The sequence below is a fragment of the Pseudomonas putida genome, assembly GCF_003228315.1.
Classification (GTDB): Bacteria; Pseudomonadota; Gammaproteobacteria; order Pseudomonadales; family Pseudomonadaceae; genus Aquipseudomonas; species Aquipseudomonas putida_S.
Map to the genome: position 1 here is coordinate 4,391,664 of NZ_CP029693.1, position 56,253 is coordinate 4,447,916.

Sequence of the window (56,253 nt, forward strand, 5' to 3'; positions counted from 1 at the left end):
CTGCCTCTGACCTTTGTCCTGGGGATATTGATGTCGGGTATCTGCTTCAGTGCGGCTAACGGAATCTGGCCGGCGTTTTTCGGCGAGATGTTCAGTACCCGGGTGCGTCTGTCGGGGATGGCCATCGGCACCCAGGTCGGGTTTGCGCTCTCGGGGTTCGCACCGATCATCGCGGCCGCGTTCATGACCAGCAGCGACCGGCCATGGCTGCCCGCCGCCTGTCTGACGCTGGTGGCCTGCGCCATCGCTGCGTATGCGACCTGGACGGCGCGGGAAACCTACAATGTGGAAATGGAGGACCTGGGTCGCGATGCCGTCGCCGAAAAACCACAGGCAAAGCCAGGCGGCCAGTATCAAATGAGCACTGACTGATCGCTGGGGTGGAGGTCCGGGATCAGACCTCCACCGCCTCCGTCGACTTCGGGTATTCTGCGAGGCTTCAGTCATCAGGATCTCGACCACTTTCTCGCTCATGGCCGACTCAACCAACGAAGCAACCCAGGGCAAGCGTTCGCGCAATGCCAAGCGTTCGCAGCAAACCATCCTTTTGGCAGCCCGCTCGGTATTTGCCGAGCAAGGGCTCGAAGGCGCCCGGCTGGAAGACATTGCCGAGCGTGCCGGCGTCGATAAACGCCTGATTTACTACTACTACGCCAGCAAGGAGGAACTGTTTCTTTGCGTGCTGGAAGAGGGCTACCTGGAGTTGCGCCAGGCCGAGCGTGAACTCGATCTGGAAAGCCTGAAGCCAATGGACGCCATTCGCCGGCTGATCGAATTTTCGTGGCGTTACTACAACGAACACCCCGATTTCATGGCCCTGGTGAACAACGAAAACCTGCACCGCGCCCGGTACCTGGCGACCTCGGCACGATTGCCGGAGATTCGTTCATCGCTGGTGGATAGCTTGGGCAGGATTCTGGAGCAGGGGCGGGTAGACGGGGTGTTTCGAGGCGGAGTCGATCCGGTCCAGCTGTATTTCACCCTGGTCGGCCTGACCTACTTTTATCTGGCCAACCAGCACACCCTGTCGACCATCCATGGGCGCGATCTGGTGACACCCAAAGCGCTCAATGAGCGGTTGTCCCATGTGACGGAAGTGATATTGGGTTTTCTGGTGCGCTAAAGGCCGGCTTGGCGTCACTCAACAAAAAGCCTCAGATCCATTGGGTCTGAGGCTTTTTCGTTTCTGTCATATGGCATGGCGTCGCTTCGCGTATAGAAAAACAAACAAACCTGTTCAATATCTTATTCAAGCGGTCGATACAGTGCCGAAGCTATTGATATAGCTCGTGCCAATCACCAATAACGCCTTCGTGGACACGACCCGTTATGAATAAAAACCTCCGATTCAGCCACAAGATCCTGCTCGCGGCGTCGCTGATCGTGGTAGCCGCCTTCACGCTATTCACGTTGTACAACGACTACCTGCAGCGCAACGCCATCCGCAAGGATCTGGAAAACAACCTCCATGAAATGGGCGAAGTCACGGCGGCCAACATCAAGAACTGGTTTGACGGTCGCACCTTGCTGATCGAAAACCTGGCGCAAAACGCGGCGTTGAACCCGGAGATGGCCAGCATCACCACGTTGATGGCACAGAAAACCCTGGTATCGAGCTTCCCCAGCACCTACGTCGCGACCGCCAAAGGCGAATTCGCCATCCTGCCTGATGCGAAGATGCCCGACGGTTACGATGCGCGCACTCGCCCCTGGTACAAGCTGGCCGAGGCCAGCAGTAACCTCGCCATGACCGAGCCGTACGTCGAAATGGCCACCAACACGCTGGTGGTCTCGATGGTCGCCGCTATCCGCAAGTCAGGGCAGACCGTCGGGGTGATTGGCGGTGACGTGAGTTTCGGTGCGCTGGTCGACATCATCAACAAGCTGGATCTGGGCGGAGCGGGTTACGCGTTCATGGTCAGCTCCGATGGCAAGGTGCTGGTCCACCCCGACAAAAACATGCAGATGAAGAGCCTGAGTGATCTGTTCCCGCAGGGTACGCCACGGATCAACAGCGAGCTGACTGAAGTCCAGGCCAATGGCCAGACCCGCCTCGTTACTTTCGCCCCGATCAAGGGCCTGCCTTCGGTGAACTGGTACATCGGCCTGTCCATCGACAAGGACAAGGCTTTCTCCAGACTCAGCGAATTCCGTTCTTCGGCGGTGGTAGCCACAGTGTTCGCCGTGGTCTTCATCATTGCCCTGCTGGGCATGTTGATTCGCCTGCTGCTGCAACCACTGCAGGCCATGAGCCGCGCCATGGAAGATATCGCCGAAGGTGAGGGTGATCTGACCAAGCGCCTGGCCATTCATACCCAGGATGAGTTCGGCATTCTCGGCAACGCCTTCAACCGCTTCGTGGAACGTATTCATACCTCTATCCGCGAAGTGTCGTCGGCCACCGAGCAGGTCAACGAAGTTGCCCTGCGTGTGGTGAGCGCCTCGAACTCGTCGATGGTCAATTCCGACGAGCAGTCCAATCGCACCAACAGCGTTGCCGCCGCGATCAATCAACTGGGAGCCGCCGCTCAGGAAATCGCACACAACGCCGCGCAGGCTTCACAACAGGCCAGCTCCGCCCGCCACCTGGCCGAAGAAGGCCAGCAAGTGGTCGATCGCAGCATCCAGGCAATGAACCGCCTGTCGGACCTGATCGTCACCTCCAGTTCGCACATCGAAACGCTGAACAGCAAGACGGTGAACATCGGTCAGATCCTCGAAGTGATCACCAGCATCTCCCAGCAAACCAACTTGCTGGCGCTCAACGCTGCCATCGAAGCGGCGCGTGCCGGCGAGGCAGGGCGTGGTTTTGCCGTGGTCGCCGACGAAGTGCGCAACCTGGCCCATCGCACCCAGGAATCGGCGCAGCAAGTGCAGAACATGATCGAGGAACTGCAAATCGGCGCCCGCGAATCGGTCAACACCATGGGCGAAAGCCAGCGCCACAGCCAGGACAGCGTGTCGATCGCCAACCAGGCGGGCGAACGCCTGGGCAGCGTGACCCAGCGTATCGGCGAAATCGACGGCATGAACCAGTCGGTGGCTACCGCCACGGAAGAGCAGACCGCCGTGGTTGACTCGATCAACATGGACATTAACGAGATCAACATGCTGAACCAGGAAGGCCTGGAGAACCTGCAGTCCACTTTGCGTGCCTGCTCGGATCTGGAACAGCAGGCCAGCCGCTTGAAGCAATTGGTGGGCAGCTTCCGGATCTGACGGGGGCCAGTGGCAACAAAAAAGCCCCGAACCTTGCGGTCCGGGGCTTTCTCGTTCTTGCGTATGGCGGGGTGATTGACGAGGTGTCCCCAGCCTTTATAATCGCCAGCAACACGGCCCCTGTCGGTTGATGCGCTTCGGCGCAGAGATTGCTCAGGGGTTTTTTATTGCCTGAAACTTTCTGTTTACCAGTCGCGTTTCTGCCAGTCTTGGTCGATTCCCATCCCATCCCGTCTAGTCTGAGACCCAGATGCGCTAGATTGGGAAAATCGTTCTCCAGCAATGCCTTCATGCGCTTTCCCCAACTCGACGATGGGTTAATAACCTTCATCAGGTGCTGGGTGATGCACAAAAGCATGAAGGGGCGAGCGCGACGATGTGGGTCATCATGGAAAGCTGAAAACGCTGGCGTCTGCTCCTTGGGTGGCAGCTTCGGCTGATCAACGATATTTCGGTTCCACAGACGACTATGATGGGCGCAGACATTCCTCAGGTAATTCAGGCTGCGCAGCCAACTCGCGAAAATTCTGCCGTTGCTGATGCCATATTCCTGCGAAATAGCATCCTGATCAGCCTCAGTCATGCCGGCGTAAAGCATCGAAAGCGTGCCGAAATCCCAAACCTCACACGCCACCCAGACCGCCAATGGAAGGCCGTACTTTTCCTTGTTGTGGCGAATAAAGTCTTCGTTCGAGCGATTGATCAACGCGGCGTGTTTACCAAGCCAGACATGGTGTTTGGTCAGGCCGGTTTGCCCATCCAGCTGGGTGGAGAAGCTTTCATGGAACAACTCCGGTCGTAAGTAAGCAAACTTTTCGTGTTTGCCCAGCCCGTGCGAAATATCTACCCGTAAAGCGATTTCAATGCGCTCCAGGGCATCCATGACCAACAGCCGCAACTTTTTATCGAAGACGTACAGATCGACTGCATTCTGGAAAGTCGTACCAGGCTTGAAGTTGTCGAGCGGAATGCGAGTAGGCTTGGTCTTGGTGGGTCTCTTTGCGCCCTGCCGAATGACGGGACAGCAGAGTTCGGTACGCTCGCGAAAGGCAAACCAGTAACCGCTGAGGCGGTAGTATCCGATACGTTCCAGAAACTCCAGCGCTTTAGGCGGATCAGTCACAGCCATCCCTCGAGCCATCAGCAACTCAAGCTGCTTTTGATAGCTTTGCCACGGTTTTGGATAGCCTTGCGTCATCCGTGCATCCCCCGGCCACCCTTGGCGGCCTTTCCTTTTATTGGTTTCAAGTCGACTGCCCGAAGCGTTGGAGCGACTTTTTTCCTCCAGCGGGTTCGAATCAAATTCGATGGGGGTTACAAAGGCAAGTAGATAAGCTTCAGCGGAACCAGTCGTTTGGTTTCCGAATCCGTCCGGCGATGCGGTGATGTCTTTCCCGCGCTCCGGGCCAGCAGGGGAGACTTGAGGCTTGTAGCCCTGGCCCGCAAGATCCCGGCCGAACTCAGAGCACAAAAAAGCCCCGAACCTTGCGGTCCGGGGCTTTCTCGTTTTTGCGTATGGCGCACCAGGCGGGATTCGAACCCACGACCCCTGCCTTCGGAGGGCAGTACTCTATCCAGCTGAGCTACTGGTGCAGCGGGCGCCATGATACTCATATGCATGGCAGGCGTCCATGCTGCTGAATCGCTTGCGTTTTTTTAAAGCTGTAACGCGTGCCTGCTACGTTGATCAGAAAAACGCAGCAAAAAAGCGCTTTTCGTTCTTTTTTTTGAACGCCCTATTGTCCTTTACCCCCTTTGATCCTAGGATTCGTTTGAGATTTCAAACGCTCTTGTCTGGGTGCTGAACCGCACGAATCCAATACGTGCGCTATTTATGTGCTTCAGCCCGGTGAATGATTTCCCTGACGGCAGCCTTAGAAGGCGCCTTTCGACAATCACAAAATTGCTCCGCCCCGTGCGGTGCTGTTAAGGAAAGCCGACATGCAGCTTAAAGATACCCAGTTGTTCCGCCAGCAAGCCTTCGTCAATGGCGCTTGGGTCGATGCGGACAATGGTCTGACCATCAAGGTCAACAACCCGGCAACGGGCGAAATTCTGGGCTCCGTGCCGAAAATGGGCGCTGCCGAAACCCGCCGTGCCATTGAAGCTGCTGATAAAGCGCTGCCGGCCTGGCGTGCACTGACCGCCAAAGAGCGTGCGGGCAAACTGCGTCGCTGGTTCGAACTGATGATCGAGAACCAGGAAGACCTGGCTCGCCTGATGACCCTGGAACAAGGCAAGCCACTGGCCGAAGCCAAGGGCGAAATCGTTTACGCCGCTTCCTTCATCGAGTGGTTCGCCGAAGAAGCCAAGCGCATCTACGGTGACGTGATTCCTGGCCACCAGCCTGACAAGCGCCTGATCGTGATCAAGCAGCCAATCGGCGTGACCGCAGCGATCACTCCGTGGAACTTCCCTGCCGCGATGATCACCCGTAAAGCCGGCCCGGCCCTGGCCGCCGGTTGCACCATGGTGCTCAAGCCTGCTTCGCAAACCCCGTTCTCCGCTCTGGCCCTGGCTGAGCTGGCTCAGCGTGCCGGTATCCCGGCTGGCGTGTTCAGCGTTGTCACCGGCAGCGCCGGCGACATCGGTACCGAGCTGACCAGCAACCCGATCGTTCGCAAGCTGTCCTTCACCGGTTCGACCGAAATCGGTCGTCAACTGATGGCCGAATGCGCCAAGGACATCAAGAAAGTCTCCCTGGAACTGGGCGGCAACGCGCCGTTCATCGTGTTCGACGACGCGGACCTGGATAAGGCCGTCGAAGGCGCGATCATTTCCAAGTACCGCAACAACGGCCAGACCTGCGTTTGCGCCAACCGCCTGTACATCCAGGACGGTGTCTACGACGCGTTCGCCGAGAAGCTGAAAGTGGCCGTGGCCAAGCTGAAGATCGGTAACGGTCTGGAAGAAGGCACCACCACTGGCCCGCTGATCGACGAAAAAGCCGTGGCCAAGGTGCAAGAGCACATCGCCGACGCCCTGAGCAAAGGCGCGACCGTACTGGCCGGTGGCAAGCCGATGGAAGGCAACTTCTTCGAGCCGACCATCCTGACCAACGTTCCGAGCAACGCTGCCGTGGCCAAGGAAGAAACCTTCGGTCCACTGGCGCCGCTGTTCCGCTTCAAAGACGAAGCCGAAGTGATCGCGATGTCCAACGACACCGAGTTCGGTCTGGCCTCGTACTTCTACGCTCGTGACCTGGGCCGTGTGTTCCGTGTGGCTGAAGCCCTGGAATACGGCATGGTCGGCGTCAACACCGGTCTGATCTCCAACGAAGTCGCGCCTTTCGGCGGCATCAAGGCTTCGGGCCTGGGCCGTGAAGGCTCCAAGTACGGCATCGAAGATTACCTGGAAATCAAATACCTCTGCCTGGGCATCTAAGCTCCCGGCAAGGCATTGCTTCAAACGCAAAGGGCACGAGAGCGCTGACCCTTTGCGTGCTTCAAACGGAATTTTCTCGGTGGCCGGGAACGCTGTGGCAGTCGATCATCGCATGCTGCCGCTGTTGTTCCCCGCCGCTTAATCCTTGAACCACGCCGACCGATGAGCGGCGAATGAGGAATGTAATGAGCAAGACTAACGCTGATTTGATGGCCCGCCGTACCGCAGCAGTTCCACGTGGTGTTGGCCAGATTCACCCGATCTTCGCTGACTCCGCGAAGAACGCCACCGTGACCGACGTTGAAGGTCGTGAGTTCATCGACTTCGCTGGCGGTATCGCTGTACTGAACACCGGCCACGTGCACCCGAAAGTCATCGCCGCCGTGACCGAGCAGCTGAACAAGCTGACCCACACCTGCTTCCAGGTACTGGCCTACGAGCCTTACGTAGAAGTGTGCGAAAAAATCAACGCTCGCGTTCCAGGTGATTTCGCCAAGAAAACCCTGCTGGTGACCACCGGTTCCGAAGCCGTTGAAAACTCCATCAAGATCGCTCGCGCCGCCACTGGCCGTGCCGGCGTGATCGCTTTCACCGGCGCTTACCACGGTCGCACCATGATGACCCTGGGCCTGACCGGTAAAGTCGTGCCTTACTCCGCTGGCATGGGCCTGATGCCAGGCGGCGTGTTCCGCGCGCTGTACCCGAACGAACTGCACGGCGTGAGCATCGACGATTCGATCGCTTCCATCGAGCGCATCTTCAAGAACGACGCCGAGCCGAAAGACATCGCCGCGATCATCCTCGAGCCGGTTCAGGGCGAAGGTGGTTTCTACGTCGCTCCGAAAGAATTCATGAAGCGTCTGCGTGCCCTGTGCGACCAGCACGGCATCCTGCTGATCGCTGACGAAGTACAGACTGGCGCTGGCCGTACCGGCACTTTCTTCGCCATGGAACAGATGGGCGTTGCTGCCGACCTGACCACCTTCGCCAAATCCATCGCTGGCGGCTTCCCGCTGGCCGGTGTGTGCGGCAAGGCCGAATACATGGACGCCATCGCTCCAGGCGGCCTGGGCGGCACCTACGCTGGTAGCCCGATCGCTTGCGCCGCGGCCCTGGCCGTGATGGAAGTGTTCGAAGAAGAAAACCTGCTGGACCGCTGCAAGGCAGTCGGCGAGCGTCTGGTCACCGGCCTGAAGGCCATCCAGGCCAAGTACCCGGTAATCGGCGAAGTCCGTGCCCTGGGCGCGATGATCGCGGTCGAGCTGTTCGAAGGCGGCGACAGCCACAAGCCAAACCCGACTGCTGTTGCAGCCGTGGTGGCCAAGGCGCGCGAAAAAGGTCTGATCCTGCTGTCCTGCGGCACCTACGGCAACGTTCTGCGCGTCCTGGTACCGCTGACCTCGCCGGACGAGCAACTGGACAAAGGTCTGGCAATCATCGAAGAGTGCTTCGCTGAACTCTGATCGCCGAGTGTGACCTGATTCACAAAAAACCCGCTTCGGCGGGTTTTTTCATGCCCGGGCAAATGCTGCCGTTGCTTTTTCACTGTATCGAATGGCCAGCATTGGCTAAGGTTTCCGCATTGCCAGGGAGAGCTGTATGACAGTTGTCATTTTACCCGCCGCTCCAAGAGTGCTGATTGCCGAGGCCGACCCCTGGTCCCGGGATCTGCTCAAGGAAGTGTTGTTGAACGTACGCTGCGATGCGCGGCTGGATTTGTGCGCCAATGGCCAGCAGGCGCTGGAGTTGCTGGCAGCCAATCCCTATGACCTGGTGATCGCCGACTGGGAATTGCCCGGCGTCGATGGCCTGAATGTGTTGCGCAGCGTGCGCCAGCGCAAACGCAACCCGCCCTTGCCCTTCATCCTGATGAGCAGCCGCAACGACAGTGCCAGCGTGCGCGAAGCCTTGCCGCTGGCACCCGCCGCGTACCTGACCAAACCGCTGAACATGGAAAGCCTGACCCACCGCCTGCAGGACCTGCTGGTCAATGCCGGTGAGGAGGTCGCCTGCGAGGTGCCGTCGCTGGCACCGGGCATGACCTTGTCGGTGTACCTGGAGCGACGCCGTGAACTGGCGGAAGGCGCGCCGCTGATGACGGACGTGCAGTTGGCGGTCAAACGCAGCCTCAATCCCAACGGCCTCGATCTCATCAAGCTGGAAGACGAAATCCGCACCGACCCGCAGGTCACCGCCGTGCTGATCGCTGCCGCCAACAGCGCGGCCCAGCACCATGGCGCGGCTGTACAGACCCTGTCCCAGGCCTTGCATCGATTGGGTACGGGCCAAAGCATGAACCTGATCCTGGGGCTGGCCCTCAAGCGCAGCGCCAAGCTCAGCGATCCTCACCTGGCCGACTATGCCGAGCGTTACTGGGAGCTGTCGCTGCACACCGCCGAGTACGCGCGAACCCTGGCGCGTCTGCTGGATCTGGATCAGGCGCGCTGCTACTGCGCGGGCATGCTGCATCGCCTGGGTGATTTGGCGCTGTTGCGCTGCCTGCAGGAGTGGAAGCAGGCCGGTGGCCAACTGGACGATCAGGAAGAAGTGGGCGAAGCACTCGCCGAGTTTGGCGCGGCCTACGGTTCGGCGCTGCGCACCCGCTGGCGTCTGCCGCTGGAGTTGCGCCAGCTGATTGCCGCGGCCTATCAGCTCGGTGGCGGGGTTTATTCCCGTGAAGCGTTGGTGATGAACATGGCGGCGCAACTGGCACGGCTGACGGAGCATGAGGGCGTTGAGGAGCTGGCGAAAAGCCGGACGGCGCGGCTGCTCAAGATCGGTTTGCCGGAGCTGATGCGGATGCGCAAGTAGGGCTTCACAAAAAACCTGTAGGAGCGAGCCTGCTCGCGATAGCGGTCTTACAGCCAACATCAATGTTGAATGTCAGTCCCTCATCGCGAGCAGGCTCGCTCCTACAGGGGATGTGTCAGGCCTGTCAGCCCGTGACAATCCTGTTCTTCCCCTCCCGCTTGGCCCGGTACATCGCCGCATCCGCACGGGCGAAAAGGCTTTCGATGGTTTCATCTTTTGCGCTCAGGCGGGTCAGCCCCTGGCTGACGGTAATGCCGAACACCTGGCCGTCATGCTCAAAGCTCAGGCTCTGGATCTCCCGTTGCAGGCGTTCGGCTACTTGCAGCGCCATCTCGGGAGTGCAGCCGGGGAACACCGCGGCGAACTCCTCGCCACCAATGCGCCCGAACAGATCTCCCCGGCGCAGCGCCGCGCGGCCACTGTCGGCGATGCGTTGCAGCACGTTGTCGCCGGCCTGATGGCCGTAGGTGTCGTTGATCATTTTGAAGTCATCGATGTCCAGCATCAGGAACGACAGCGGGGTGCCGTGTTTGCGTGCCAGCTCGAACTCTTCGTGGGCGCCTTCGAAGAAATGCCGGCGATTGCTGCTGCGGGTCAGGGCATCGGTGGTGGCCAGGCGATGCAGCTCGGTTTCCATGTGCTTCTTGTCGGTGATGTCTTCAGCGATGCCGACGATGATCACCGGCTGGCCCGGTTCGGCCTGGCGGTTGATGAAGCATTTGTCGCTGATCCAGCGCAGGCGACCGTCGGCGTCGACGATCCGGTATTCGCGGTCTTCAACTTCGCCCTTGACCAGCACTTGGGCAAGGCTGCGCTCGGCGTAGTCCAGATCGTCGGGGTGGATGCTGTCTCGCCATTGGTTGCAGTCGGCCAGCAGCCGGTCGGCGCGGTGGCCGAAAATCCTTTCATAGGCGGGGCTGACGTACAGCACCCGGCGGGTATCCCAGTTGAAGGCCCAGAGCACCGCGTTGACGCTTGCCAGCAAGGTGTCGAGCAGTTGTTCGCGCTCGCTCGGGCGCGCTACCTCGCTCTGGGCTTGCATGAGGGCCAGCAGGGTCTGCGCGGTTGCCGGCCACTGCGCCGGGGGCAGGTCTTTGGGGTTTTTATTGAGCATCGGCACAACTCTCAAAGGGCGTGCGCCCGCCGGGGGGCGAAGTGTCTTTGAGATAGGGGATGCGGGATGAAGTTCCCGCTTTGTGAGGCGAGGCGCCGGGCGGCATCGTTGACGCTCAGACTCATGTAGGAGCGAGCCTGCTCGCGATAGCGGTCTTTCAATCAACCTATGCGTTGAATGTCAGTCCCTCATCGCGAGCAGGCTCGCTCCTACAGTTTTGAGGTGTCAGGCCGCAGGGCGCAGCGAGTAGGTTTTGAGCTGATCGGCGAAGTCGCGCAGGGACTGAATCCCGCTGGCCTCGGCCTCGTGCACCCAGTCCTTGATGGCGGCGAGCATGTCGTGACCGTTGGAGCTGGTCTTGACCCAGATCTGCTGCAGGGCCAGGCGTTTTTCGTAGATGACCTTCAGCGCCTGGCTGTGTTCGAGCATGGTCTGGATGCGCACGTGGTGGCGGTCGTCCAGCAGGCTGGTTTCCCGCGAGAGCAGGCGCTTGGCGCGGCGGAACTGGTGACGGACCGAATGATCGACCTTGGCCAGTTCCTGCTTGACCAGCGGCCCGATCACCAGCTTGCGGTACTGGGCCATGATCTGGAAGCGGTTGTTGAGGATCGCCATCGCGGTGTCCATGTCCAGGTTGCCCTTGCCTTCGACGCGGTGGGCAATCGGCGCGACCCGCTGGACCTTGGCCAGGCGCAGGAAGCTGAACACTTGAATCCAGGCCCAGCCCAGATCGAACTCCCACTTCTTCACCGACAGCTTGGCCGAGTTAGGGTAGGTGTGATGGTTGTTGTGCAGTTCTTCACCGCCGATCAGGATGCCCCAGGGCACCAGATTGGTCGCCGCATCGCGGCACTCGAAGTTGCGGTAGCCGATGGCATGGCCCAGGCCATTGACCACGCCGGCGGCCCAGACCGGAATCCACATCATCTGGATGGCCCAGATGGTGATGCCGATGGTGCCGAACAGCAGCAGGTCGATGACCCCCATGATCATCACCCCCAGTCGCGGGTAGCGGCTGTAGAGGTTGCGCTCGATCCAGTCTTCCGGGCAGTTCTTGCCATAAATGCGCAGGGTCTCGGCGTTTTCCGCCTCGGCGCGGTACAGCTCGGCGCCTTTGCGCAGCACCGTGGACAGGCCCTTGATCACCGGGCTGTGCGGGTCGTCGACGGTTTCGCACTTGGCGTGATGCTTGCGGTGGATCGCCGTCCACTCGCGGGTGTTCTGCGCCGTGGTCAACCACAGCCAGAAGCGGAAGAAATGTTTCAGGCCGGCATTGAGCTCAAGGGAGCGATGGGCTGAGTAGCGGTGCAGATAGACCGTGACGGCGACGATTGTCACGTGGGTCATCAGCAGGGTGACCGCGACCAATGACCAGGCCGACAAGCCGAGAAAACCTTCGTACCACATAGGCTATAGGGCCCTCGATAAAGAAAAAAACAGCCGTTGCATTATCCCCATGCCCACAGAGAAAACCAGTCGCCCTTTCAGATAAGAGTGGCCCTTTTGCTTTATAATCCCGGCATTTCTGTAAGGACATGGACCGTCTTATGTCTGCCGGCTATCGCGCTGCCACGCGTGCAACGTTGTTCTACCTGATGATTTCCGGGATCTGGCTACTGCTCAGTGGCTATTTATTGAACAGTTTCTTCGATAATTCCGCCGAGCTATCGCGATGGCAACTGATCAACGGTTGTGCCTGGCTGCTGTTCAGCGCCGGGTTTGTCTTTATCAGCGGGGCGCGATTGGCGCGTCGTCTGGGGATCGGCCCAAAATCACTCGATAATGTCGAAGATCGTGAGTATTTGCGCCAGGCCGCCGCTGTTTTCGATTGCACCCGTGAAGGGGTGCTGGTGACCGATCGCGCGGGCCTGATCGTTCACGTCAATCCGGCCTTCATGCGCATCACCGGTTATCAGCGCGACGAGGTGCTGGGCCAGCGACCCAACCTGTTCAAGTCCGGCCGCCACTCGGTGGATTTCTACCAGGCGATGTTCGCGACCCTCGACCGGGAAGGCCAGTGGAGCGGAGAAATCTGGAATCGACGCAAGAGCGGCGAAATCTATCCGCAGTGGCAAACCATCCGCGTCATTCATGACGACCAGGGGCAGCGCAGCCATTTCGTCGCGGTGTTCTCCGATATCAGTGCGATCAAAAATTCCGAACAGGAGCTGATGCACCTGGCGCATCACGATCCGTTGACCGACTTGCCCAATCGCCTGTTGTTCACCGATCGCGCGAAGCAGGCCCTGGCGTCGGCGCAGATGCATAAGCGAGGTTGTGCACTGCTGTTGATCGATCTGGATCACTTCAAGATGATCAACGACAGCCTCGGCCACACCATCGGTGACCAGTTGCTCAAGGAGGTCGCCGAGCGCCTGAAGGCCATGTTCGGTCCGGGCATCACCCTGGCGCGACTGAGTGGCGACGAGTTCGCCGTGCTGGCTGAAAGTTGTCCACAGCCGGAGCAGGCCGCTGCGCTGGCACGACGCATCCTCGATGGGCTCAAGGACGCGTTTGCGGTTGATGGGCATCAGTTGTTCATCAATGCCAGCATTGGCATCAGCCTGTTCCCCAGCGATGCCTTGAGCGCCGAACAACTGCTGCGCAATGCCGATGCGGCGCTGTTCAAGGCCAAGAGCGCCGGGCGCAATGATTACGCGCTCTATACCGAAGAGCTGACTGCCCATGCCCAGCAGCGGGTCGAGACCTCGTTCGAATTGCGTCATGCACTGGACCAGCAGCAGCTGCGGGTTTACTACCAGCCGGTGCATGACCTGCGCACCAGTCGATTGATTGGCGTCGAAGCGCTGGTGCGCTGGGAGCATCCGCAGCGGGGGCTGGTGTCGCCGGCGGAATTCATTCCAATTGCCGAACGCACCGGGTTGATCGCCGAAATCGACGCCTGGGTGATGCAGCAGGCGTGTCGGCAAATGTGCCAATGGCAGCAGGCCGGCGTGGAGCTGGCGTTTGTCGCGGTGAATATCTCCTCGCGCCTGTTCGCTCGCCGCGAGCTGTATGAGCACGTGGCGCGGGTGCTGCACGAAACCGGGTTGAATCCGGCCTGCCTGGAGCTGGAGGTCACCGAAAGCGCGGTGATGGAAGATGCGGAAGTGGCGCTGGAGCAGATGTATCGCCTGCGTGAACTGGGTGTGCAGCTGGCCATCGACGACTTCGGCACCGGCTATTCATCGTTGCTGCGGCTCAAGCGCCTGCCGGTGCAGAAGCTCAAAATCGATCAGGGTTTCGTCGCCGGATTGCCGTGGGACGAGGACGACGCGGCCATCGTCCGGGTGATCATCGCCCTGGCGCAAAGCATGGGCATGCAGGTGCACGCCGAAGGTATTGAACAGGCCGAGCAGGCGGCGTTCCTGCTCGAGCATGGCAGCCAGCTGGGGCAGGGCTACTGGTTCGGGCGGCCGGTACCGGCCGGGCAGCTGGATTGGACGCACGCGCCGGTGATTGGGTAATCCTCCATACCCTCCAATTGATGCCCAAACCTGTAGGAGCGAGCCTGCTCGCGATGGCGCCAGAACATTCAACATCACCATTGATTGGTCTACCGCTATCGCGAGCAGGCTCGCTCCTACAGGGGGTTGCGTGCGTTTGGGAGATATAAATCCCCGCAAACCCTTGTCCCGCCAAATAATGTCTTCTGGTTATATAAACATTCTTAAATAGTATTTTTAAGAATATCCATGCCTCCCTACTATGGGCTCCACGCCGCAAGCAGTGCCGTCACTGCCAGGCAACCCCACAGTCGAAGGAGCAGCACCATGAGCGCATCCCTACGTAGCGTCGACGGTCAGGACGAAGCCACCATCCTGCGTGAAATCCAGAGCGCCCTGCGCGATCTGCGTTTCGGCGCCGTGGAAATCACCGTCCACAACGCCCAGGTGGTTCAGATCGAGCGCAAGGAAAAATTCCGTTTGCAGCAGCCGGGGAACAAGGCTGGCTGAAAGCCAAAAGATCGCAACGCCAGAAGTCCATAAGAAAAAGCCAATACACCTAAAAGAATTCCAGGAGCTTTCACCATGTCGTCGATTCGCCATTTCGCTTTGGCCGCCCTGGCCAGCGCCCTGTTTGCCGGTTCCGCGGTTGCCAAGGACTACGAACTGCTCAACGTGTCCTACGACCCGACCCGCGAGCTGTATCAGGATTACAACGCCGAATTCGTCAACTTCTGGAAGAAAAGCAACCCCGGCGACACCGTGAAAATCCAGCAATCCCACGGCGGTTCGGGCAAGCAGGGCCGCGCGGTGATTGATGGCCTGCGGGCCGACGTGGTGACCCTGGCCCTGGCCGGTGACATCGACGAAATCGCCAAGCTGGGCAAGACCCTGCCGGCTGACTGGCAGAAGCGTCTGCCGGATGCGAGCACGCCTTACACCTCGACCATCGTGTTCCTGGTGCGCAAGGGCAACCCCAAAGGCATCAAGGACTGGGGCGATCTGGTCAAGAACGACGTCTCGGTCATTACCCCGAACCCGAAAACCTCCGGCGGTGCGCGCTGGAACTTCCTCGCGGCCTGGGCCTATGGCCTGAAAGCCAACGGCGGTGACGAAGCCAAGGCCAAGGAATACGTACAAACCCTGTTCAAGCACGTGCCTGTGCTGGACACCGGTGCTCGCGGTTCGACGATTACCTTCGTCAACAACGGTCAGGGCGACGTGCTGCTGGCCTGGGAAAACGAAGCCTTCCTGGCGCTGAAGGAAGATGGCGGCGCCGACAAATTCGACATCGTCGTGCCTTCGCTGTCGATCCTCGCCGAGCCGCCAGTGGCCGTGGTGGACAAGAACGCCGAGAAGAAGGGTAACGAGAAGATTGCCGAGGAATATCTCAAGCACCTGTACAGCCCGGCCGGCCAGGAAATCGCGGCGAAAAACTTCTATCGTCCACGTGACAAGGATGTGGCTGCCAAATACGTCAACCAGTTCCCGAAATTGGAGCTGGTGACCATCGACAAAGACTTCGGCGGGTGGAAAACCGCGCAGCCGAAATTCTTCAATGACGGTGGTGTGTTCGACCAGATCTACCAGGCGCAGTAATCCTGATGTCAATTGGCTAAGGTGTTGAACCTGTGGGAGCGAGCCTGCTCGCGAAGGCGGTATTTCAGACAACAGGGATGTTGACTGGTACTCCCCCTTCGCGAGCAGGCTCGCTCCCACATAGATGCTCTTGGCAGAACAATTTTTAACCAAGGACTTTTATGTCGCGTCGTATCTCCCCCGTCATACCCGGCTTCGGGCTGACGCTGGGCTACACCTTGGTGTACCTCAGCCTGATTGTGCTCATACCGCTGGCGGCGATGTTCGTGCATGCCGCTCAACTCACCTGGGATCAGTTCTGGGCAATCATTTCGGCGCCACGGGTGCTGGCGGCGCTGAAGCTCAGCTTCGGCACCGCGCTCTATGCGGCAATCATCAACGGCATCATCGGCACGCTGCTGGCCTGGGTGCTGGTGCGCTATACCTTCCCGGGGCGCAAAGTCATCGACGCGATGATCGACTTGCCCTTCGCGTTGCCCACCGCCGTGGCGGGTATCGCACTGACCGCGCTCTACACCCCCACCGGCCTGGTCGGCCAGTTTGCAGCGGATCTGGGTTTCAAGATCGCCTACACCCCTCTGGGCATCACCCTGGCCCTGACTTTTGTGACCCTTCCATTCGTGGTACGTACCGTACAGCCAGTATTGGCCGACATCCCGCGAGAAGTGGAAGAAGCGGCCGCGTGCCTGGGTGCGAAGCCCTTGCAGGTGTTCCGTCATATCCTGATGCCGGCCCTGTTGCCCGCCTGGTTGACCGGCTTTGCCCTGGCCTTTGCCCGTGGGGTCGGCGAGTACGGTTCGGTGATCTTCATCGCCGGCAACATGCCGATGAAGACCGAGATTCTGCCGCTGCTGATCATGGTCAAGCTCGACCAGTACGATTACACCGGCGCGACGTCCATTGGCGTACTGATGCTGGTGGTTTCCTTCATTCTGCTGCTGCTGATCAACCTGCTTCAGCGGCGCATCGAAACCCCATAAGGAGGCGCAGAACATGTCCCAATCGTCTATTGCTGCCGCTTCCTCGGCCAACGCCGCCCGCCGTGGCAGTGCCACGGCACGGCGCGTGCTGATCGGCCTTGGCTGGCTGATCTTTGCCCTGTTCCTGTTGTTGCCGTTGTTCATCGTGGTGTCCCAGGGTCTGAAGAATGGCCTGGGTGCGTTCTTCACCGCGATCTTTGAACCCGACGCCCTGTCGGCGCTGAAACTCACGGTGATCGCGGTGCTGATTTCCGTGCCGTTGAACCTGGTGTTCGGCGTCAGTGCCGCCTGGTGCGTGAGCAAATACTCGTTCCGTGGCAAGAGCATGCTGGTAACGCTGATCGACCTGCCGTTCTCGGTGTCGCCGGTAATCGCCGGTCTGGTCTATGTGCTGATGTTCGGCGCCCAGGGGATCTTCGGCCCGTGGCTGTCGGATCACGACATCCAGATCGTTTTCGCGTTGCCGGGCATCGTGCTGGCGACGATCTTCGTCACCGTGCCGTTCGTGGCGCGCGAGCTGATTCCGCTGATGCAGGAGCAAGGCACTCAGGAAGAGGAGGCCGCGCGGCTGCTGGGGGCCAATGGCTGGCAGATGTTCTGGCACGTCACGGTGCCCAACATCAAATGGGGCCTGATCTACGGCGTGGTGCTGTGTACTGCTCGGGCCATGGGTGAGTTCGGTGCGGTGTCGGTGGTGTCCGGGCACATTCGCGGGGTGACCAACACCTTGCCGCTGCACGTGGAGATCCTCTACAACGAATACAACCACGTGGCCGCGTTCGCCGTGGCGAGCCTGTTGCTGATCCTGGCGCTCTTCATCCTGCTGCTCAAGCAGTGGAGCGAAAACCGTATTAACCGCCTGCGCGCCAGCGCCGCGGAGGAATGATTTCATGTCGATCGAAGTGCGTAACGTCAGCAAGAATTTCAATGCGTTCAAGGCGCTCAATGACATCAGCCTGGACATTCAAAGCGGTGAACTGGTGGCGCTGCTCGGCCCGTCCGGCTGCGGAAAAACCACGCTGCTGCGGATCATCGCCGGCCTGGAAACCCCGGATCAGGGCAACATCGTGTTCCACGGCGAAGACGTCTCCGGCCACGACGTGCGTGATCGCAATGTCGGTTTTGTGTTCCAGCACTACGCCCTGTTCCGCCACATGACCGTGTTCGACAACGTCGCGTTCGGCCTGCGCATGAAACCGAAAAACCAGCGCCCGAGCGAAAGCCAGATCGCGACCAAGGTTCACGAGTTGCTGAACATGGTGCAACTCGATTGGCTGTCAGATCGCTACCCGGAACAACTCTCCGGTGGCCAGCGTCAGCGTATTGCGTTGGCCCGTGCCCTGGCGGTGGAGCCGAAAGTGCTGCTGCTCGACGAACCCTTCGGCGCCCTCGACGCCAAGGTCCGCAAGGAACTGCGCCGCTGGCTGGCGCGTCTGCACGAAGACATCAACCTGACCTCGGTGTTCGTGACCCACGACCAGGAAGAAGCCATGGAAGTGGCCGACCGCATCGTGGTGATGAACAAGGGCGTGATCGAGCAGATCGGCTCCCCGGGCGACGTCTACGAAAACCCGGCCAGCGATTTCGTCTATCACTTCCTCGGCGACTCGAACCGCCTGCATCTGGGCGAAGACAACCACGTGCTGTTCCGCCCGCACGAAGTGTCGTTGTCCAGGCATGAACTGGAAGACCACCACGCGGCCGAAGTGCGGGACATCCGTCCATTGGGCGCCACCACTCGGGTGACGCTGAAGGTGGAAGGTCAAACCGATCTGATCGAGGCCGAAGTGGTGAAGGATCACGATAGCCTGATCGGCCTGGCCAAGGGTGAAACCTTGTTCTTCAAGCCCAAGGTCTGGCAGAAAGTCGCCAACATCTAAATCAAAAGCTTCGCGAGCAGGCTCGCTCCTACAGGGGTTCTATGTATGTCGTAGATCCACGGTGGGAGCGAGCCTGCTCGCGATAGCGCCGGAACAGGCAACACTCCACTCCCGGTCCGCCCCTCACTTCAACCCACTCTGCATCACCAGCACACACCCCAACCCAATCAAAATCGTCCCACTCAACCTCGGCACAAATCGCTGACACCCCGGCGTACTCAAAGGCCCGAGCAGCATCGACGCACCCAGCACCGCCGCCACATCGGCCAGGGAAAACACCAGGTTCACAAAACTCCCCAACAGCAGAAACTGCAACCACGCAGGTGCAGCGCTGGTGACATCGACAAACTGCGGCAGGAAGGTGAGAAAAAACAGCGCCGTCTTCGGGTTCAGCACTTCCACCACCACACTGTCGCGCAGCACGCCGGGTTCCTGTGCCGGACCGCTATCGGTCGCCCTCCCGCTTTTGACGATCATCGAACCACCCAGCCAGATCAGATACGCCGCCCCGGCCATGCGGATGACATCGAACGCCATCGGCGCGGCATGCAGCAACGCCGACAAGCCGAAGGCGGCGGCGATATGCGCGTAGCAACCCAGGTGAATACCCAGCGCGGCCTTGAGTCCCGCGCGTCGGCCGTGGGCGAGTGTCTGGCTGGTCATGTAGAGAATGGCCGGGCCCGGCATACAGGCGAAGGCCAGCGTGGCGGCGGCGAAGGGAATCCAGAGGTGCAGTGACATGTGGGTGCTCTTCCAGTGAGTGTGATGCCAGGGGCAGGATCTGGAAGACGCTGGGGGAATGATCGGGTGAGCCTTGCGAGCAGCGTAGTACCAGAGCTGCAAGGTTAGGGATGGGGGGCAAGCGCAGAAATACGGCAGGTGTCGTATTTTATCCGGCGGCGTTGCGCGCGATGCTGGGCCCGTGAATCAGCCGGTGGGCAGCCCGAGCCGAACCGCGTACACCGCCAGTTCCGCGGTGTTGTGCAGGTCAAGTTTGCGCATCAGGTTTTCCCGATGCTTGCGCACCGTGAACGGGCTGATGTTGAAGCGCTCGGCAATGTCGCGGGCCGTGGCGCCCTGGGCGACCAGGGACAGGATCTGTCGTTCGCGGGGTGTCAGCTCGGCCTGGGCAATCATGTGTTCGCCGGGATCGCTGGCGCCGTGGCCATCGACCGCGAAGCGAACGGCGGCCGCCAGGTAACGCTGGTTCGAGCGAATCGCGTCAATGGCCTCGAACAGCTCGTGGCTTTCATCGCTTTTGGTGATGTAGGCATGCACGCCGGCATCGAGCACGCCGCGAATGGTGCTCAACTCGACATTGGCGGTCAGCACGAGGATTTTCAGCTTCGGATAACCGCTGCGCAGATCGCGGATGAATTGCAGGCGGTTGACCCCGGGCATGCCCAGGTCGAGCAGCAACAGGTCGACCTTGTGCTGCGACAGGACACTGAGAATGGCATCGCTGTGGGCGGCTTCGCCAACGACCTCGAAGTCGTCGCGGGTCGAGAGCAGAAACCTCAGCCCCTCGCGCACGATGCTATGGTCATCGGCAATCAGCACGTTCAGGCGCTTCACTTCCATTGTCAGTTGCTCTTCCAATTGTTGAGATTTCGCCATGCCCGACATGAACCAGCGCCAGTATTTCGTCGATCTGTTGTTTCGACAATCGTACGCGGTGCTGTTTGCCAACTTCGTCATACCCTGGCCTGTAGCGTACATCTTCCGTAATGCATTGCCATTGAGCGGGATCGGTCTGTGGATCGTGACCATGTACGGCTTGACGGTTTGGCGGGTCATGCTGTCGCGGCGGTATTTCAGTCAGGCATCGAGTCGTTCGCCGCAGGTGTGGGGCTGGCGAGCGGCTGTGTTGTCGTGGCTGTCGAGCCTGCTCTGGGGCTTGATCGGCTGGGCCGGTTTCGCCACAGGCGATCCGCAATTGCTGGCCTTCACCTGCGTCGTGCTGACCGGGCTGGTGTGCGGCGCGGTGCCTTCGCTGTCGGCATTCCCGCCGGCCTATGCCGGTTCGCTCGTGGCCATGCTGGTGCCGGTCACCTTACAGTGCCTGATCCAGTCCGGGGAAACCTACACCACCTATCTGTTCTTTCTGGCGTGCCTGGCCGGGGTCAATCTGTACTACAGCCGCGTCACCTACCGCTCGTTGTGCGAAACCATCCGCTTGCGTCTGGAAAATGTCGAACTGGTCGCCCGGCTCGAACAGGAACGTGACCGCGCTCAGGCCGCCGATCAGTCCAAGTCGCGCTTTCTGGCGGCGGCCAGCCATGACCTGCGCCAGCCCATTCATGCCCTCGGCCTGTTTGTCGCCGGCCTTGCCGCGTTGGCGCAGCGAGGCAATGTCGCGGGTGACAAGGCCCGCGATCTGGCCGCCCGGCTGGGAGCGGTGATCGGTAACTTGGGCAGTTTGTTGAACGGCTTGCTGGATATTTCCCGGCTGGATGCGGGTGTTGTGGTGGTCACGCGCGAAGTCGTTTCAGTGGAGCGTCTGTTCGCCGACCTCGCCGACGAATTTGCCGTCACCGCCGCTGCGGGTCAATTACGCTGGCGAGTCCGGCCAACCCGGTTGTGTATCGACACCGACCCTGTGCTGCTCAAACGCATTCTCGACAACCTGATTTCCAATGCCCTGCGCTACACCGAAAAGGGCGGCGTGTTGCTCGGCTGTCGACGTCACGGCGATCAATTGGAGATTCAGGTGTTCGACACCGGGCCCGGTATTGCCGAAGCCAATCGCGGGCAGATTTTCGAGGAGTTCGTGCAGTTGCATAACCCGCAGCGTGATCGCAGTCAGGGGCTGGGCCTCGGTCTGGCGATTGTGCGACACACCGCGCGCCTGCTGGGGCATCCGGTCCGGCTGGTCTCGGTGGAAGGGCGTGGCTCGATGTTTTCCGTCCAGGTACCGCTGGCCGTTGGTGCGGATCATTCACGTACGGAACTGGCCAGTGACCGCAGCACCGACGCGCTGGGGATCCTGATCATTGACGATGAAGTCACGGTGCTGGATGCGTTGCGTCAGTTGCTCGAGGTCTGGGGACACAAGGTGTATGCCGGTGCGTCGGTGCAGGAGGCCTGTGAGCGTCATGGCGAAGAGGAGGCGACGGGACGTGCACCGGTTCACCTGATTCTCAGTGACTTCCGGCTTGGCGACATGGATGGCCTTGAAGCGATCCGGCGTGCTCGCCACTACCTCAAGGAGGCGGTGCCGGCGATCATCATCACCGGTGACACGTCAGCGGCGTGCCTGGAGGCTACGGCGGCGAGTGGCTTGCGTGTCCTGCAAAAACCACTCGACGCCACACTGTTGTACGAGAGCCTCAAGGCAAGCGTGGCTTGAGCCTTGCTTCGCTCAGACGCTTCCCGAGCGCCCGTGCGCCAGCGTCCTCACGGGACCGGCACGGTGTTCGATCTGATCCTTGAGTTCATGACGCAGCCCGAGCATGAACGCCAGCTCGGCCACCACAAACAGCGGCCCGACAATCAACCCCGACACGTCATCGACAAACGCCGGCTTGCGCCCCTCGTAGTGATGGCCGACAAATTGAATCGCCCAGCCCACCACAAACATCCCCAGCCCACTCGCCAGCCAGACCATCGTGCTTTGCTGCGCCAGTACCTGACCGGCCCACACGCACAGGCCCAGCAGCACCGTCATCAGCACCCCGAGGCGCAGTTCCAGGCGCAGGTAGAACCACGCCGACGCCAGCGAGGCCAGCACCGCCGGCGACAGCCAGCCACCGCCCCATTGCGGGCGCGACAGCAGGACGGCCACTGCCACGACGATCAGCGGAATGCCGACGAAGTGGGTGGCGATGTTGCGTGGATCACGGTGGTAGGCGGCATATTGACTGAGATGGTCAACGAGGCTTTTTTTCATTGTTATTCCTCCTGTAGGGTGACTGATCTTGCCTCGTGGGCCGATTCACGCTCTGTCAGCCAGGCGACAATCTCTAGGAGTTTTCATGGATAAGCAGGTCTGGCGTACGCGCCTGATGCGCGGTCAGTGGTTCAGCCATCTGCCTGTTTCCCTACAGGATAGTCTGCTGGGTGCCGCGCGGATTCGGCAGCTGTCCGCCGGCCAGTGCCTGTTCCAGCGCGGTGATCCGCCCTGCGGGCTGTACGCCGTACTCGAAGGCGCGGTGCGCATTGGATCGGTCAACGAGCAGGGCAAGGAGGCGTTGCTGAGCCTGGTGGAAGCGCCGCACTGGTTCGGCGAGATCTGCCTGTTCGACGGCCAGGCCCGCACCCACGATGCGTTCGCCGCGGGCCCGTGCACGCTGCTGCACATCCCGCAATCGGTGTTGCTGGCATTACTCGAGGAACAGCCGACGCACTGGCGGCAACTGGCTCTGTTGATGAGCCAGAAACTGCGCATGACCTTCATCAATCTCGAACAGCTGAGCCTGATGCCGGCCCAGGCGCGGCTGGCGCATCGCTTGCTGATGATCGCCGAAGGCTACGGCCAGCTCGACGAACCACGTCGCGTCCTGCAACTGCCGCAGGAGCAGTTGGCGGCGATGCTGTCGCTGTCGCGCCAGACCACCAACCAGATCCTCAGGGATTTGCAGGGGCAGGGGATCATCGGGTTGAGCTACGGCGAAATCGAAATCCTCGATCCCGGGCGATTGCGGGCATTGGCCACAATCTAGGGCCAACCACCTGACCCCTGTAGGAGCTGAGCTTGCTCGCGATAGCGTCGGGTCAGCAACATCAATATTGACTGGGCTGGCCACATCGCGAGCAAGCTCAGCTCCTACAGGGGGTCTGTGTTGTTAGTGGAAGTTGTGTTCACGGTAGACCAATTGTGGGAGCGGGCTTGCCCGCGAAGAGGCCAAACCAGGCAACACACTTTCCAGAACCGTCAGCGCAACCCATCCCGAAACTGCCCCGGCGTCATCCCTGTCCAGCGCTTGAATGCGCGGCTGAAGCTGCTGGTATCGGCAAATCCCAGCAAGTAACTGATCTCGCTCAACGACACCTGTGGATCGCGCAGGTGCAGCAGTGCCAGGTTCTCGCGGCTTTCGTTGAGCAGCGTGTCGAACCGGCATCCCTCGTCCGCCAGGTGCCGCTGCAGGCTGCGAAGGCTCAGGTGCAGGGCCTTGGCAATGTGCTCGGCGCTCGGCTCGCCTTCGGGCAATTGCTCCTCGATGGCATCGCGCACCTTGCGTTCCCAGGTCAGCGGCTTGAGTTGCGCCAGGGTGCGCTTGAGTACGGTTTCGTTGTGCTCGGCCAGCTCGGGGTTGGCGTCATCCAGGTGGCTGTCGAAGTCGCTGAAGGCAAACTCCAGTCGATCCTCGCTGGCGCCGAAATGCACCGGCGCGCGGAACACCTTGTGCCACTGGTGCGCATCCGTCGGCTCCGGGCGGCGCAGATACACCGCCAGCGGCGCATAGTCGCGACCCAGGCGATTGCGGCAGGTGCGCACGTAAATGGCGGTGAAGGCATCGATGGCTTCGAAGGCCGGGGCGAGATTGCCCGGCGGGGTTTTCAGGCGGAAGCGGTAGCAGTCTTCGGCACGGGTCAACTCCAGCTCCAGGGCATCGCTGACCACCTGGTGGTAACGCACGATGCGCTCGAACACCTCGCGCAAACTGCCGCTGGCCACCAGCGCATAACCGAGGGCGTGAAACGTGGTGGGGCTGACGAAACGTGAGACGCGCAAACCGATTGCCGGGTCGCCGCTGGCCTGCACTGCCAGCTCCCACAGGCGCGTGGTGCCGGACAGCGGATAACGGGCGTTGGGGTCGTCCATCAATTGCGGGTCGAGCCCGGCTTGCTGGCACAGTGCGGTGCTGTCGAGGCCCAGGGCGTCGAGTTGCTTGCGCAGGGCGCGGGTCCAGCTGGCGAGGGAGGTCGGTTCAGTCATGCTGATTGGCGCTTCCGGTCAACAGGTTGGCGTTCACGGCTACCGCAGCACGAAGGCGCAGCGGTGAAGATGCGAACCATCAATAACCAGAGGATGGAAGCATGCACGGTACTTCTGCAAGTCCCCAACGACTGAATGCAGCTCAACGATCAGCGCATATTCGTGAAGTGGTGCTGGCCAAGGGGGTCGAATTGCGCGAGCGCTACCCGATTCTCAGGCATCAGGACGCCATCGGCGCCGGCATTCTGGCCTTCGCCCTGGCCGGCATGATCGGTTCGGCGGCGCTCTACATGACCGGGTACCTGGCGTGGTGGGCGTGCCTGTTGCTCAACGCTTTTTTCGCGTCGCTGACCCACGAGCTGGAACACGACCTGATCCACAGCATGTACTTCCGCAAGCAGCGGGTACCCCACAACCTGATGATGGGCCTGGTCTGGCTGGCGCGGCCGAGCACCATCAATCCGTGGATTCGCCGTCATCTGCACCTCAATCACCACAAGGTCTCCGGCACGGAAACCGACATGGAGGAGCGGGCGATCACCAACGGCGAACCCTGGGGCATCGCGCGCTTCTTGATGGTTGGCGACAACATGATGTCGTCGTTCATTCGCATGCTGCGGGCGAAAACCTGGGCGCAAAAAATCAGCATCGTGCAGCGTACGCTGAAGGTCTACGCGCCGCTGGCGCTGGTGCATTGGGGCGCCTGGTACGTGTTTCTCGGCTTCCATGCCGCCAACGGCGTCGCGCATTTGCTGGGCGCGCCGATCGAATGGTCGGCGACCACGCTATCGGTGATGAACGTGATCGACATTGCCGCCGTGGTGATCATCGGCCCTAACGTGCTGCGCACCTTTTGCCTGCACTTCATCAGTTCGAACATGCACTACTACGGCGACGTGGAACTGGGCAACGTGATGCAGCAGTGTCAGGTGCTGAACGCCAAGTGGCTGTGGCCGCTGCAGGCGTTCTGCTTCAACTTCGGCAGCACCCATGGCATCCATCACTTCGTGGTGAAGGAACCGTTCTACATCCGCCAGATGACGGCGCCGGTGGCGCATAAGGTGATGCGTGAGATGGGCGTGCGTTTCAACGACATCGGCACCTTCGCCCGGGCCAACCGCTTCGTGCGCAAGGAAACCGAACAACCACAACAAGCGCGGGCGGCTCAAGCCTGAGCCATCCATCCGGAAACTCAAATGGAAAAGCCACAGTCATCAAGTTGACCCAAAGCGACGTTAGGTTGTGATGCGTGGGCCGACGAAGGTTTATGGATATATGCGATTTGGGCCTAATAAAGTAATTAAATATTCCTTTATTAGATAACCAACTTCGCCAATCATCGGCTCACAGTTGTTGAGCAACACTGGCAGATTTTGAGTTTCCGGGGCCGTCTCCTTGGCAGGGTGCGGCCCCTTTTTTATTCCTCGTAAAAACACGAATCCCCTGTGGGAGCTGAGCTTGCTCGCGATGGTGTGTCAGGCAGCACACCGTTGACTGACACACCATCGCGAGCAAGCTCAGCTCCTACAGAAAGCGATCTAATATTCGATATAGATATTAATAAATAGCTTCTTATTCCTTAACGAATATAACTCTCCTCCCTATACTCGACCGGGAACAGACACGCAGGAGAGCTTCCCCATGCGCAACGAATCAATTCGCTACCTGATTGTGCCGGGCTGGCAAGGATCGCCAGAAGATCATTGGCAAAGCCACTGGCACCACAGCCTGCCGAACAGCGCACGGGTGGAGCAGGCCGACTGGCTGACGCCCCGTCGTGAACACTGGGTCGCGGCGCTGGCGGAGACGATTGCTGCCGACAGCACGCCGGTAATCCTGATTGCCCACAGCCTGGGCTGCATCACCGTCGCCCACTGGGCCGCCACGGCGCCGTTGCCGATGTTGCGCCAGGTGCGAGGTGCCTTGCTGGTGGCGCCGGCGGATGTCGAACGCCCGGCCTGCGCGCCGGCCCTGCGCAACTTCGCACCGATTCCCACCGACCTGCTGCCGTTTCCAAGCCAGGTGGTCAGCTCCGATAACGACAGCGCCGTCAGTGCGCCGCGAGCCCTGGAGCTGGCGCGCAACTGGGGCGCGGAGGCGGGGATCCTGCCCGGTGCCGGGCACATCAACGTGAAATCCGGACACCAGCGATGGGAGCAGGGCTTTGCCTATCTCTATCGCCTGCAAAACCGCATGGAACATCACGCCCTGCGCCGCGCCTGAACCTTATTCAACGCCCCCCGTCTCCCGGCGGTTTTGGGCGGGAGACTGCCATGAGTTATGAAAATTTCGGTCAGCCGTTGCTGACCTTTCCCGACGCCGAAAAAAGTCCCCTGAGCATCCGCGCCAAGGCGCTGGTGTTCGTCGATCCACGCTCGCGGCAATTGCGCCAGGAGCTGGAACAACTGGCACCGCGTTCAGTCTCGGTGTTGATCCGTGGCGAAACCGGTACCGGCAAGGAGTTGCTGGCGCGGCACATTCACCGCGCCAGCGATCGCGGCGGGTTGTTCGTTTCGGTCAATTGCGGCGCAATCAGCCCGACCTACGCCGACGCCGAATTGTTCGGTTACGCTGCCGGCAGCTACAGCGGTTCGGCCAGCAGTCGTGCCGGCTGGTTCGGCTCGGCCAACGGCGGCACGCTCTATCTGGACGAGATCGGCGACTTGCCGCTGCCAATCCAGATCAAACTGCTCGCCGCCCTGGAAAACCACGAGGTCACCCGCGTCGGCGCTCATCAGCCGAGCCCGGTGGATGTACGTCTGGTCGCCGCCACCAGCATCGACCTGGCCCAGGCCGTCGCCGCCGGCAAATTCCATGAACGGCTTTATCACTACCTCAGCGAAGGCCAACTCGAACTGCCGGCGCTGCGCGAGCGGGTGGGCGACATCCTGTCGCTGGCCGAATACTTCCTCGGCATCTACAGCCAACGCCTGGACTTGCCGGTGCCGCTGATCAGCGAGTCCGCGCAACAGGTGCTGGAACGACACAGCTGGCCGGGCAATACCCGCGAGCTGGAAAACGTCATTCACTTTGCGTTGTTGGTCAGCACGGGAGATGAGATTTTGCCGGAGCATTTGAACTTGCCGGATGAGGGGGTGGGGCAGCTCAAGCATCAGCTCAAGCAGATTCTCGGTCACGGCACAGACGCCGAGAAAGCCGCCTTGAAACAATTACTTAGGGAAACAGCTCTCCTGTAGGAGCGAGCCTGCTCGCGAAAAACCGGAGGGCGCAACGGGGTGTCAGACCCCCAGCGTTATCGTTCACGACCATCGCGAGCAGGCTCGCTCCTACAGGGAATGCGCGGGCTAGAGCTGTATGAGCAAAATGGAATATGAAAGTGAATAAAAGATATTGTTCGGGAATAAAAAATCCGGGTAATGTCCGCTCCACGCCCGCGATAGCACATCACTGGCACACGTACTAATGCCGTCGCCACAAGCGACCAAGATTTTCGATAAGGACACTGCATGAAAAAGGTTCTGTTGTTCACCGCACTGGCGGCTGCCCTGACCGCGGGCCTGGCCCAGGCTGGCGAGAAACTGGTGGTTGCGGCGACCCCGATTCCACACGCTGAAATTCTCGAGCTGATCAAGCCAACCCTCGCCAAAGAAGGCGTGGACCTGGAAATCAAAGTCTTCACCGACTACGTGCAGCCGAACGTGCAGGTCGACCAGAAGCGTCTGGACGCCAACTACTTCCAGACCCTGCCGTACCTGAAGAGCTTCAACGAAGGCAAAGGCACTCACCTGGAAACCGTGATCGGTGTTCACGTTGAACCGTTCGGTGGCTACTCGAAGAAAGTCAAAACCCTGGCCGAGCTCAAAGATGGCGCGACCATTGCCATCCCTAACGAAGGCAGCAACAGCGGCCGTGCCCTGATCCTGCTGCAGAAGGCTGGCCTGATCGAGTTGAAAGACCCGAAAAACGCCCTGGCGACCCCGAAAGACATCGCCAAGAACCCGCACAACTTCAAGTTCAAGGAACTGGAATCCGCCATGCTGCCGCGTGTGCTGGATCAGGTTGACCTGGACATGATCAACACCAACTACGCGCTGGAAGCGGGCCTGAACCCGGCCAAAGACGCACTGGTCATCGAAGGCGCCGATTCGCCTTACGTGAACTTCCTGGTGGCTCGTCCGGACAACAAGGACAGCGCCGCCATCCAGAAACTGGCCAAGGCCCTGACCAGCCCGGAAGTGAAAGCGTTCATCGAGAAGAAGTACAACGGCGCGGTACTGCCGGCGTTCTGATTCGTGAGGTAGAACCCTTTGAGGTTTCCAACGCCGACGGCTGATACAGCGTCGGCGTTTTTTTGTGCCCGTATTTTCTGTGGCAAATGAGATGTGGGGTTGGACACCAATCCTGTGGGAGCGAGCAAGCTCGCTCCCACAGAGGATGGGTTGTCTCGGATAAACAGTTCAGGCCACCCTGGCCTTCAACGCCCTGCGCAACGCCACCAGCAACTTGAGGATGTCCTGCGGATTCATCGGTTGCGGCACTTTCATGTCTGCCATTTTTTCGTCCTTGTGATTGATGGGCCGGGGAGTCTGGCCAACAGCGGTCCGTCCTTGGAGGGGCAATCTTAAAAAAAGATCCTTCCTACGGAGCAGGGGAAAATAGACGTCATCCAACGTCCCGGCAAATCAATCCGGCCAATACCACGCCGGTTCATCGAGCATCCGTTGCCCGACAATCCCGGTCTGCCCGAGGTTCTTTTCCAGCACGATGCAATTGCATTCCGGGTCTTCCTGCAACGCCGAAATCAACCGCCGTGCATGGGACACCACCCACACCTGGCACTGCTCTGAAGCGCGAATGATCAAACGCGCCAACGCCGGCAACAGGTCCGGATGCAGGCTGGTTTCCGGTTCGTTCAGCACCATCAGCGTCGGCGGTCGGGGCGTCAGTAGCGCCGCTACCAGCAGCAAGTAACGCAAGGTCCCGTCGGACAACTCGGCCGCCGACAGCGGCCGCAGCAATCCTTCCTGATAAAACTCGATGGCAAAGCGTCCACCCGCCAGCGGCTGGATGTTCAGTCGTGCGCCGGGAAAAGCGTCGCTGATCGCATTCTGCAAGGCCTCGGGGTCGCCGATTTCGATGATGGTCTGCAGCGCCGCAGCAAGGTCCCTGCCGTCGTGGTGCAGCACCGGCGTGCGGGTTCCCAGTTGTGGCTGGCGCACCGGGGCATCGGCGTCGCTGCGAAAGTGATCGTAAAAGCGCCAGCGGCGGATGAACTCGCGCATCTGCAGGACTTCCGGCGAAGTGCGCAGGCTGCCGACCTGATCGAACAGGCTGTCGAAGTTCGGCGTATGTTGCGCCAGCACCTCCCAGCTGCGGTTGGTCCGGGCGCGGATGACCGCACCGTTGCGATCCACCAACAGGCTGGCCGGGCGGTAGAACGGCCCGGACCAGATGCATTCCTTCTTGATTTCCGGGTCGAGGGAAAACGCGGATCGGCTCGGCTCCGGCAACCCCAGGGCAATCGAATAGCTGAAATCTTCACCGGCGAACCCCAGGCGCAGGCGCTTCACGCCGTGGCGCACGGTGGCTTCGATAGGGACTTCACCGTTACGCATGCGCCGGGTGAGGGTTTCCGGCCCGGCCCAGAAAGTCGAATCCAGCCCACCTTCGCGGGCCAAGGCATTGACCACCCCGCCCTGAGCGGTTTCCGCCAGCAGGCGCAGCGCACGGTAAAGGTTGGACTTGCCGCTGCCATTGGGGCCGGTGATCAGGTTCAGCCGGCCCAACGGGATGACCAATTTATTGATCGAGCGGTAATTGGCCACCGCGAGGGTTTTGAGCATGGTGAGCTTCCTGCAGCAAGGGGCGGACCTTATCGTTCCCACGCTCCGCGTGGGAATGCATCCCGTGACGCTCTGCGTCACAGTGGACGCGGAGCGTCCGTGGCGGCGTTCCCACGCAGAGCATGGGAACGATCGGTGGGAAGTATAAGGATTGCCGATGCAGACTCGTAACGCTGTTCTAAGCTGACAGACGAATTGCGCCCGTTAAACGCAAAGGAGTCTGCATGGCTGGTCCCGGATTGAAAATAGCCCTTGGTTTGTGCCTGTTGGCCATGCTCGGGGCTTGTGGTGAAAAGAAGATGGCCGAGAAGGATCGACCTCGGGTGTTCGTGCAAGTGGTTAAGCCGGGGCAGTACGGTGCCAAAGTCACCTTGACTGGCGATGTGCAGGCCCGGGTGCAGACCGAGCTGTCATTTCGCGTTGGCGGCAAGATCATCGAGCGCAGCGTCGACGTGGGTGATCGAGTGACGGCCAAGCAGGTCCTCGCCCGACTCGATCCGAAAGACCTGCAGACCAATGTCGACTCCGCCCAGGCGCAGGTCGTCGCCGAGCAGGCCAAGCTCAAACAGAACACCGCGTCGTTCGTACGCCAACAAAAACTTTTGCCCAAGGGCTATACCAGCCAGAGCGAATACGATTCGGCACAAGCCGCGTTGCGCAGCAGCCAAAGCTCGTTGGCAGCGGCTCAGGCGCAGCTGGCCAATGCCAAGGAGCAACTGAGCTACACCGCGCTGATTGCGGAGGCACCCGGTGTGATCACCGCGCGCCAGGCGGAAGTCGGCCAGGTGGTGCAGGCCACGGTGCCGATCTACAGCCTGGCCCAGGACGGTGAGCGGGATGCGGTGTTCAACGTCTACGAGTCGCTGCTGGCCGAGCCGCCACCGGACAAGAAAGTCGTGGTCAGCCTGCTCGACAATCCAGAGGTCAAAACCACCGGCACCGTGCGAGAAGTCACCCCGGCGGTCTCCGAGCAGACCGGTACGGTGCAGGTCAAGATCACCCTCGACGCCCTGCCGCCCGGCATGCAGCTGGGGTCGGTGGTGAGTGCCACCGGCACCGCGCAGAACAAAACCGCCGTGCAATTGCCGTGGTCGGCGCTGACCAAGGATGTCAGCCGGCCTGCCGTGTGGCTGGTGGACGGGCAAGGCAAGGCGCAATTGCACCCGGTGACCGTCGGCCGTTATATGACCGGCAAAGTCATCATCAGCGGCGGCCTTCAGGAAGGGCAAAAGGTCGTCATCGCAGGCGGCCAGTTGCTGCACCCCGGCGTCGCCGTGGAGATCGCCGAGAACACCTACAAGGAACTGGCCACGGAGGAGCAGCCATGAGGCGTCTGTCAGTGGTGCTGGCCGGCTTGATGCTGGCGGCCTGTTCCAAGGAAGAACCGGCGCCGGAACCGATTCGCCCCGTACTGTCGATCAAGGTCGAGGCGCTGGGCGAACAGAACCTGGGGCGGTTCGCGGGCAACATCCAGGCCCGATATGAAAGCAATGTCGGCTTTCGCATTCCCGGGCGCATTGCCAGCCGCGCCGTCGACGTCGGCGCCGAGGTCGAGCAGGGCGACTTGCTCGCCTCGCTCGATCCCACGGACCAGCAGAACCAGTTGCGCTCGGCACAGGGCAACCTGTCGAGTATCCAGGCGCAACTGATCAACGCCCAGGCCACCGCGCGGCGCCAGCAAAGCCTGTTCGACCAAGGCGTGGGCTCCCAGGCGCAACTGGACAATGCCCAGACCGACCTGAAAACCACCCAGGCCTCCCTCGATCAGGCTCAGGCCGCGCTCAACCAAGCCAAGGATCAGCTCAACTACGTTGAACTGCGCGCCGACCACAAGTCCGTGGTCACCGCGTGGAATGCCGAGGCTGGGCAAGTGGTCACCGCCGGCCAGCAGGTCGTCACGTTGGCACAACCGGACATCAAGGAAGCGGTCATCGACCTGCCGGACACCCTGGTCGATCAGTTGCCTTCCGATGTGGTGTTCCAGGTCGCCTCGCAGCTCAACCCGCAGATCAGCACCACCGCCACCGTGCGGGAAATCGAACCCCAGGCCGAAAGCACCACCCGCACCCGGCGCGCGCGCCTGACCCTGGCCGAAACCCCGAACGCCTTTCGCCTGGGCACGGCAATCAGCGTGACCTTGAGTTCGGCGATCACCCCGCAGATTGAATTGCCCCTGAGCGCCTTGCAGGAAGTCGATGGCAAGCCGCGCATCTGGGTGGTCGATACGCAGAGCCAAACCGTGTCGCCACGCAACGTCAGCATCATCAGCCGCACCGACAGCAGTGTGCTGGTGGCCAGTGGCGTGAAGGCCGGCGAGCGGATTGTCAGTGCCGGTGTGAACAGCCTCAAGCCGGGGCAAAAAGTGAAAGTCGATGAAGGAAGCGCGCAATGAAAGGGAGTTTCAACTTATCCGAATGGGCGCTCAAACATCAGTCGTTCGTCTGGTACCTGATGTTCGTCGGCTTGCTGATGGGCGTGTTCTCTTACATGAATCTGGGCCGCGAGGAAGACCCTTCGTTCACCATCAAGACCATGGTGATCCAGAGCCGCTGGCCCGGCGCGACCCAGGAAGAAACCCTCAAGCAGGTCACCGACCGCATCGAGAAAAAACTCGAGGAACTCGATTCCCTCGACTACGTGAAAAGCTATACCCGCCCTGGCGAATCCACGGTCTACGTGAACCTGCGCGACACCACCAAGGCCAAGGACATTCCGGAAATCTGGTACCAGGTGCGCAAGAAGATCGGCGACATCAAGGGCCAGTTCCCCCAGGGCCTGCAAGGGCCGTCGTTCAACGATGAGTTCGGTGACGTGTTCGGTTCGGTCTATGCCTTCACCGCCGACGGTTTGTCGTTGCGCCAGTTGCGTGACTATGTCGAACAGGCCCGCGCCGAGATTCATGACGTGCCGGGGCTGGGCAAGATCCAGATGATCGGCCAGCAGGACGAAGTCATTTACCTGAACTTCTCCACGCGCAAACTGGCGGCGCTGGGCATCGATGAAGCCCAGGTCATTCAAAGCCTGCAAAAGGAAAACGCCATCACCCCGGCCGGTGTGATCGAAGCGGGCCCCGAGCGGATTACCGTGCGCACCTCCGGGCAGTTCGCCTCGGAAAAGGACCTGGCCAACGTCAACCTGCGGCTCAATGACCGCTTCTATCGGCTGGCCGACGTCGCCGACATTCGCCGTGGCTACGTCGACCCCATGAGCCCGGAATTTCGCTACAACGGCCAGCAAGCCATCGGCCTGGCCATTGCCATGCAGAAGGGCGGCAACATTCAGGAGTTCGGCAAGGTACTGCACCAGCGGATGATCGATCTGACCGCCGACTTGCCGGTGGGCGTGGGCGTGCACAACGTCTCCGACCAGGCGCAAGTGGTGGAAGAGGCGGTGGGCGGTTTCACCAGCGCGTTGTTCGAAGCGGTGGTGATTGTGCTGGTGGTGAGTTTCATCAGCCTCGGCGTGCGTGCAGGGCTGGTGGTGGCGTGTTCGATTCCGCTGGTGCTGGCCATGGTATTCGTGTTCATGGAATACAGCGGCATCACCATGCAGCGGATTTCCCTCGGCGCGCTGATCATCGCCCTGGGCCTTTTGGTGGACGACGCGATGATCACCGTGGAGATGATGGTCGCGCGCCTGGAGCTGGGCGATACCAAGGAACAGGCGGCGACGTTCGCCTACACCTCGACGGCCTTTCCGATGCTCACCGGCACCCTGGTGACCGTCGCCGGTTTCGTGCCCATCGGCCTCAACGCCAGCTCCGCCGGCGAGTACACCTTCACCCTGTTTGCGGTGATCGCCGTGGCGATGCTCGTATCGTGGATCGTCGCCGTGCTGTTCGCGCCGGTGATCGGTGTGCACATCCTCAGCACCAAGGTGAAGGCGCACTCGACGGAGCCGGGGCGTCTGGGACGGGCGTTCAACAGCGGCCTGCTGTGGGGCATGCGCAATCGCTGGTGGGCCATTGGCATCACGGTGCTGCTGTTTGTGCTTTCGGTGTTCTGCATGCGCTTTGTGCAGAACCAGTTCTTCCCGTCTTCGGACCGCCCGGAAATTCTGGTGGACCTGAACCTGCCGCAAAACGCCTCCATCAACGAAACCCGCAAGGCCGTGGACAAGCTCGAAGCCACGCTCAAGGGCGACCCGGACATCGTGCGCTGGAGCACCTACATCGGCCAGGGGGCGATCCGTTTCTACCTGCCGCTGGACCAGCAATTGCAGAACCCGTACTACGCGCAGCTGGTGATTGTCAGCAAGGACTTCGAGGCCCGCAAAGCGCTCAGTGCGCGCTTGCGCGAGCGCCTGCGCAAGGAGTTCGTCGGCATAGGCAGCTACGTGCAGGCACTGGAAATGGGCCCACCGGTGGGGCGGCCGATCCAGTACCGGGTCAGCGGCAATGACATCGATCAGGTGCGCAAGCACGCCATCGATCTGGCCAGCGAATTGGACAAGAGCCCGTACATCGGCGAGATCATTTTCGACTGGAACGAACCGGGCAAGGTCTTGCGCGTCGACATCGCCCAGGACAAGGCGCGCCAGCTCGGCCTGTCTTCGGAGGACGTGGCCAACCTGATGAACAGCATCGTCAGCGGCTCGACGGTGACTCAGGTCGACGACGACATCTACCTGATCAACGTGGTCGGCCGCGCCGTGGATGCCGAACGCGGCACCCCCGATACCCTGCAAAACCTGCAGATCGTCACGCCCAGCGGCACCTCGATTCCGCTGCTGGCGTTTGCCACCGTGCGTTATGAGCTGGAACAGCCGCTGGTGTGGCGCCGCGACCGCAAACCGACCGTGACCATCAAGGCCGCCACCCTGGGCGAGATCCAGCCCACGGACCTGGTGACCCTGCTCAAGCCGGACATGGACAAGTTCGCGGCCGGGCTGCCGGTGGGCTACAAAATCGCCACCGGCGGTACGGTGGAAGAAAGCGCCAAGGCCCAGGGGCCGATTGCCAAGGTCGTGCCCCTGATGCTGTTTCTGATGGCGACCTTCCTGATGATCCAGCTGCACAGCGTGCAGAAGATGTTCCTGGTGGCCAGCGTCGCGCCGCTGGGCCTGATCGGCGTGGTGATCGCGCTGGTGCCGACCGGCACGCCCATGGGCTTCGTGGCGATCCTCGGGATCCTGGCGCTGATCGGCATCATCATCCGCAACTCGGTGATTCTGGTGACGCAGATCGATGCGTTCGTCAGCGAAGGCTATTCACAGTGGGATGCGGTGGTGCAGGCCACGGACCATCGACGCCGGCCGATCCTGCTGACCGCGGCGGCGGCGAGCATGGGCATGATCCCGATCGCGCGGGAAGTGTTCTGGGGGCCGATGGCTTACGCGATGATTGGCGGGATTATCATTGCGACCTTGCTGACCCTGCTGTTTCTGCCGGCGCTGTATGTGGCCTGGTACAAGATTCGCGAGCCGAAGAAAGAGGTGGCCTGAAGGCGAGCGCTGCGCGCTCATCGCGAGCAGGCTCGCTCCTACAATGGATCGGTGTACACCGGACCCTTGTAGGAGCGAGCCTGCTCGCGATGGCGTCCTGACTGACTACACCGGCTTACGCCAGACACTCGCCAACCAAGGCTGCTGCTCGCGCGGCAACCCCGCCGGCCGGTAGTAATGCTCCAACTCCACAAACCCCGCCTCGGTCAGCAACTGCTGCCACGCCGCCAGATCGTGATACGCCCCATAACGCGGCCCGTTCCAGCCTTCCTGATTCTCGCCACGAGGGTTGGAACTGAACAACACGCCACCGGGTTTCAAGGTTGCGCGCAGTTCCTTCAACACCCGAGGCAGTTCCTGGCGAGGGATGTGAAACAGTACGGCATTGGCGAAGATCCCGTCGAAACGTTCGGCCGGCAGATCGAGTTTCAGAAAGTCCTGATGCCACACCTCGCAACCGCTGTCCTCACGGGCCATCTGCGCAAATTTTTCCGCGCCGTCGAGGCCGACGGCGATGTGGCCCAGGCGGGTGAAGGTTTGCAAGTCGCGGCCCGGGCCGCAGCCAAAATCGAGGATCTGCAACGGTGCCTCGCCCTGGATGTGTCGCAGCAGCGCGTCGATGTTCTGGCTGACGTCGTGATCACGGGTGCCTTCGCGAAAACTGATCGCCACCGAGTTGTAATGGGCCAAGGTGGTGGACGTGATCTGGTCGAGGTCGGTGGGGGTCTGTTTCATGGTGGGCTGTGTGGGCAATGGGGATTTGTCGAATATACGCCATTGGATTTGGGGCTGCTGCGCAGCCCATCGCGAGCAAGCTTTGCTCCTACAGTTGATCGCGTACCCCTGTGGGAGCAAAGCTTGCTCGCGATGGCGGTGGTACTGACAACATTGGCTCAAGCCAGACTCAGCCCTTCTTCATCCCCAAACACTCAATGGAGTGATCCACCATCGCCTTGGCGATCTCCAGCAAATGCCACACCGAAAACACCATGGCCCGGTCGGCGCCCTTGAGGTGGTCGCCACACTGATAGGCCGTGACCGATGCACAACGCAGCAGGTCGGCGATGTAGAGCTGGGTGTCTTCGAAGCTCACGTCCTTGCTGACGTTGTAGAACCGCAGTTCATCCGGTGGTGAGGGCTGATCGCCGGTGAGGTAGAAATCGATGGCGCGGTAGAGGGCGGAACGGTCTCTGAGCAGGTCTTCAGTGACGGTTTCGTTGGAGGGGTTTTCGGGTGGATCGGGAACGGATTTTTCCATTGGTAAAACTCCCAGAGCATTAGTAGGAGCCAACCGATATCGCGACTAAACGAGAAGGGGTGGCGGCTGCACGCAGGTTAGTCGACCGGCCTCTAGGAATACCGGCGCACCCGAAGGTGCCCTGTGCACAGCCACCATAACGATCAGGCAAAAAACACCTGAAAAGAGGTGGCGCTATGCACCTAGAGAGAAGCCGGGCGACTAAACCCGATCACTGATGAGCAGTGACGGGCGGAGACTAGCCACCGGTTTTATCAGGCGCAAGCGGGCGAAATGATCTCGGAAATGTCCTGCAAAGGAAAGGGATTCAGCCTTCGGAAAGACTGAATTTCTTGTACGAAATATCGCCGGGATCGCCTCTCCTGTAGGAGCGAGCCTGCTCGCGATGGAATCACAAACACCGCAGGGCATCAGGTGCCCAGTGTTATCGTTGGCCTCCATCGCGAGCAGGCTCGCTCCTACAGGGTTAGCGTTTGTTGAGGCCCCGCGCCAATCGATCCCCGCCGAGTTGGATCACCGCGACTAACGCCACCAGCAGCACAATCACCGTCAGCATGATCTGGCTGTCAAACCGCTGATACCCATACCGATAGGCAATGTCCCCCAACCCACCGGCACCAATCGCCCCGGCCATGGCCGATGAGTTGATCATCGTCACCAACGTGATGGTGAACCCGCCAACAATCCCCGGCAGCGCCTCGGGCAATAACACATGCCAAACGATGTGCTGACGCCGGCAACCCATGGCCTGTGCCGCTTCGATCAGGCCGTGATCCACTTCGCGCAAACTCACTTCAGCAATGCGCGCAAAGAACGGCGTGGCGGCGATGGTCAGCGGCACCACCGCCGCCCACACGCCGTAGGTTGTACCGACGATCAACCGGGTAAACGGAATCAGCGCCACCATCAGGATCAAAAACGGAATAGAACGAAACAGGTTCACGAACGCACCCAATGCACGGTTCACCGTGGGCGCTTCGTAGATGCCGCCCTTGGAGCTGGTGACCAGGATCACCGCCAGCGGAATGCCCGCCAGCAACGCAATCAGTGACGACACGCCGACCATCAAAAACGTATCGACGAAACCTTGCAGCAAGCGATCAAACCACATAGCCCAACACCTCCACCTGCTGCGCCCATTGCCCGGCACGCTGACGCAATTCTTCTGCGTCAAACGAAGAACCCGTCACCGCCAGCAGCAATTGCCCCAGGGCATGCCCCTGAATCCGTTCCACGCCACCTTGCAGCAGGCGCACACGACCGCCGAGGGCAGCGAACAGGGCGGCGATGTCCGGTTCGTCCTGCGCCGTGCCGGTGAATTGCAGACGCAGCACCACAGCGTCCTCCGAGGACTGCGGTTGCGCCTGCAAGCGGCTTTGCAACTCCGATGGAAGGGCATGCTGCAACGGCGCAAGCAACGTCTTGCTGACCTCATGCTGCGGATTGCCGAACACTTCCCACACTGGCCCTTGCTCAACCACACGCCCACGTTCGAGGACCACCACGCGATCGCAGATCTCGCGGATCACCGCCATTTCATGGGTGATCAAAATGATGGTCAGGCCCAGGCGCCGGTTGATCTCGCGCAGCAGGCCGAGGATCGATTGCGTGGTCTCCGGGTCCAGCGCCGAGGTGGCTTCGTCGCATAGCAGGATCGCCGGGTCGTGCACCAGCGCGCGGGCGATGCCGACACGCTGTTTCTGCCCGCCGGACAGCTGCGAGGGATAGGCCTTGTGCTTGGCTTCCAGGCCCACCAGCTCCAGCAGTTCACGAACCTTTTGATCGCGTTTTTCTTTCGGCACACCGGCCACTTTCAGCGGCAATTCGACGTTCTGCCAGACGGTCTTGGCCGACATCAGATTGAAGTGCTGGAAGATCATGCCGATGCGCCGACGCAGCGCCACCAGGCGGTCTTCATCGAACTCGCCGATGTCCACCTGATCGATCAACACCCGGCCACTGCTCGGCTGTTCGAGGCGGTTGATGGTGCGGATCAGCGACGACTTGCCGGCGCCGCTGCGGCCGATGATGCCGAACACTTCACCGCGCTGGATCGCCAGGTCGATGCCGTGCAGGGCGGCCACCGGGCCTTGCTGGCCGTCGTAGGTTTTGCCCAGGTTGATGAAGCGCACGTGGGCGTGGTTCAGCTCCGGATGTAGTTCAGCTTGTATCGCTTGCTTAGGCTCTGGGATTTCCAGTCGTAGTTGGGTGGCTGCAGTCATTTTCAGCTTTCCCAACCGGCTTGATAGAGCTTGCCGTGGGCTTTATCCAGGGCGGCGCGGACAGCAGGCGAATGCTGGTAGATGTCGACGAACTTGATCAGGCGCGGGTCGGTTTTGCTCTTGGGCTGGATCACGAACTGGATCACGTATTCCTTGTGATCGAGGCCGTCGAACAGCAGCGCGGAACCGGCATCGAAGGTCTTCGCCAAACGGATGTAGGCCGGGTAACCCTGAACCAGATCGGCATCGTCATAGGCACGTACCAACTGCACCGCTTCGACCTGAAGGATTTTGATTTTCTTCGGGTTGGCGACGATGTCGTCTTCGGTGGCCTTGTAGCCGACGCCCGGCTTGAGGGTGATCAAACCGGCCTTGGCCAGCAGCTGCAAGCCACGGCCGCTGTTGATAGGGTCGTTGGCGATGGCCACGCTGGCGCCTTCGGGCAGCTCGTCGAAGCTTTTGTATTTCTTCGAGTAGAGGCCGACGTTGTTGATGATCCCCGGGGCGAACGGCACCAGGTCAAAACCGGAAGCGGCCTTGGCATTTTCCAGGAACGGGTTGTGCTGGAAGTAGTTCACGTCGATGTCGCCAGCGGCGAGGCTGACGTTGGGGGCGATCCAGTCGGTGAACTCCACCAGCTCGACTTTCAGGCCTTGTTTGCCGGCTTCTTCGACCGCTGCTTCCAGCGGGATGGCGAAGGCGGCGGTGGTGCCGATTTTCAGCGCCGGGTCGGCGGCGAAGGTGACGGAGCTGAAGAGGCCGAGGGCCAGGGCCAGTGCTTTGACTGGGTGGGAGAAGTAAGTCTTAGTCATGATCAGGTTTCCAGTCAGTGCATAAAATTGGGTTGTTTGTGCGGGCCTCATCGCGGGCAAGCCTTGCTCCCACAAGAGCGCCGCAGTTCCCTGTGGGAGCAAGGCTTGCCCGCGATGCTTTTAGCGCCTGTAAGCGGACCCGGTATGTTGCTCAGGCAAATACGCCCCTTCGCGAAACAGCTTTTGCCGCAAGCTGCCATCGTCATAAGCGGTCTTGTACGACCCACGCCGCTGCAACTCCGGAATCACCAGTTCAATGAAATCCACATAGCTTTCCGGCGTGACCACGCGCGTCAGGTTGAAGCCGTCCAGGCCCGTCTCGGCGACCCACGATTCCAGTTCATCCGCCACTTGCTCAGGCGAGCCGACCACGGTGATGTAGCGTCCGCCGAGGGCGTGCTGGTCGAGCAATTTGCGACGGGTCCAGTCGTTGTTTTGCAGGTGTTTGGTGGCCGACTGGATGGCGTTGCTCTTCACGTACTGGATCGGTTCGTCGATCTCGTACTGGGAAAAATCGATGCCGGTGGACGCCGAGAAATGCGCCACGCCGGCTTCGGCACTGGCGTAGCGGCGGTACTCGGCGTGCTTGGCCCAGGCCAGTTCTTCGGTGGCGCCGACAATCACGTTGAGGCCCATGAACACCTTGATGTCCTCGGGATTGCGCCCGGCTTCGACGGCGCTGGCGCGGACCTTGTCCACCTGAGCCTTGGTCGACGGCTTGTTCTGGCCGCTGATGAACACGCACTCGGCGTGGCGCCCGGCGAACAGCAAGCCGCGATCGGAAGCGCCCGCCTGGAACAGCACTGGCGTGCGTTGTGGCGAGGGCTCGCACAGGTGAAAACCCTCGACCTGATAGAACTCGCCCTTGTGCTCGACCTTGTGCACTTTGTCCGGCTGCGCGTAGATGCGTTGCTGTGGATCGTTGAGCACCGCGCCGTTTTCCCAGCTGCCTTCCCAGAGTTTGTAGAGCACCTCCAGGTACTCGTCGGCCTGGTCGTAACGACGGTCGTGCTCGGCCTGTTCGCTCAGGCCCATGGCCTTGGCGGCGCTGTCGAGGTAGCCGGTGACGATGTTCCAGCCCACGCGCCCGCGACTCAGGTGATCCAGCGTCGACATGCGTCGGGCGAACAGGTACGGCGGCTCGTAGGTGAGGTTGGCGGTCAGGCCGAAGCCGAGGTTTTTGGTGACGGCGGCCATGGCCGAGACCAGCAGCAGCGGGTCGTTGACCGGCAGCTGGATCGACTCTTTCAGTGGCACGTCCACCGAGTTCTGGTAGACGTCGTAGACACCGACGATGTCGGCGATGAACAGACCATCGAACAGCCCGCGTTCCAGCAACTGAGCCAGTTCGGTCCAGTATTCGATCGTCTTGTATTGAGTCGAGTTGTCTCGTGGGTGTGTCCACAGGCCGTGGTTGATGTGCCCGATGCAATTCATGTTGAACGCGTTGAGCAGGATTTTCTTTTTCGCGGTGCTCATCAGATGGTCCCCCGCAGTGGCGGGTTTTCATCGTTGAGGTAGTAGTTGCCGACAGCGTGATACTTCCAGCGCACCGGGTCGTGCAGGGTGTGCACCCGGGCGTTGCGCCAGTGGCGGTCGAGGCCGTGCTCGCGCAGGGTCGCCTGGCTGCCGGCCAGTTCGAACAGCGTGGTGCCGGCGGCGAGGGAAATTTCGGTGCTGATGGCCCGGGCTTCGGCGACGGCAATCGAGGCGGCGGCGACGGTTTCGGCGGTGGTGTCGGCCTGGGCCTGGTCGAGGAATTCACCGGCGCGTTCCAGCAGCGCTTCGGTGGCGTGCAGGCGAATGCTCAAGTGGCCGAAGCTCTTGAGGGTCAGCGGATCTTCAGTGGCGGTGTCGTGGGTGGCGTCGATCCATGGCCGGGTCTTGGTGCGCACGAAGTGCAGCGCATCTTCATAGGCGGCGCGGGCGATGCCGGTGTCGATGGCGGCGTGGAGAATCTGTGCCAGCGGGCCGACCGGGGTCGGGCGCTCGAAGGCGGTCTGGAACGGGATCACGTCTGCGGTGGCCACGAACACATCTTCGAACACCACCGAACCGCTGCCGGTGGTGCGCTGGCCGAAGCCGCTCCAGTCGTCAATTACTGTCAGGCCCTTGCTGTCGCGGGGGACGAAGGCCAGTTGCTGTACGCCGTTTTCATCGATCACCGAGGTCGGAATGCGCTGGGCGTAGATCGCGCCAGTGGCGTAGAACTTGCGGCCGTTGATGCGAAAGCCATCACCGTCGCGAGTCAGGCGGGTAACGCGGTCGTGGGCGGTTTTGGTGCCCAGTTCAGCCAACGCGTTACCGAAGCGCTGGCCGGCCAATACTTCGGCGTACAGGCGTTTTTTCTGTTCTTCACTGCCGTTCACCCGCAGCACTTCCAGGGCATAAAAATGGTTTTGCGGGATCTGGCCGAGGGAGCCGTCCGCCTGGGCTATCAGCGCGATGACTTTGGCCAGGGTGACGTTGGAAACACCGGCGCCGCCGTATGCCTTGGGCACGCTGATGCCCCACAGGCCCGAGCGGGAAAACACTTCCAGCTCCGGGTGCGGCAAGCGGCGTTCGCGGTCGCGCAGGGCGCTGTCGCGCTTGAAGTCTTCGGCCAGGTCGCTGGCGACGATCAGGGCTTGCTCATCGCTGGTGATGACCGCGACGTGTTGGGAAAGAGTCATTAGCTTCTCCAGATGTCTGGTCGTCAGATCCAGGAATGGCGAGCCGGCAAAGTGCCGTTCAGGTGATAGGCGCCAACCGCGTGATATTTCCAGCGCACCGGGTCGTGCAGCGTGTGCACCCGGGCGTTGCGCCAGTGACGGTCGAGGTTGAATTCGGCGAGGGTGGCGCGGCTGCCGGCCAGCTCGAAGAGCTTTTCGCTGGCCAGCAGCGAGATCTCGGTGGTCAGCACTTTCGCTTCGGCGACAGCAATCGAGGCGCGGGCGGCGGACTCGGCGGTAAGTGGCGCGGCGTGTACTTCATCGAGCACTTGCCCGGCCTTGCGCAGCAGGGCTTCGGCGGCGTGCAGTTCGATTTTCAGTTTGCCGATATCAGCGATCACATACAGGTCATCGCTGGCCCGTTCGACGTTGGCGTCGATCCACGGCCGCGCGCGGTTTTTCACGAACTCGATGGCGTCGTCGATGGCGCCGCGGGCGATGCCGGCGTCGATGGCCGCCTGGATCAGCTGCGAGATGGCGCCCTGGGTGTTGGGTTTGTCGTTGATCTTCCAGTTATCGACCACCAGTTCGGCGTCGACCCGCGCATTGTTGAGCAGGATCGTGCCGCTGGCGGTGGTGCGCTGGCCGAATCCGGACCAGTCATCGACGATCCGCAGCCCCGGTGTGCCGCGACGCACGAAGGCCAGCACTTGCTTGCCGTCGTCGTTGAGCGCCTTGACGGCCACCCAGTGGGCGAACAGCGCGCCGGTGGAGTAAAACTTCTGCCCGTTGAGTACAACGCCGTCGCCGTCGGCGGTGATGCGCGCCTTGAGTTCCAAAGTGTTTTTGGTGCCGCGTTCCGGCCCGGCATTGCCGATGCGCCAGCCTTCGAGCACGCTTTTGAACAGTTGTTTTTTCTGCGCTTCGGTGGCGCTGCCGAGAACCAGGTTCAAAATGCCGAACTGGTTCTGCGGGATCTGTCCCAGCGCCGGATCGGCGGCGGAAATGATCGCGAACACCTCGGCGAGGGTGACGAATGAAACCTGTGGGCCACCGTACTCGCGGGGGATGCCAATGCTGCCCAGGCCGCTGCGGGTGAACTGTTCGATTTCCGACCACGGCAGCTTGCGCTGCTGGTCACGCTTGGCCGCCTGTACGCGGGCGGCTTGCGCCAGCTCCTGGGCGGCCTTGATGGCTTGTGCGTCGTTGCGCAGCACTTGCGCGGGCAACAACAGCGGGGCGACATCCAGATCACTCTGGACGATTGCATCTGCCAGACTGGACATCACTGCCACTCCTTGGCGACACGCAATGCCCTGGCGATCTGCACTGGGGTGATTGTGCTGCGGACCATACCTACCTCACATCTCATGGAAACGCCGTTGTGCGGCGAACGAAAACAAGAATGTCCGGTGGTCCGGTGCATATACCCTAAGCGTTTATAAATAAGTTATGAACTAACTTTTAGGAATATGTATAGAAAGGATCGAGGTCGCGTCCACTCCTGTAGGAGCGAGCCTGCTCGCGATGGTCGTTAACGGTGACGCGGGCTGTCTGGATGCCCGCGTTGTCTGGGTGTTCTTCGCGAGCAGGCTCGCTCCTACAGGGAATGCGGGGCGGTTCTCAGCGTTCGAACCGGCGCCCAGTGCGAACTGTTGCCGACCCGGTCGATAACGCAGTAAGTCACCTCCAGCCTGAGATCTTCGCCGGCCTCGACAATGATGGCCGACGGCACCCAGACCTGAATCGGCAGGCCCACATCACATGGCCTGAGCCTGGGCAGATCCATCCGCACATCACCCCAGCGCAGGGTGATTTCGTCGTCCTCGGCCATGTTGATATAGGGCTCGATCGTCAGCGGCACGCCACGTCGGATCTGCCTCGCGTTGAGCCCCTGGCGGCGGAGGGTGGCAGGAAGGTTCACCGGCGCCAGGAACTGATTTTCGTCATCACCGAGCGGGCCGCCCGGGCACTCGAGTTTGACCGTTAACCGCGTCGCCAGTGACAGCATCGGGTTTCTGCCGACCTGCATCACGCGGTAATGCACCCAGGTGGCGCCGCTGACGATGAAGCTTTCCGGTACCCGCAGGCTGACGGTGTGGCCAACGTCCTGCGCCGCCAGTACGCGGGAGGCGACGAATTGGCTGTTCCAGAACAGTTCGATGAGGTCACCGGTGTCCATGTCGGTGTAGGGGGCTATGTCGACCCGAAGGTGGGTCGCCGCGAGGCTATTGATACCGGCCTTGTTTACCTGGGGCAGGGTGGGTGAGGCCAAAGACGGGATGCGCGGGAGGTAGTACATGGGGATCTCTCCTTGATGTATTTCAGCGAAGTCCATTTCGAGAGCAAGCGGAAAGTTTGCTGGCCAAGGCAGATAAGAGCGCGGTTTAAGTTGAGTCAATGGCGTGGGTTAGTTAAAGGCGAGTTCAACTGTTATTCAGAAGCTTCCTACGTGGACTAGTTAATTAGCGCCAAGGAAATGCCGCAAATAAACAAGGCCCATGTAGGAGCGAGCCTGCTCGCGATGGAGTTGAAGGCGCCGCGGGGCGCCAGTAAGCCAGCGTTATCGTTGACCACCATCGCGAGCAGGCTCGCTCCTACAGGTGGGGACGCACATAAATAAGTAGTGCACGTGTTGGCGGAAGTTAGTTCTTGGGGGAGAGGTAACTTCCATCCATGGAAGTTGGGGTTCTACGAGGGATGTTTCAAAGGTGCGAGTTGTTCAGGAACTTGCTGAGGAACTGCTTCGTACGTTCTTCTTTCGGATTGGCAAACAAAGCCTTGGCTTCGCCTTGCTCGACGATCACACCCTTATCGAAAAACACCACACGGTTGGCCACATCGCGAGCGAAGGCCATTTCGTGGGTCACGATGACCATGGTGCGATTTTCCTGGGCCAGGCCGCGGATGGTCGCCAGCACTTCGCCCACCAGTTCAGGGTCCAGTGCCGAGGTCGGTTCGTCGAACAGGATCACTTCCGGTTCCATCGCCAGCGCGCGGGCAATCGCCACGCGTTGTTGCTGACCGCCCGAGAGACGGCGCGGGTAAGCGTCTTCCTTGCCCGCCAGGCCGACCTTGGCCAACAGCTTTTTCGCCAGGGCAATGGCATCGTTGCGCGGGATCTTCTTGACGATGATCGGGCCTTCGATGACGTTTTCCAAAGCGGTGCGATGGGGGAACAGGTTGAAGTTCTGGAACACGAAGCCCACGTGCTGGCGCAAGGTGCGCACCAGGCTTTGCTGCTGGTTCAGCGGGCGACTGGTATCGACCTCAATGTCGCCGACCTTGATCCGGCCACTAGAAGGAACTTCGAGGAAATTCAGGCAACGCAGGAACGTGGTCTTGCCCGAGCCGCTAGGCCCGATGATCGCCACGACCTCACCTTCCTTCACTTCAAGATCGATGCCATTGAGCACGACTTGACCCTTGAACTGCTTTGTCAGTTTTTCCACGACAATCATGGGGTCAGGACTCCTGATCGTGCCGATTGACCCGCTCTTCCAACCGGTTCTGCAGGTGCGAAAGCACCGTGGCCAGGACCCAGTAGATCAGCGCGGCGGCAAGGTACATGGTGAAGACTTCGAAAGTCCGTGCGGTAATCAGCTGCGCTTGGCGAAACAGCTCCGGCACCTGGATGGTGGCGGCCAGTGCGGTGTCCTTGACCAGCGAAATGAAGCTGTTGCCCAGCGGTGGCAATGCGGTGCGCATCGCCTGCGGCAGGATGGCCCGGCGCAGGGTCTGCGCGCGGGTCATGCCGATACTGGCAGCGGCTTCCCACTGACCGCGCTCGATGGAGCCGATCGCGGCACGCAGGATTTCACAGGCATAGGCAGCCATGTTCAGCGAAAAGCCGATCAGGGCCGCCGGCAGCGGATCGAGTTCCAGACCCAGTTGCGGCAAGCCGTAATAGATCACGAACAGTTGCACCAGCAACGGCGTGCCGCGAAAGAACGACACGTAGATGCGGGCCAGCCAGCTTGCCGATTTGAAGCGCGACAGGCGCATCAGTGCCAGGCCGAAGCCCAGCACCAGGCCGAAGAACATCCCGCCGAGGCTGAGAATTACCGTGAAGTACGCGCCCTTGAGCAGAAAGGGCGCGGAGTCCAGTGCGAGTTGGAAAGCTGCTTCCATTATTTGGTGACGTCAGCTTGGAAGTACTTTTCCGAGATCTTGGCCAGGGTCCCGTCGGCACGCAGCTCGTCGAGGGCCTTGTTCACGGCTGCCAGCAGCTCTGGCTCGCCTTTACGCAGGGCAATACCGGATTCCTGGCGGGAGAACGCCTGGCCGGCGGCCACGGTTTTCGGTGCTTTCTTGGCATATTCAAGCGCGGCCAGACGGTCGATCAGGATGGCGTCGGTACGGCCGTTGTTCAGGTCGGCGAACTTGGTCGGATCATCGTCGTAGGTGCGCACGTCGGCACCCGGCACGTTGGCCCGTACCCATTGCTCGTAGTTGGTGCCCAGGCCTACGCCGACTTTCTTGCCGGTCAGGTCAGCGGCGGTCTTGATGTTCAGCGCGGCTTCCTTGTCTTTCAGCACCAGCGCCTGGATCCCGGAGATGGTGTAGGGCTCGGAGAAGTCATACTTCTTCTTGCGCTCTTCGGAGATGGTCACCTGGTTGACGACGACGTCCAGGCGCTTGGATTCCAGCGCGGCGAGGATACCGTCCCACTTGGTTGGCTGAATCTTGGCCTTGACGCCCAGTTTCTGCGCCAGAGCCTCGGAGAGTTCGACTTCGAAACCTGCCAGCTTGCCGTTTTCATCAACGAAGCTGAACGGTGGATACGTGCCTTCCAGGCCGACGTTGATCACGCCTTTGTCCTTGATTTGTTGCAGCTGCTCACCGGCAACCGCCTGGCTGATGAGGCCGGCGCTCAGTGCCAGGCCCAGCGAACCCACCAGCAGATTGCGACGTAGTGCGGAAAAATTCATGACTAGCCCCTGTGTTTTCTTATGGAAGACGCGTTTGGAAAAGTTGGCAAAATAGGGAATTGCACGACAGCGCTATCCTGCCTTAAAGCAGCTTATGCGTCTCTCGGGAAATTCGCCTGTAGCATGACTATATGATGGCGTTTTTAGATTAGAAAATAATAATTTCTGTTTTTGTTATTCGCTTATCGAATAACAAATATTTACCTGTAGGAGCGAGCCTGCTCGCGATGGTCGTCAACGATAACGTTGGTTACCTGACACCCAGCGGTGTCCTGTCGTCCATCGCGAGCATGCTCGCTCCTACACAGGGTTACGCCGATTACAGGAAATCCTTGTAGGCAAACAACGCCGGTGCCCCGCCGGTGTGCAGGAAAATGATCGGGCCATCGTCGAAACGCTGGCGACCGATGCCGTCCAGCAGTCCTGCCATGGCCTTGCCGGTGTACACCGGGTCGAGCAGCAGGCCTTCCTGACTCGCCACCAGCTTCACCGCCGCCAGCGTCCCGGCGTTCGGCTCGCCGTAGCGCGGCGCGAAGTACTCGTCCCACAGTTCGACCTTGAAGCTTTCCGGCAGGCTCACGCCCAGCAGTTCGGCGGTACGCTCGGCCAGGCCCTGAACCTTGGGCAGTTGATCTTCTTCGCTACGCGACACTGTGACGCCGATTACCGGCAGTTCTGGTAAGGCTTCGTTCAATGCCAGCGCCAGGCCGCTGTGGGTGCCGGCGCTACCAGACGCCAGGACCACGGCGGCGAAGTCCAGGCCGGTGTCCTTGATCTGCTCGGCCAGTTCCAGGCCGGCGCGCACGTAACCCAGGGCGCCCAGGGCATTGGAGCCGCCGATGGGCACCAGATAGGGCTTCTTGCCGTTGCTGCGCAGGCGTGCCGCTAGGGCATGCAGTTGTTCGTCGGCGTTATCGAGGTTTTCCACCAGTTCGACCTTGGCATCGAACAGGTCCAGCAGCAGGCGGTTGCCGTTGCCGACGTAGTTGGGGTCTTCGGTATTGAGGGGGTTTTCCAGCAGGGCGACACAGCCCAGGCCCAGCTTGGCGGCGATGGCGGCGGTCTGGCGCACATGGTTGGACTGCAACGCACCGGCGGTGATCAGGGTGTCGGCGCCCTGGGCGAGGGCATCGGCGCACAGGTATTCGAGTTTGCGCAGCTTGTTGCCGCCCATCGCCAGTGGTGTCAGGTCATCGCGTTTGACGTACACATCGCGGCCCAGCCAGGTCGACAGGCGTTCGAGTTTTTCCAGGGCGGTAGGCTGACCGAGCAGGTCAAGGCGGTTAAAGCGGGCAAGCTGTTGTTTGATCATGAGTCCGTACTGGCGGTGAATGATCAAAGGACTATAGGCACGGGTAAAAGCCGGGGCAACCGCCAATCGCTTATAGCCAATAGTGCTTAGGCCAGCACAATTGGTTCTTAATTTGGCCTGTGGAGCTTGCCGTAAAGTAATCGCCGTCAGCGCGGCCAGACAGTCCGGTCGCCCGTGAGGAGTTTTTACCGTGAGTGAGCGTTCCAGCCATTGGCAATTGCAGACCATCGTTGGCCAGTTGCGCACCGCCCGTGAACAGTGGCGTGCGCAAAACGGCCGCGCCAGCACCGAGCAAGGAGGGCGCGAACTGCCGTCCCGCGCGGCCATGGCGGAGATTCTCGAAGCCCTGTGTGGCGCGTTGTTTCCGATGCGCCTGGGCCCGGTGGACCTGCGCGAGGAGAGTGAAGACTTCTATGTCGGACACACCCTCGATGTGGCGCTGAATGCCTTGCTGGCCCAGGCCCGTCTCGAACTGCGTTACGCCGCGCGTCACAGCGCGCAGGCCGATACTGAAGTCGAAGCCAGGACCATCCAGATCATTCAGGATTTCGCTCTTGCCCTGCCAGGCTTGCGCAGCCTGCTGGACACCGACGTGCTGGCGGCCTACCACGGTGACCCGGCGGCGCGCAGTGTCGATGAAGTGCTGCTGTGCTATCCGGGCATTCTGGCGGTGATTCACCATCGCCTGGCTCACCATCTATATCGCGCAGGCTTGCCGTTGCTGGCGCGGATCAGCGCGGAAATCGCCCACTCGGCGACTGGCATCGACATCCACCCGGGTGCGCAGATCGGCCGCAGTTTCTTCATCGATCACGGCACCGGTGTGGTGATCGGTGAGACCGCGATCATTGGCGAGCGGGTGCGGATTTATCAGGCGGTCACCCTGGGCGCCAAGCGCTTCCCGGCGGACGAGGATGGTCAGTTGCAGAAGGGCCAGCCGCGCCACCCGATTGTCGAGGACGACGTGGTGATCTATGCCGGCGCGACCATTCTGGGGCGCATCACCATCGGCAAGGGCACGACCATTGGCGGCAACGTCTGGTTGACCCGCAGTGTGCCGCCGGGCAGTAACCTGACTCAGGCGAATTTGCAGCTTGATGATGGGACGCAGAAGTAAGCTCCAGGATCTTTGCTGATCTTTCGGGCCTCATCGCGAGCAAGCTTTGCTCCTACAGGTTTGTGTCGGGTAATCATTCTGTGAATGACACAACACCTGTAGGAGCAAAGCTTGCTCGCGATTGATTTCAGGCCCCGCGAATTCTGCCTTCTACCCTGCTAAATCTGGTATTCGCACCCGACCGCCCAGCCCTGCGATTAGTCCTTAGCCCCCTATCCATGTTTAACTTGAACGTTCATTCAAGTTAAACCGGTGGTTCGCCGCCCGCTCACAACAGGAGGCTTGCCTTTGCTGAGTCCGATTTCTACAGCCGCGTTTTACCGCTTCGAGGTGCACCCTGCATGAGTGCATCATCCCTTCCTTCCAGCGGCCTGGTCCGCATGAATCCCCCGGTGTTCTGGTTCGCCGCCAGCTTCATCCTGTTGTTCGGCGTGGTGGTCATGGCTATGCCCGAACAGGCCGGTGCCTGGCTTCTGGCGGCACAAAACTGGGCGGCCAACACGGTTGGCTGGTATTACCTGCTGGCGATGACCCTGTATCTGGTCTTCGTGGTGGTCACCGCGTTATCGGGCTACGGCAAGATCAAACTCGGTGCCGACCACGACGAGCCCGAATTCAGTTACCTGTCCTGGGCCGGCATGCTGTTCGCCGCCGGGATCAGCATCACCCTGTTTTTCTTCTGCGTGTCGGAACCGCTGACCCACATGATCCAGCCGCCCCAGGGCGAAGCGGGTACGGCGGACGCGGCGCGTCAGGCGATGCAGATTCTGTTTCTGCACTGGGGCCTGCATGGCTGGGGCGTGTTCGCCTTCGTCGGCATGGCACTCGCGTATTTCGCCTACCGGCACAACCTGCCGCTGGCCCTGCGTTCGGCGCTGTATCCGCTGATTGGCAAGCGCATCAATGGCCCCATCGGTTACGCGGTGGACGGCTTCGGCATCATCGCCACGGTGTTCGGCCTGGGCGCCGACATGGGCTTTGGCGTGTTGCACCTCAACTCGGGCCTGGACTACCTGTTCGGCATCGCCCACACGCAGTGGGTTCAGGTCGGCCTGATCACGCTGATGATGGGCGCGGCGATCATCGTGGCGGTCTCCGGCGTCGATAAGGGCGTGCGGGTGATGTCCGATATCAACATGCTGCTGGCCTGTGCGTTGCTGCTGTTCGTGTTGTTCGCCGGGCCCACGCAGCACTTGCTCAACACCTTGATCCAGAACCTCGGCGACTACCTCGGCGCCTTGCCGATGAAGAGTTTTGACCTGTACGCCTACGACAAACCCAGCGACTGGCTGGGCGGCTGGACGGTGTTCTATTGGGCCTGGTGGATTGCCTGGTCGCCGTTCGTGGGCCTGTTCATCGCGCGGATTTCCCGGGGCCGGACCATCCGCGAATTCGTCTTCGGCGTGCTGCTGATTCCCCTCGGATTCACCCTGGCGTGGATGTCGATCTTCGGCAACAGCGCCATCGATCAGGTGCTCAATCACGGCATGTCGGCGCTGGGCATGTCGGCCATCGATAACCCTTCGATGACCCTCTATCTGTTGCTGGAAACCTACCCGTGGAGCAAAACCGTCATCGCGGTCACGGTGTTCATCAGTTTTGTGTTCTTCGTCACCTCCGCCGACTCCGGCACCGTGGTGTTGTCGACGCTGTCGGCCAAGGGTGGCAACCCCGATGAAGACGGGCCGAAATGGCTGCGGGTGTTCTGGGGGGCGATGACGGCGCTGGTGACCAGCGCGCTGTTGTTCTCCGGCAGCATCGATGCGCTGAAGTCGGCGGTGGTGCTGACGTCGCTACCGTTCTCTCTGATTTTGCTGACGATGATGTGGGGCCTGCACAAGGCGTTTTATCTGGAGTCGCAGAAGCAGATTGCGCAGATGCATTCGCTGGCGCCCGTGTCTGGCGCGCGGCGCGGCGGCTGGCGTCAGCGCTTGAGCCAGGCGGTGCATTTCCCGTCGCGGGACGAGGTGTATCGGTTCATGGAAACCACGGTGCGCCCGGCGATCGAAGAAGTCACTGCGGTGTTTGCCGAGAAGGGCTTGAGCGTGCTCACGGTGCCGGATCCGGCCCATGACAGCGTCAGCCTGGAGATCGGTCACGGCGATCAGCATCCGTTCGTTTATCAGGTGCGGATGCGCGGCTATTTCACCCCGTCGTTCGCCCGTGGCGGCATGGGCTCCAAGCAGCTCAACAACCGTCGTTACTACCGGGCGGAGGTGCATTTGAGCGAAGGCAGCCAGGATTACGATCTGGTGGGTTACAGCAAGGAGCAGGTGATCAACGACATCCTCGATCAATACGAGCGGCACATGCAGTTTCTGCATCTGGTGCGTTGACCGGCTTCAGGCCTCGCTGGTCAGCACCATGAACAACACCAGCGCGGCCACCGGAACACCGAACACGGCGCTGCCGACGGCCAGTTCGGTGCTCAGGGGCTGGCCGGCATGCACCATGCCCACCGCGCCATTGATCAGGGTCAGCGCCAGCCACAGCACGATGAAGCAGTAGGCCAGGGTCTGGCGGGTGAAGCCGATCTTCTCGCCGATGTAGAGCATCAGCGCCAAGAGGATCAGGCCGAAGGTGATGATGATGGTGGTGTGCATCGTTGTCTGCCTGTCAGATATGCGTTGCCGCTGAGATCGCTATCGCGAGCAGGCTCGCTCCTACAGTGATCGCGGTGATCCCTGTAGGAGCGAGCCTGCTCGCGATGGGGTCAGCTCGGTATCAGCTTGAGCATAGTCAGACCAACCCACCATTGACCCGCAAAATCTGCCCATTGACCCACGCCGATTCCGGCCCCACCAAAAACGACACCACCCGGGCGATATCTCCCGGCTGGCCCAGCCGTTCCAGCGGCGCCATTTTGGCGAAGGTCTGGATCTGCTCTTCACTCTTGCCATGCAAAAACAGCTCGGTCGCCACCGGCCCCGGTGCCACCGCATTGACCGTGATCTGGCGCCCGCGCATTTCCTTGGCGAACACCTGGGTCAGGGATTCCACCGCCGCCTTGCTGGCGATGTACACCGCATAACCCGGCAGGTTCAGGCCGACCGTGCTGCTGGAAAAATTGATGATGCGTCCACCGTCATTCAGGCGCGTAGCCGCCTCGCGCAGGGTGTTGAAGGTGCCGCGCGCGTGGATATTGAAAGTCTGATCGAACAGTTCGTCGCAGTGTTGCGCCAGCGGCATGACCTTGAGAATGCCGGCGTTGTTCACCAGCACGTCGATTTTGCCCAGCTGCGTTTCGGTTTCATCAAACATCCGCCGCACGTCATCGGCATTGGCCACGTCCGCCTTGATCGCTATGGCCCGACGGCCGGCCTGGCGCAATTCCACCACCAGCTTCGAGGCTTCGCTGGCGCTGTTGGCGTAGTTGATGGCGACTGCGAAACCCTCGCTGGCCAGTTGTTTGGCGATGATCGCGCCGATGCCCCGGGAGGCGCCGGTTACGAGGGCTACTTTTGAGTCTTGAGTCGTCATGGAGGACGTTCCTGTTGGTTGGGAGTGGAGCCAATCTCACATGTTTACTCAGGCCGATAAATGCACGAGAGTTGCCTTGACTGTTCAATAATCGCCAACAATCGAGGAGCCCGCCGTGGATCAGGTCAAAGCGATGAAAGTGTTCGTGCGGATCTACGAGCGCAGCAGCTTTACCCTGGCGGCGCAGGACCTGAACTTGCCGCGGGCAACCCTGACCCACACCCTGAACCAGTTCGAAGCCTGGCTCGGCACGCGCTTGCTGGAGCGCAGTACGCGCAAGGTTCGTCCTACGCTGGATGGAGAAGCCTATTACCAGCGCTGTGTGCAATTGCTCGCGGAACTGGAAGAGGCGGAACTGGCCTTTCGCAGCGTCGCGCCCAAAGGGCGATTGCGTGTGGATCTGCATGGCACCCTGGCCAGGCACTTTGTGATCCCGGCCTTGCCGCAATTCATGGCGCGCTACCCCGACATCGAACTGTCCATCAGCGAGGCCGACCGCCTGGTCGACCTGATCGCCGAAGGCGTCGACTGCGTACTGCGCGCCGGCACCCTGAGTGACTCGGCACTGATCGGCAAACGGGTTGCCAGCCTGCGCCAGATCACCTGCGCCAGCCCTGCCTATCTGCGCAAATACGGCGAACCGAAAAGCCTCGACGAACTGAAAAACCATCGCGCGGTGAACTACGTTTCGCGCACCGACGGCAAGGTGTTCCCCTTCGAATTCAGGGTCGACGGCGAACTCAGGGAAGTGGCCCTCGATAGCGCCGTGTCAGTGTTCGGCGCCGAAATCTACGCCGCCTCCGCCATCGCCGGCCTGGGCCTGATCCAGTGCCCGCACTACCGCATGGAAACCCAGATCGCCCAGGGCCTGATCAAGGAAATCCTCGTCGACACACCACCGCCACCGATGCCGGTCTCGGTGCTGTACCCCCACAACCGACACATGTCGCCACGGGTTCGGGTGTTTGTGGATTGGTTGGCGGAGGTGTTTGCGGGGGCAAGGTAAAGGTCAAAAGATCGCAGCCTTCGGCAGCTCCTACAGGGGATCAATGTACATCTGTAGGAGCTGCCGAAGGCTGCGATCTTTTCAGAATGTGTACCGTGTAAATGCATGTTTATTTCTGACTTACAGTCTTGGTCCTTTTAACCAACTCACTGTAAGGGCTGGCCAACATGATATTTCCCGTCGTTGTACATAAGGATGCCGACTCGGAGTACGGCGTGATCATCCCGGACGTGCCGGGTTGTTTTTCCGCCGACAGCACGGTGGCGCAGGCACTTGAAAGCGTGAAAGAGGCGCTGGCGCTGCATTACGAAGGTCTTGTGACAGATGGTGATCCATTGCCCCAAGTTCAGGAAATCGACGCGCATCTGGATAACCCTGATTACGCCGGTGGAGTGTGGGCAGTAGTGGATTTCGATATCACCCCTTACTTCGGCAAGTCGGTGCGTTTCAATGCCACGCTGCCGGAGCAATTGCTTGAGCGAATCGATCAGACCGTCAAGCGTGATCAGCGTTACAGTTCGCGATCCGGTTTTTTGGCCGCAGCAGCGTTGCGCGAGTTGTCGGCATAGGGTTTTGATGAAATATGTGAAACGTTTCAGCAATTAGTCGAGTCAGAGGTTTTTTGGCGTTTGTCCGGGCGTATGCTGGGCGACTGGCGAAGCAGTCGAGACCAGATTCAAGACAGACAAGAGAGGATTCGATGACTTACACCGCTGCCGAAAACCGCTACGACTCCATCCCTTACCGCCGCGTGGGCCGCAGCGGGCTGGTGCTGCCGGCGTTGTCCCTGGGCCTGTGGCACAACTTTGGCGACAGCACGCCGATCGATACCCAGCGTTCGTTGTTGCGTACGGCGTTCGATTTGGGCATCAACCATTTCGATCTGGCCAACAACTATGGTCCGCCCTATGGCAGTGCCGAGATCAATTTCGGTCGTCTGCTGCGCGAAGACTTCAAGCAGTACCGCGACGAATTGATCATCTCCAGCAAGGCCGGCTGGGACATGTGGCCGGGTCCTTATGGCCAGGGCGGCGGTTCGCGCAAGTACGTGCTGGCCAGCCTCGACCAGAGCCTGCAACGCCTCGGCCTGGACTACGTGGACATTTTCTATTCGCACCGCTTCGACCCGGACACGCCGCTGGAGGAAACCGCCAGCGCATTAGCCACGGCCGTGCAGCAGGGCAAGACGCTGTACATCGGCATCTCGTCTTACTCCGGGGTGAAAACCCGGGAGATGGCCGCGTTGCTCAAGGAGTGGAAGGTGCCGCTGCTGATCCATCAGCCGGCCTACAACCTGCTCAACCGCTGGGTGGAAAAGGACCTGCTGGAGACCACCGACGAACTTGGTACCGGTGTGATTGCCTTCACGCCGCTGGCTCAAGGGCTGCTGTCGGACAAGTACCTCAACGGCGTGCCGGCGGATGCGCGGGTCAATCGTCCGGGCGGTGGTTCGTTGCAGGCGTCGCACCTGTCCGAGGCCAATATCGCTCATGTGCGGGCGCTCAATGAGATCGCCAAGCGTCGTGGCCAGAGTCTGGCGCAGCTGGCGCTGGCCTGGACGTTGCGTGACCCTCGGGTGACGTCGGCGCTGATCGGTGCGAGCCGGCCGGAGCAGATTGTCGAGAACGTCGGGGCGTTGAAGAATTTGAGTTTCAGTGCTGAAGAGCTGGCGGAGATTGACCGGTTTGCCCAGGAGGGTGGGATCAATCTTTGGGAGAAGCCTTCGACGGCGAAGTAAGTGTTTGGCGCCGGCTTTTGTGGCGCCTGTTTTGGCCTCATCGCGAGCAGGCTCGCTCCTACAGTTAAAATGCATTCCATTGTAGGAGCGAACCTGCTCGCGATGGGGCCATTAAATTCAGCACAAATGGCCCGGTCAGCGAAAGAACGGCACATCCCCCAGCACCGTC

50 protein-coding genes, 1 tRNA gene and 2 pseudogenes (2 of these 53 running past the window's edge) are annotated in these 56,253 nt (G+C 60.7%); 27 read left to right on the forward strand and 26 right to left on the reverse strand.

Annotated elements, in window-relative coordinates:
* The 4 genes and pseudogenes from DKY63_RS20595 to DKY63_RS33135 all read left to right on the forward strand — a co-directional run.
* Window positions 1–372: the end of an MFS transporter gene (locus DKY63_RS20595; RefSeq protein WP_110965764.1), read on the forward strand. 987 nt of this gene lie to the left of the window's left edge; 372 of the gene's 1,359 nt are visible here — the last part of the coding sequence; the start codon falls outside the window, past its left edge; the stop codon is at window positions 370–372.
* Window positions 373–472: 100 nt separating this feature from the next.
* Window positions 473–1,123 carry a TetR/AcrR family transcriptional regulator gene (locus DKY63_RS20600; protein WP_110965765.1) on the forward strand — a complete coding sequence of 217 codons (651 nt, stop codon included), beginning with the start codon at window positions 473–475 and terminating at the stop codon, window positions 1,121–1,123.
* Between the two features lie 350 nt (window positions 1,124–1,473).
* Window positions 1,474–2,361, forward strand: a pseudogene (locus DKY63_RS33130) (HAMP domain-containing protein); the annotation flags it as partial.
* A 93-nt stretch (window positions 2,362–2,454) separates the two neighbouring features.
* The gene (locus DKY63_RS33135) at window positions 2,455–3,219 is read left to right on the forward strand and encodes a methyl-accepting chemotaxis protein (RefSeq protein WP_430523162.1); all 765 of its coding nucleotides are present in this window, start codon (window positions 2,455–2,457) and stop codon (window positions 3,217–3,219) included.
* On the opposite strand, the gene DKY63_RS20610 is transcribed toward DKY63_RS33135, so the two are convergent.
* From DKY63_RS20610 to DKY63_RS20615, 3 genes and pseudogenes are all read right to left on the reverse strand, one after another.
* Window positions 3,104–4,417: an Abi family protein gene (locus tag DKY63_RS20610; RefSeq protein ID WP_110965767.1), complete on the reverse strand. Its 1,314-nt coding sequence runs from the start codon at window positions 4,415–4,417 to the stop codon at window positions 3,104–3,106. The genes DKY63_RS33135 and DKY63_RS20610 overlap by 116 nt on opposite strands.
* A gap of 162 nt (window positions 4,418–4,579) precedes the next feature.
* Window positions 4,580–4,674 (reverse strand): annotated as a pseudogene (locus DKY63_RS32960) (restriction endonuclease); the annotation flags it as partial.
* 61 nt (window positions 4,675–4,735) lie between these two features.
* A tRNA-Arg gene (locus DKY63_RS20615) sits at window positions 4,736–4,812 on the reverse strand.
* Window positions 4,813–5,160: 348 nt separating this feature from the next.
* On the opposite strand from DKY63_RS20615, the gene gabD reads away from it, so the two are divergent.
* The 3 genes from gabD to DKY63_RS20630 all read left to right on the forward strand — a co-directional run bounded on the left by gabD (window position 5,161) and on the right by DKY63_RS20630 (window position 9,414).
* Entirely contained in the window at window positions 5,161–6,603 is a 1,443-nt protein-coding gene (gene gabD, locus DKY63_RS20620) for an NADP-dependent succinate-semialdehyde dehydrogenase (protein ID WP_110965768.1), read from the forward strand.
* Between the two features lie 185 nt (window positions 6,604–6,788).
* Window positions 6,789–8,066 (forward strand): 4-aminobutyrate--2-oxoglutarate transaminase, encoded by a 1,278-nt coding sequence (gabT, locus tag DKY63_RS20625; RefSeq protein ID WP_110965769.1) that lies wholly within the window; start codon window positions 6,789–6,791, stop codon window positions 8,064–8,066.
* Between the two features lie 136 nt (window positions 8,067–8,202).
* The gene (locus tag DKY63_RS20630; RefSeq protein WP_110965770.1) at window positions 8,203–9,414 is read left to right on the forward strand and encodes an HDOD domain-containing protein; all 1,212 of its coding nucleotides are present in this window, start codon (window positions 8,203–8,205) and stop codon (window positions 9,412–9,414) included.
* A 124-nt stretch (window positions 9,415–9,538) separates the two neighbouring features.
* On the opposite strand, the gene DKY63_RS20640 is transcribed toward DKY63_RS20630, so the two are convergent.
* Window positions 9,539–10,528, reverse strand: a complete 990-nt coding sequence (locus tag DKY63_RS20640) for a sensor domain-containing diguanylate cyclase (RefSeq protein ID WP_110965771.1) — start codon at window positions 10,526–10,528, stop codon at window positions 9,539–9,541.
* 225 nt (window positions 10,529–10,753) lie between these two features.
* Window positions 10,754–11,935: a delta-9 fatty acid desaturase DesA gene (desA, locus tag DKY63_RS20645; protein ID WP_110965772.1), complete on the reverse strand. Its 1,182-nt coding sequence runs from the start codon at window positions 11,933–11,935 to the stop codon at window positions 10,754–10,756.
* Between the two features lie 140 nt (window positions 11,936–12,075).
* Here desA and dibA point away from each other — a divergent pair, with 140 nt between their 5' ends.
* The 6 genes from dibA (at window position 12,076) to DKY63_RS20680 (ending at window position 18,433) form a co-directional block, all read left to right on the forward strand.
* A complete protein-coding gene (dibA, locus tag DKY63_RS20650) occupies window positions 12,076–13,995 on the forward strand; it encodes a phosphodiesterase DibA (RefSeq protein WP_110965773.1) in 1,920 nt (639 codons plus the stop codon).
* Between the two features lie 306 nt (window positions 13,996–14,301).
* Window positions 14,302–14,484 (forward strand): sulfur starvation response protein OscA, encoded by a 183-nt coding sequence (gene oscA / locus DKY63_RS20660; protein ID WP_110965774.1) that lies wholly within the window; start codon window positions 14,302–14,304, stop codon window positions 14,482–14,484.
* 75 nt (window positions 14,485–14,559) lie between these two features.
* Window positions 14,560–15,573 carry a sulfate ABC transporter substrate-binding protein gene (locus DKY63_RS20665; protein ID WP_110965775.1) on the forward strand — a complete coding sequence of 338 codons (1,014 nt, stop codon included), beginning with the start codon at window positions 14,560–14,562 and terminating at the stop codon, window positions 15,571–15,573.
* 161 nt (window positions 15,574–15,734) lie between these two features.
* The gene (cysT, locus tag DKY63_RS20670) at window positions 15,735–16,553 is read left to right on the forward strand and encodes a sulfate ABC transporter permease subunit CysT (RefSeq protein WP_110965776.1); all 819 of its coding nucleotides are present in this window, start codon (window positions 15,735–15,737) and stop codon (window positions 16,551–16,553) included.
* A 13-nt stretch (window positions 16,554–16,566) separates the two neighbouring features.
* Window positions 16,567–17,439, forward strand: a complete 873-nt coding sequence (cysW, locus tag DKY63_RS20675) for a sulfate ABC transporter permease subunit CysW (protein ID WP_110965777.1) — start codon at window positions 16,567–16,569, stop codon at window positions 17,437–17,439.
* 4 nt (window positions 17,440–17,443) lie between these two features.
* Window positions 17,444–18,433, forward strand: coding sequence for a sulfate/molybdate ABC transporter ATP-binding protein (locus DKY63_RS20680; protein ID WP_110965778.1), 990 nt, complete (start codon window positions 17,444–17,446; stop codon window positions 18,431–18,433).
* Between the two features lie 123 nt (window positions 18,434–18,556).
* Here DKY63_RS20680 and DKY63_RS20685 read toward each other — a convergent pair whose 3' ends face one another.
* Entirely contained in the window at window positions 18,557–19,174 is a 618-nt protein-coding gene (locus DKY63_RS20685; RefSeq protein WP_110965779.1) for a LysE family translocator, read from the reverse strand.
* Between the two features lie 186 nt (window positions 19,175–19,360).
* Window positions 19,361–20,050 carry a response regulator gene (locus DKY63_RS20690; RefSeq protein WP_204354252.1) on the reverse strand — a complete coding sequence of 230 codons (690 nt, stop codon included), beginning with the start codon at window positions 20,048–20,050 and terminating at the stop codon, window positions 19,361–19,363.
* Here DKY63_RS20690 and DKY63_RS20695 point away from each other — a divergent pair.
* On the forward strand, window positions 20,049–21,782 hold the full coding sequence (locus DKY63_RS20695) for an ATP-binding response regulator (RefSeq protein WP_110965781.1): 1,734 nt from the start codon (window positions 20,049–20,051) through the stop codon (window positions 21,780–21,782). The two genes, DKY63_RS20690 and DKY63_RS20695, sit on opposite strands and share 2 nt — an antisense overlap.
* 12 nt (window positions 21,783–21,794) lie before the next feature.
* Here DKY63_RS20695 and DKY63_RS20700 read toward each other — a convergent pair whose 3' ends face one another.
* Window positions 21,795–22,322, reverse strand: a complete 528-nt coding sequence (locus DKY63_RS20700) for a DUF962 domain-containing protein (RefSeq protein WP_110965782.1) — start codon at window positions 22,320–22,322, stop codon at window positions 21,795–21,797.
* An 85-nt stretch (window positions 22,323–22,407) separates the two neighbouring features.
* Here DKY63_RS20700 and DKY63_RS20705 point away from each other — a divergent pair, with 85 nt between their 5' ends.
* On the forward strand, window positions 22,408–23,094 hold the full coding sequence (locus DKY63_RS20705; RefSeq protein ID WP_110965783.1) for a Crp/Fnr family transcriptional regulator: 687 nt from the start codon (window positions 22,408–22,410) through the stop codon (window positions 23,092–23,094).
* Window positions 23,095–23,306: 212 nt separating this feature from the next.
* On the opposite strand, the gene DKY63_RS20710 is transcribed toward DKY63_RS20705, so the two are convergent.
* Window positions 23,307–24,311: an AraC family transcriptional regulator gene (locus DKY63_RS20710; RefSeq protein WP_110965784.1), complete on the reverse strand. Its 1,005-nt coding sequence runs from the start codon at window positions 24,309–24,311 to the stop codon at window positions 23,307–23,309.
* A gap of 101 nt (window positions 24,312–24,412) precedes the next feature.
* Here DKY63_RS20710 and DKY63_RS20715 point away from each other — a divergent pair, with 101 nt between their 5' ends.
* From DKY63_RS20715 to DKY63_RS20730, 4 genes are all read left to right on the forward strand, one after another.
* Window positions 24,413–25,486 (forward strand): fatty acid desaturase, encoded by a 1,074-nt coding sequence (locus DKY63_RS20715; RefSeq protein ID WP_110965785.1) that lies wholly within the window; start codon window positions 24,413–24,415, stop codon window positions 25,484–25,486.
* 466 nt (window positions 25,487–25,952) lie between these two features.
* Window positions 25,953–26,534: an alpha/beta hydrolase gene (locus tag DKY63_RS20720; RefSeq protein WP_110965786.1), complete on the forward strand. Its 582-nt coding sequence runs from the start codon at window positions 25,953–25,955 to the stop codon at window positions 26,532–26,534.
* A gap of 50 nt (window positions 26,535–26,584) precedes the next feature.
* Complete coding sequence (locus DKY63_RS20725; protein ID WP_110965787.1) at window positions 26,585–27,508, forward strand: sigma 54-interacting transcriptional regulator; 924 nt, start codon at window positions 26,585–26,587, stop codon at window positions 27,506–27,508.
* A 270-nt stretch (window positions 27,509–27,778) separates the two neighbouring features.
* Entirely contained in the window at window positions 27,779–28,561 is a 783-nt protein-coding gene (locus tag DKY63_RS20730) for a MetQ/NlpA family ABC transporter substrate-binding protein (RefSeq protein ID WP_110965788.1), read from the forward strand.
* Between the two features lie 393 nt (window positions 28,562–28,954).
* Here the strand turns inward: DKY63_RS20730 and DKY63_RS20735 are convergent, their stop codons facing one another.
* The gene (locus DKY63_RS20735) at window positions 28,955–30,115 is read right to left on the reverse strand and encodes an AAA family ATPase (RefSeq protein ID WP_110965789.1); all 1,161 of its coding nucleotides are present in this window, start codon (window positions 30,113–30,115) and stop codon (window positions 28,955–28,957) included.
* A 224-nt stretch (window positions 30,116–30,339) separates the two neighbouring features.
* Between DKY63_RS20735 and DKY63_RS20740 the strand changes: the two genes are divergently transcribed.
* Genes DKY63_RS20740 through DKY63_RS20750 form a run of 3 tightly spaced genes read left to right on the forward strand, consistent with a single transcriptional unit; the run spans window position 30,340 to window position 35,557 of the window.
* Window positions 30,340–31,443, forward strand: coding sequence for an efflux RND transporter periplasmic adaptor subunit (locus DKY63_RS20740; RefSeq protein WP_110965790.1), 1,104 nt, complete (start codon window positions 30,340–30,342; stop codon window positions 31,441–31,443).
* Window positions 31,440–32,507 carry an efflux RND transporter periplasmic adaptor subunit gene (locus DKY63_RS20745; protein ID WP_110965791.1) on the forward strand — a complete coding sequence of 356 codons (1,068 nt, stop codon included), beginning with the start codon at window positions 31,440–31,442 and terminating at the stop codon, window positions 32,505–32,507. The genes DKY63_RS20740 and DKY63_RS20745 overlap by 4 nt, the downstream gene beginning before the upstream one ends.
* Window positions 32,504–35,557, forward strand: coding sequence for an efflux RND transporter permease subunit (locus DKY63_RS20750; RefSeq protein ID WP_110965792.1), 3,054 nt, complete (start codon window positions 32,504–32,506; stop codon window positions 35,555–35,557). The genes DKY63_RS20745 and DKY63_RS20750 overlap by 4 nt, the downstream gene beginning before the upstream one ends.
* Window positions 35,558–35,662: 105 nt before the next feature.
* Here the strand turns inward: DKY63_RS20750 and DKY63_RS20755 are convergent, their stop codons facing one another.
* From DKY63_RS20755 to DKY63_RS20820, 13 genes are all read right to left on the reverse strand, one after another.
* A complete protein-coding gene (locus tag DKY63_RS20755; protein ID WP_110965793.1) occupies window positions 35,663–36,292 on the reverse strand; it encodes a class I SAM-dependent methyltransferase in 630 nt (209 codons plus the stop codon).
* A 169-nt stretch (window positions 36,293–36,461) separates the two neighbouring features.
* Window positions 36,462–36,815, reverse strand: coding sequence for a DUF6124 family protein (locus tag DKY63_RS20760; RefSeq protein WP_110965794.1), 354 nt, complete (start codon window positions 36,813–36,815; stop codon window positions 36,462–36,464).
* 466 nt (window positions 36,816–37,281) lie between these two features.
* Window positions 37,282–37,926: a methionine ABC transporter permease gene (locus DKY63_RS20770; RefSeq protein WP_110965796.1), complete on the reverse strand. Its 645-nt coding sequence runs from the start codon at window positions 37,924–37,926 to the stop codon at window positions 37,282–37,284.
* A complete protein-coding gene (locus DKY63_RS20775) occupies window positions 37,916–39,037 on the reverse strand; it encodes a methionine ABC transporter ATP-binding protein (RefSeq protein ID WP_110965797.1) in 1,122 nt (373 codons plus the stop codon). Before DKY63_RS20775 ends, DKY63_RS20770 begins: the two co-directional genes overlap by 11 nt.
* Window positions 39,038–39,039: 2 nt before the next feature.
* A complete protein-coding gene (locus DKY63_RS20780; RefSeq protein ID WP_110965798.1) occupies window positions 39,040–39,849 on the reverse strand; it encodes a MetQ/NlpA family ABC transporter substrate-binding protein in 810 nt (269 codons plus the stop codon).
* 120 nt (window positions 39,850–39,969) lie between these two features.
* A complete protein-coding gene (locus DKY63_RS20785) occupies window positions 39,970–41,328 on the reverse strand; it encodes an LLM class flavin-dependent oxidoreductase (RefSeq protein WP_110965799.1) in 1,359 nt (452 codons plus the stop codon).
* The gene (locus tag DKY63_RS20790) at window positions 41,328–42,521 is read right to left on the reverse strand and encodes an SfnB family sulfur acquisition oxidoreductase (RefSeq protein WP_110965800.1); all 1,194 of its coding nucleotides are present in this window, start codon (window positions 42,519–42,521) and stop codon (window positions 41,328–41,330) included. The genes DKY63_RS20785 and DKY63_RS20790 overlap by 1 nt, the downstream gene beginning before the upstream one ends.
* Before the next feature lie 23 nt (window positions 42,522–42,544).
* The gene (locus DKY63_RS20795; RefSeq protein WP_110965801.1) at window positions 42,545–43,786 is read right to left on the reverse strand and encodes an SfnB family sulfur acquisition oxidoreductase; all 1,242 of its coding nucleotides are present in this window, start codon (window positions 43,784–43,786) and stop codon (window positions 42,545–42,547) included.
* Between the two features lie 314 nt (window positions 43,787–44,100).
* Window positions 44,101–44,802: a hypothetical protein gene (locus tag DKY63_RS20800; protein ID WP_110965802.1), complete on the reverse strand. Its 702-nt coding sequence runs from the start codon at window positions 44,800–44,802 to the stop codon at window positions 44,101–44,103.
* Window positions 44,803–45,205: 403 nt separating this feature from the next.
* A complete protein-coding gene (tcyN, locus tag DKY63_RS20805; RefSeq protein WP_110965803.1) occupies window positions 45,206–45,961 on the reverse strand; it encodes an L-cystine ABC transporter ATP-binding protein TcyN in 756 nt (251 codons plus the stop codon).
* Window positions 45,962–45,965: 4 nt separating this feature from the next.
* Complete coding sequence (gene tcyL / locus DKY63_RS20810) at window positions 45,966–46,631, reverse strand: cystine ABC transporter permease (RefSeq protein WP_110965804.1); 666 nt, start codon at window positions 46,629–46,631, stop codon at window positions 45,966–45,968.
* On the reverse strand, window positions 46,631–47,431 hold the full coding sequence (gene tcyJ, locus DKY63_RS20815) for a cystine ABC transporter substrate-binding protein (protein WP_110965805.1): 801 nt from the start codon (window positions 47,429–47,431) through the stop codon (window positions 46,631–46,633). The genes tcyL and tcyJ overlap by 1 nt, the downstream gene beginning before the upstream one ends.
* A gap of 319 nt (window positions 47,432–47,750) precedes the next feature.
* Window positions 47,751–48,743, reverse strand: a complete 993-nt coding sequence (locus tag DKY63_RS20820; protein WP_110965806.1) for a D-cysteine desulfhydrase — start codon at window positions 48,741–48,743, stop codon at window positions 47,751–47,753.
* A 190-nt stretch (window positions 48,744–48,933) separates the two neighbouring features.
* Here DKY63_RS20820 and epsC point away from each other — a divergent pair, with 190 nt between their 5' ends.
* Window positions 48,934–49,860 carry a serine O-acetyltransferase EpsC gene (gene epsC, locus DKY63_RS20825; RefSeq protein ID WP_110965807.1) on the forward strand — a complete coding sequence of 309 codons (927 nt, stop codon included), beginning with the start codon at window positions 48,934–48,936 and terminating at the stop codon, window positions 49,858–49,860.
* Between the two features lie 380 nt (window positions 49,861–50,240).
* Window positions 50,241–52,196 (forward strand): choline transporter BetT, encoded by a 1,956-nt coding sequence (betT, locus tag DKY63_RS20830; RefSeq protein ID WP_204354364.1) that lies wholly within the window; start codon window positions 50,241–50,243, stop codon window positions 52,194–52,196.
* Window positions 52,197–52,202: 6 nt separating this feature from the next.
* Here the strand turns inward: betT and DKY63_RS20835 are convergent, their stop codons facing one another.
* Together DKY63_RS20835 and DKY63_RS20840 are read right to left on the reverse strand one after the other, a co-directional pair.
* On the reverse strand, window positions 52,203–52,463 hold the full coding sequence (locus DKY63_RS20835; protein ID WP_110965809.1) for a hypothetical protein: 261 nt from the start codon (window positions 52,461–52,463) through the stop codon (window positions 52,203–52,205).
* A 136-nt stretch (window positions 52,464–52,599) separates the two neighbouring features.
* Window positions 52,600–53,340 (reverse strand): SDR family oxidoreductase, encoded by a 741-nt coding sequence (locus DKY63_RS20840; RefSeq protein WP_110965810.1) that lies wholly within the window; start codon window positions 53,338–53,340, stop codon window positions 52,600–52,602.
* A gap of 115 nt (window positions 53,341–53,455) precedes the next feature.
* On the opposite strand from DKY63_RS20840, the gene DKY63_RS20845 reads away from it, so the two are divergent.
* The 3 genes from DKY63_RS20845 to mgrA all read left to right on the forward strand — a co-directional run bounded on the left by DKY63_RS20845 (window position 53,456) and on the right by mgrA (window position 56,084).
* Window positions 53,456–54,346: a LysR family transcriptional regulator gene (locus DKY63_RS20845; protein ID WP_110965811.1), complete on the forward strand. Its 891-nt coding sequence runs from the start codon at window positions 53,456–53,458 to the stop codon at window positions 54,344–54,346.
* A gap of 167 nt (window positions 54,347–54,513) precedes the next feature.
* Window positions 54,514–54,915, forward strand: a complete 402-nt coding sequence (locus DKY63_RS20850; protein ID WP_110965812.1) for a type II toxin-antitoxin system HicB family antitoxin — start codon at window positions 54,514–54,516, stop codon at window positions 54,913–54,915.
* A 131-nt stretch (window positions 54,916–55,046) separates the two neighbouring features.
* Entirely contained in the window at window positions 55,047–56,084 is a 1,038-nt protein-coding gene (mgrA, locus tag DKY63_RS20855) for an L-glyceraldehyde 3-phosphate reductase (protein ID WP_110965813.1), read from the forward strand.
* A 135-nt stretch (window positions 56,085–56,219) separates the two neighbouring features.
* On the opposite strand, the gene tauD is transcribed toward mgrA, so the two are convergent.
* A protein-coding gene (tauD, locus tag DKY63_RS20860) for a taurine dioxygenase (RefSeq protein WP_110965814.1) crosses the window boundary here: on the reverse strand, window positions 56,220–56,253 show its end. 809 nt of this gene lie beyond the right edge of the window; only the last 34 of its 843 coding nucleotides appear in the window; its start codon lies beyond the right edge, outside the window; its stop codon occupies window positions 56,220–56,222.

What these genes read in the sequence shown, in the direction of transcription:
- mgrA (WP_110965813.1), top strand. Translation starts at nt 55,047, where the DNA reads ATGACTTACACCGCTGCCGAAAACCGCTACGACTCCATCCCTTACCGC.
- DKY63_RS20780 (WP_110965798.1), bottom strand. Translation starts at nt 39,849, where the DNA reads ATGACTAAGACTTACTTCTCCCACCCAGTCAAAGCACTGGCCCTGGCC.
- DKY63_RS20705 (WP_110965783.1), top strand. Translation starts at nt 22,408, where the DNA reads ATGGATAAGCAGGTCTGGCGTACGCGCCTGATGCGCGGTCAGTGGTTC.
- DKY63_RS20640 (WP_110965771.1), bottom strand. Translation starts at nt 10,528, where the DNA reads ATGCTCAATAAAAACCCCAAAGACCTGCCCCCGGCGCAGTGGCCGGCA.
- gabD (WP_110965768.1), top strand. Translation starts at nt 5,161, where the DNA reads ATGCAGCTTAAAGATACCCAGTTGTTCCGCCAGCAAGCCTTCGTCAAT.
- DKY63_RS20685 (WP_110965779.1), bottom strand. Translation starts at nt 19,174, where the DNA reads ATGTCACTGCACCTCTGGATTCCCTTCGCCGCCGCCACGCTGGCCTTC.
- desA (WP_110965772.1), bottom strand. Translation starts at nt 11,935, where the DNA reads ATGTGGTACGAAGGTTTTCTCGGCTTGTCGGCCTGGTCATTGGTCGCG.
- tcyJ (WP_110965805.1), bottom strand. Translation starts at nt 47,431, where the DNA reads ATGAATTTTTCCGCACTACGTCGCAATCTGCTGGTGGGTTCGCTGGGC.
- betT (WP_204354364.1), top strand. Translation starts at nt 50,241, where the DNA reads ATGAATCCCCCGGTGTTCTGGTTCGCCGCCAGCTTCATCCTGTTGTTC.
- tcyN (WP_110965803.1), bottom strand. Translation starts at nt 45,961, where the DNA reads ATGATTGTCGTGGAAAAACTGACAAAGCAGTTCAAGGGTCAAGTCGTG.
- DKY63_RS20730 (WP_110965788.1), top strand. Translation starts at nt 27,779, where the DNA reads ATGAAAAAGGTTCTGTTGTTCACCGCACTGGCGGCTGCCCTGACCGCG.
- DKY63_RS20715 (WP_110965785.1), top strand. Translation starts at nt 24,413, where the DNA reads ATGCACGGTACTTCTGCAAGTCCCCAACGACTGAATGCAGCTCAACGA.
- DKY63_RS20610 (WP_110965767.1), bottom strand. Translation starts at nt 4,417, where the DNA reads ATGACGCAAGGCTATCCAAAACCGTGGCAAAGCTATCAAAAGCAGCTT.
- DKY63_RS20775 (WP_110965797.1), bottom strand. Translation starts at nt 39,037, where the DNA reads ATGACTGCAGCCACCCAACTACGACTGGAAATCCCAGAGCCTAAGCAA.
- cysW (WP_110965777.1), top strand. Translation starts at nt 16,567, where the DNA reads ATGTCCCAATCGTCTATTGCTGCCGCTTCCTCGGCCAACGCCGCCCGC.
- DKY63_RS20600 (WP_110965765.1), top strand. Translation starts at nt 473, where the DNA reads ATGGCCGACTCAACCAACGAAGCAACCCAGGGCAAGCGTTCGCGCAAT.
- DKY63_RS20720 (WP_110965786.1), top strand. Translation starts at nt 25,953, where the DNA reads ATGCGCAACGAATCAATTCGCTACCTGATTGTGCCGGGCTGGCAAGGA.
- DKY63_RS20700 (WP_110965782.1), bottom strand. Translation starts at nt 22,322, where the DNA reads ATGAAAAAAAGCCTCGTTGACCATCTCAGTCAATATGCCGCCTACCAC.
- DKY63_RS20820 (WP_110965806.1), bottom strand. Translation starts at nt 48,743, where the DNA reads ATGATCAAACAACAGCTTGCCCGCTTTAACCGCCTTGACCTGCTCGGT.
- cysT (WP_110965776.1), top strand. Translation starts at nt 15,735, where the DNA reads ATGTCGCGTCGTATCTCCCCCGTCATACCCGGCTTCGGGCTGACGCTG.
- DKY63_RS20835 (WP_110965809.1), bottom strand. Translation starts at nt 52,463, where the DNA reads ATGCACACCACCATCATCATCACCTTCGGCCTGATCCTCTTGGCGCTG.
- DKY63_RS20800 (WP_110965802.1), bottom strand. Translation starts at nt 44,802, where the DNA reads ATGTACTACCTCCCGCGCATCCCGTCTTTGGCCTCACCCACCCTGCCC.
- DKY63_RS20745 (WP_110965791.1), top strand. Translation starts at nt 31,440, where the DNA reads ATGAGGCGTCTGTCAGTGGTGCTGGCCGGCTTGATGCTGGCGGCCTGT.
- tcyL (WP_110965804.1), bottom strand. Translation starts at nt 46,631, where the DNA reads ATGGAAGCAGCTTTCCAACTCGCACTGGACTCCGCGCCCTTTCTGCTC.
- oscA (WP_110965774.1), top strand. Translation starts at nt 14,302, where the DNA reads ATGAGCGCATCCCTACGTAGCGTCGACGGTCAGGACGAAGCCACCATC.
- DKY63_RS20665 (WP_110965775.1), top strand. Translation starts at nt 14,560, where the DNA reads ATGTCGTCGATTCGCCATTTCGCTTTGGCCGCCCTGGCCAGCGCCCTG.
- DKY63_RS20725 (WP_110965787.1), top strand. Translation starts at nt 26,585, where the DNA reads ATGAGTTATGAAAATTTCGGTCAGCCGTTGCTGACCTTTCCCGACGCC.
- DKY63_RS20680 (WP_110965778.1), top strand. Translation starts at nt 17,444, where the DNA reads ATGTCGATCGAAGTGCGTAACGTCAGCAAGAATTTCAATGCGTTCAAG.
- DKY63_RS20760 (WP_110965794.1), bottom strand. Translation starts at nt 36,815, where the DNA reads ATGGAAAAATCCGTTCCCGATCCACCCGAAAACCCCTCCAACGAAACC.
- DKY63_RS20735 (WP_110965789.1), bottom strand. Translation starts at nt 30,115, where the DNA reads ATGCTCAAAACCCTCGCGGTGGCCAATTACCGCTCGATCAATAAATTG.
- DKY63_RS20795 (WP_110965801.1), bottom strand. Translation starts at nt 43,786, where the DNA reads ATGTCCAGTCTGGCAGATGCAATCGTCCAGAGTGATCTGGATGTCGCC.
- DKY63_RS20790 (WP_110965800.1), bottom strand. Translation starts at nt 42,521, where the DNA reads ATGACTCTTTCCCAACACGTCGCGGTCATCACCAGCGATGAGCAAGCC.
- DKY63_RS20850 (WP_110965812.1), top strand. Translation starts at nt 54,514, where the DNA reads ATGATATTTCCCGTCGTTGTACATAAGGATGCCGACTCGGAGTACGGC.
- DKY63_RS20695 (WP_110965781.1), top strand. Translation starts at nt 20,049, where the DNA reads ATGCCCGACATGAACCAGCGCCAGTATTTCGTCGATCTGTTGTTTCGA.
- DKY63_RS20840 (WP_110965810.1), bottom strand. Translation starts at nt 53,340, where the DNA reads ATGACGACTCAAGACTCAAAAGTAGCCCTCGTAACCGGCGCCTCCCGG.
- DKY63_RS20710 (WP_110965784.1), bottom strand. Translation starts at nt 24,311, where the DNA reads ATGACTGAACCGACCTCCCTCGCCAGCTGGACCCGCGCCCTGCGCAAG.
- DKY63_RS20750 (WP_110965792.1), top strand. Translation starts at nt 32,504, where the DNA reads ATGAAAGGGAGTTTCAACTTATCCGAATGGGCGCTCAAACATCAGTCG.
- dibA (WP_110965773.1), top strand. Translation starts at nt 12,076, where the DNA reads ATGTCTGCCGGCTATCGCGCTGCCACGCGTGCAACGTTGTTCTACCTG.
- gabT (WP_110965769.1), top strand. Translation starts at nt 6,789, where the DNA reads ATGAGCAAGACTAACGCTGATTTGATGGCCCGCCGTACCGCAGCAGTT.
- DKY63_RS20755 (WP_110965793.1), bottom strand. Translation starts at nt 36,292, where the DNA reads ATGAAACAGACCCCCACCGACCTCGACCAGATCACGTCCACCACCTTG.
- DKY63_RS20770 (WP_110965796.1), bottom strand. Translation starts at nt 37,926, where the DNA reads ATGTGGTTTGATCGCTTGCTGCAAGGTTTCGTCGATACGTTTTTGATG.
- DKY63_RS20630 (WP_110965770.1), top strand. Translation starts at nt 8,203, where the DNA reads ATGACAGTTGTCATTTTACCCGCCGCTCCAAGAGTGCTGATTGCCGAG.
- DKY63_RS20690 (WP_204354252.1), bottom strand. Translation starts at nt 20,050, where the DNA reads ATGGCGAAATCTCAACAATTGGAAGAGCAACTGACAATGGAAGTGAAG.
- DKY63_RS33135 (WP_430523162.1), top strand. Translation starts at nt 2,455, where the DNA reads ATGGTCAATTCCGACGAGCAGTCCAATCGCACCAACAGCGTTGCCGCC.
- DKY63_RS20740 (WP_110965790.1), top strand. Translation starts at nt 30,340, where the DNA reads ATGGCTGGTCCCGGATTGAAAATAGCCCTTGGTTTGTGCCTGTTGGCC.
- DKY63_RS20785 (WP_110965799.1), bottom strand. Translation starts at nt 41,328, where the DNA reads ATGAGCACCGCGAAAAAGAAAATCCTGCTCAACGCGTTCAACATGAAT.